Genomic DNA, 55,787 nt, shown 5'->3' with positions numbered 1-55,787 from the left:
GAACTACTTCAGCAACATCGACAACGTCAAGAACCAGTACGACCTCACCTGGGTCGACTGGATCGCGGACTGGCCGAACGCCTCCACCGTGCTGCCCGTCCTCTTCGACGGACGCCAGATCGCGAAGCTGCCGCAGTCCAACCAGGACCAGTCCTACCTGAACGACCCCACCGTCAACGCGCAGATCGACAAGATCGCCAAGATGACGGACGTCAAGCAGGCCGACGCCGCCTACGGCGCCCTGGACCAGCAGATCATGAAGGACGCCGCCGTGGTCCCGCTGATGTACATGAAGTTCAGCGATCTGTCGGGCTCCAAGGTCGGCGGAATCATCTCGGACCCGATCCTCGCCGAGCCCAGCCTGGTTCACGCCTACGTCAAGAGCTGAACGCACCCTCCCAGCCCCGCCGGCGGTCCCGGCCGGCGGGGCACCCCTCTCACGTCAGGGTCCCGCACGACATGCTTCGTTACCTCATCCGGCGCCTGCTGGCAGCGGCCGCGATCCTCCTGGTGATCACCGTGATCACCTTCTTCATCTTCTTCGCGCTGCCGTCCGACCCCGCACTCCTGGCCTGCGGCAAGACGTGCTCGCCGTCCCGGCTGGCCGAGATCAAGCATTCGCTCGGGCTCGACCAGACCTTCCTCAAGCAGTTCTGGGAGTTCTTCAAGGGACTCTTCATCGGCCGGAACTTCGGCGACCAGAGCGTGCGCGTGCACTGCGACGCGCCCTGCCTCGGCATCTCCTTCCAGACCGACACCCCGGTCCTGACCACCCTGCTGGACGACTTCCCGGCCGACCTGTCGCTGGGTCTCGGCGCCGCGGTGTTCTTCCTGATCCTGGGCGTCGGCCTCGGCACGGTCGCGGCCGTCCGCCGGGGGAAGGCCGCGGACAAGGCGGCGGTGGGACTCGCGCTGCTCGGGGTCTCCGTGCAGATCTACTTCGTCGGACTGCTGCTGCTCTACCTGTTCGTCGACAAGTGGCAGATCCTGCCCGCCTCCGGCTACACCCCGATCACGCAGGACCCCGGCGCCTGGTTCCAGGGACTGATCCTGCCCTGGGTCACCCTCGTCATCGTCTACCTCGCGCTGTACACCCGGCTCACCCGCTCCTCCATGCTGGAGGTCCTCGCCGAGGACTACATGCGCACCGCCCGGGCCAAGGGCCTCTCGAGCAGCAGAGTCGTCCTCAAGCACGGCCTGCGGGCCGCGATCACCCCGATCATCACCATCTTCGGCATGGACGTCGGCTCGCTGATCGGCGGCTCCGCCGTCATCACCGAGTCGGTGTTCGGCATCAACGGCATCGGCAAGCTCGCGGTCGACTCGGTACAGAACTCCGACCTGCCGGTCATCCTCGGCACCACGCTCTTCGCGGCCACCTTCGTGGTGCTCGCCAACGTGGTCGTCGACGTGGTCTACGGCCTCGTCGACCCCCGTGTCCGCCTCGCCTGAGCCCTCTCACCGCAGCAAGGAAACCCCGTGTCCCTCCAGACCTCACCGCAACCGGCGGCCGCCGATCCCGCGGCCGCCCCCTTCCTCGACGTACGGGACCTGCGGGTGCACTTCCCCACCGAGGACGGGATCGTCAAGTCCGTCGACGGCGTCTCCTTCACCCTGGAGAAGGGCAGCACTCTCGGCATCGTCGGCGAGTCCGGCTCGGGCAAGTCGGTCACCTCGCTGGCCCTGCTCGGACTGCACAAGGGCACGCGTGCCGAGGTCTCCGGCGAGATCCGGCTGGACGGGCGGGAGCTGGTCTCGCTGCCCGAGCACGAGATGCGCGCCCTGCGCGGCCGTACGGTCTCCATGATCTTCCAGGACCCGCTGTCCGCCCTGCACCCGTACTTCACCGTCGGCGCCCAGATCGCCGAGGCCTACCGGGTCCACCACAAGGTCTCGAAGAAGGAGGCCCGGGAGCGGGCCGTGGAGATGCTGAAACGGGTCGGCATCCCGCAGCCCGAACGCCGGGTGCGGGACTACCCGCACCAGTTCTCCGGCGGCATGCGGCAGCGCGCGATGATCGCCATGTCGCTGGTCTGCGACCCCGAACTGCTCATCGCCGACGAGCCGACCACCGCCCTGGACGTCACCGTCCAGGCGCAGATCCTCGACCTGATCCGCGATCTCCAGGAGGAGTTCGGATCCGCGGTCATCCTCATCACCCACGACCTCGGTGTGGTGGCCGACATCGCCGACGACATCCTGGTGATGTACGGCGGCCGCCGCATCGAGTACGGCACCGTGCACGACGTGCTCAAGGAGCCCCAGCACCCCTACACCTGGGGCCTGTTGGAGTCGATGCCGCAGATCACCGGGGACGTCGAACGACGGCTGAACCCGATCGCCGGCTCCCCGCCGAGCCTCATCAACCCTCCCTCGGGCTGCGCCTTCCACCCCCGCTGCACCTACAAGGGCTGGGTGCCCGAGGGGCGTTGCTCGGTGGAGCGGCCCGAACTGGTGGCCGTTCCCGGCACCGGCCGGCACCTCGCCGCCTGCCACCTCACCCCGCAGACCCGGCAGGAGATCCGCGTCCGTACGGCCACGGGGGCCGCGCAGTGACCGCGGTCGACGAACAGGAGCAGCCCGTGAGCACCACCCAGCCCGCCGCCGGGGAGCACCTGCTCGAAGTCACCGGCCTCACCAAGCACTTCCCGATCCGCCACGGCATCGTCTTCCAGCGGCAGATCGGGGCCGTGCACGCCGTCGACGGCATCGACTTCACCGTCGGTGCCGGTCAGTCGCTCGGCCTGGTCGGCGAGTCCGGCTGCGGCAAGTCCACGACGGGCCGGCTCATCACCCGCCTGTCGGAGCCCACGGCCGGAAAGGTGATGTTCGACGGCGAGGACATCACCCACACCCCGGAGAACCGGATGAGGGAGGCCCGCCGCAACCTCCAGATGATCTTCCAGGACCCGTACTCGTCCCTGAACCCCCGGCACACGGTCGGCACGATCGTCGAGACGCCCATGCGGCTCAACGGCATCAACCCGCCCCAGGGGCACAAGAAGCGCGCCCAGGAACTCCTCGAGACGGTCGGCCTCAGCCCCGAGCACTACAACCGCTACCCGAACGAGTTCTCCGGGGGCCAGCGCCAGCGCATCGGGATCGCCCGCGCCCTCGCCCTGCGGCCCAAGCTCATCGTGGCCGACGAGCCGGTGTCGGCGCTGGACGTCTCCATCCAGGCGCAGATCGTCAACCTGCTCCAGGACCTCCAGCGGGAGCTGGGCATCGCGTTCGTCTTCATCGCCCACGACCTTGCCGTCGTACGGCACTTCTGCGAGCGGGTCGCGGTGATGTACCTCGGCAAGATCGTCGAGGTCGCCGACCGGCAGACCCTGTACACCGGGCCCCGGCACCCCTACACCCACGCCCTGCTCTCCGCCGTTCCCGAGGCCGACCCGGACGGCACCCGGCGGCGCGAGCGCATCCGGCTCGCCGGGGACGTGCCCTCGCCGATCGATCCGCCGTCCGGCTGCCGCTTCCGCACCCGGTGCTGGAAGGCACAGGACAAGTGCGCGACCGAGGAACCGCCGCTGGTGCGCCTGTCGGGCAACGCGGACGGGCATCTGACGGCCTGCCACTTCCCGGAGGAGCCGAGCGTCGAGGCCCGCGATCAGGACATCGTGCTCGACCCGGCGCTGACCACCCTGGAGGACAGTGCGTCGACCTCCTCGTGAGGGTAAGGGGTGAACCTGCTCTCCTGTTCCAGTCGTCGGTTGAAGTCGCCCACGGTGGCGGCCAGTCGGGCATGCCGGGAAATGAGGGCGGCCGCGGCGGCGGGTACCTTCTCGGGTTGCCTGCCGTTCGCGCACGAACGGATGTAGTCCTCGCGCTCGTCCCGGTCCAGGCCGTACTGGTCGACGACCAGCCAGTGCACCAGGTAGGAGAGGGCATAGGCGCGGTCGTAGCGGTGGTGGCGGTCGTGGAAGTCGCGCTCCGCCGGGGCCAGTTCGAAGCGGCTGGACAGGGCGAGCCCGTAGTCGGTCAGGCAGAGCTGTCGTCCGTCGGTGAGGATGTTGCCGAAGTGCGCGTCGAAGTGCACGAGTTGCTGCTTCCTGAGAAAACCGGTGACGGCTTCGAGGCCCTGCTCCACGAGGGCGCAGGCCGAGTCGGCGTCGTCCGAGCGCAGCTGTCGGGCGAACCAGTCGTGAAGGGTGTGCGGCACGTGCTCCAGGAACAGGGTCAGGCTCGCGGACGCGGTACGCAGGGCCTCGATGCGCGCACGGCCGCCGCCCCAGTAGGCCACGGCCCCTTCCACGTCGGCCAGTTCCCCGGGAAGCGGCTGCGGCGCGTCGGCCAGGATCCGCCAGTGGTGCATCAGCGGGAAGCCGGGGAAGCGCCCTGACCGCACCCAGTTCGTCGTCATCTCGTGCACGGCCAGCTCGCGCCAGGCGCCGAAGCCGGGGCTGCCGATGGCACCGATGCCGTAGTGGCAGTGGACCGGCATGTCGAAGAGGTTCGCGGTGGAGCGGACGTTGTCCGGTTCGAGCTCGAGGTCGCTGAGGGGCAGCCGCTTCACGAAGACCCGCACCCCGTCGACCTCCACCAGCGTTGCCCGCCCGCCGATCCCGACACTCAGCGGGGTGCCGGACGCCACGAGATCCGCGAGGTCCCGGTCGCTCAGGAGGGCGAGAGCGGTGGCGGTGTCGGCGTGGGCGCGGAGGCGGGTCAGGGATTCCATGCGCCTATGAAAAGGCATGAAAGGCCCCCGCCCGAGGGCGAGGGCCTTCCGTCGAGGGCGTAGCGGTCGGGTCAGCTCGCCGCGTAGTTGCGCAGGAAGAGGGCCTCCGCCACCGACAGACGCTCCAGCTCCTCGGGGGAGACGCTCTCGTTCACGGCGTGGATCTGCGCCTCTGGCTCGCTCAGGCCGATGAGGAGGATCTCGGCGTGCGGGTAGAGGCCCGCGAGGGTGTTGCAGAGGGGGATCGAGCCGCCCTGGCCGGCGTACTGCATCTCCTGGCCCGGGTAGGCCACCGCCATCGCCTCGGCCATCGCCGCGTACGCCGGGCTGGTGGTGTCGGCGCTGAACGGCTGGCCCTGGCCGATCCGCTCGGTGCTCAGCCGCGCCCCCCACGGGGTGTGCGCCTCCAGGTGCGCCTGGAGCAGCCTGGTCGCCTCGTCGGTGTCGATGCCCGGCGGCACCCGCAGGCTGATCAGCGCGCGGGCACTCGCCTGCACGGACGGGGTGGCGCCGACGACCGGCGGGCAGTCGATGCCGAGGACCGTCACGGCCGGGCGGGCCCAGATGCGGTCGGCGACCGTGCCGTCGCCGATCAGCTCCACGCCGTCCAGGACCTTGGCGTCCGCCCGGAACTGCTCCTCGTCGTACTGGAGGCCGTCCCAGGACGCGTCCGGCGTCAGGCCGTCGATCGTCGTCGAGCCGTCCTTCGCGCGCAGCGAGTCCAGCACACGGATCAGCGCGGCGAGCGCGTCGGGGGCGGCGCCGCCGAACTGGCCCGAGTGGAGGTTGCCCGCCAGGGTGTCGATCCGGACGCGCATCATGGTCATGCCGCGCAGGGTGGCGGTGACCGTCGGCAGACCGGCGCGGAAGTTGCCGGCGTCGCCGATGACGACGGTGTCCGCCTCCAGGAGCCCGGGGTGCTGCTCGGCGTACCGCTCAAGACCGCCGGTGCCCTGCTCCTCCGAACCCTCGGCGATGAACTTGACGTGGACCGGGACCCCGCCGTCGGCCTTGAGGGCGCGCAGCGCGAGCAGGTGCATGATCACACCGCCCTTGCAGTCGGCGGCCCCGCGCCCGTACCAGCGGCCGTCGCGCTCGGTCAGCTCGAAGGGCGGGCTCGTCCAGCCGGCCTCGTCCAGGGGCGGCTGCACGTCGTAGTGGGCGTAGAGCAGGACGGTCTTCGCGCCCTCGGGGCCGGGCAGGTAGCCGTACACCGACTGGGTGCCGTCCGGGGTGTCGAGCAGCGCCACGTCCTGGAATCCCTCGGCGGTGAGCGCGTCCGCGACCCAGCCGGCGGCGGCCTCGCTCTCGCTCCTCGGGAACTGGTCGAAGTCCGCCACCGACCTGAACGCCACCAGTTCGGTGAGCTCCGCCCGCGCCCTCGGCATCAGCGAGGCGACGGTCTCGGCGACCGGATTCGACGACATGGGCACGCTCCTTGTGGGTGCGACGTTGTAGCTGTGAGTGCCGTAGATCCTCCCACAGTGGTCTGTGGGCGGGCCCGCCGTAGGATGCGGGAGACAGGTGCGGCAACGGCTTGATCGGGAGCAGCAGACCATCGTGAGCAGCGAGAACTCTTCGGCGGACGACGCTTCGGCGGACGGCGTGCAGGACGACGGGCAGCGGGTGTGGGACGTCGTCGTGGTGGGCGCGGGACCCGCGGGGGCCTCGGCCGCCTACGCGGCGGCGGTCGCGGGACGGCGTGTGCTGTTGCTGGAGAAGGCCGAGCTGCCCCGTTACAAGACGTGCGGCGGCGGGATCATCGGTCCCTCGCGGGACGCGTTGCCGCCCGGCTTCGAGCTGCCCTTCCGGGACCGGGTGCACGCGGTCACCTTCTCCAACAACGGGCGCTTCACCCGGACCCGGCGCTCCAAGCAGATGCTGTTCGGGCTGATCAACCGGCCCGAGTTCGACCAGCAGCTCGTCGAGCACGCGCAGAAGGCGGGCGCCGAGCTGCGCACCGGTGTCGCCGTCCAGCGCGTCGAGCAGCACGGCTCGGCGGTGCCGGACCGGCGCACGGTCGCCGTGGTCCTCCAGGGCGGCGAGACCGTGCTCGCGCGGGCGGTTGTCGGGGCCGACGGCAGCGCCAGCCGGATAGGAGCCCATGTCGGGGTCAAGCTCGACCAGGTCGACCTCGGCCTGGAGGCGGAGATCCCGGTGCCGGAGACCGTCGCCGAGGACTGGAAGGGGCGGGTGCTCATCGACTGGGGCCCGATGCCCGGCAGTTACGGCTGGGTCTTCCCGAAGGGGGACACCCTGACCGTCGGGGTGATCTCGGCGCGGGGCGAAGGCGCGGCCACCAAGCGGTACTTGGAGGACTTCATCGGGCGGCTCGGCCTCTCCGGGTTCGAACCGAGCATTTCCTCCGGCCATCTGACCCGCTGCCGCGCGGACGACTCGCCGCTCTCGCGCGGGCGGGTGCTGGTGTGCGGCGACGCGGCGGGGCTGCTGGAGCCGTGGACCCGCGAGGGCATCTCCTTCGCGCTGCGCTCCGGGCGGCTCGCGGGGGAGTGGGCGGTGCGGATCGCCGAGGCCCATGACGCGGTGGACACCCGGCGTCAGGCGCTCAACTACGCGTTCGCCATCAAGGCGGGCCTCGGCGTCGAGATGAGCGTCGGCAAGCGGATGCTGACCGCGTTCGAGCGCCGCCCGGGCCTGTTCCACGCCGCGCTGACGGGATTCCGGCCCGCGTGGAACGCGTTCAAGGAGATCACCCAGGGTGCGACCTCGCTGGGCGAGCTGGTCCGGGGCCGCCCGATGGCCCAGCGGGCGCTGGCCGCGCTGGACCCGCGACCGGCCGAGCGCGGTGCGGCCGCCGGCGGCGAGGCCACGTCCTGACGGTTCGCCTCCTGACGATTCGCCTCCCCGCGGTTCACTTCGTGACCGTGATCCGGAACACCGGGTGGTCGGGGGCGGCCGCGATGATCTCCTCGTCGGAGGACTTGGCGGTCACGCCCTGGAAGTACTGGTTGACCTCCCAGCCCCACTTCTCCAGGTAGGTCCGCAGGATCGGGAGCTTCTCCGCGTCGGGCAGCTCCACCGCGGAGAACTCGCGGACCCTGCGGCCGACCCGCAGCTCCCCGCCGCCGGCGGCACGCATGTTGCGCACCCACTGGGAGTGACCGCGCGCCGAGACCAGGTACTGCCCGCCCTCGTACGTGTGCGGGTTGACCGGGATCCGCTGCATCCGGCCGCTCTTGCGGCCACGCACCGACATCTCCGCGGTACCGGCCAGGCTGAAGCCGTGGCGGGCGAGCCAGCCGATGGCGCTGTTGAGGCGGACGGTGAGCGGGCTGCCCTTGAGGTAGTACGGCGTCGACATGGTGATCCCCATCAGTTGGGAGAGCGGTGCTCTCGTTTCCGTGGCATCAGTCTGCACGCATCGGTGACCCAATGCAAGAGCAGTGCTCTCGTTTGTGTGCACTGCTCTGCTTCTGTGGAAGACTGGCCGCATGAGCACCGCACAAGGAGCCCGGGCCCGCGCCCGGATCGAAGTCACCGCCGCCATCAAGGACGAGGCGCGCCGGCAGCTCGCGGCGGAGGGCGCGGCGAAGCTGTCGCTGCGGGCCGTCGCGCGTGAGCTGGGGATGGTCTCCTCGGCGCTGTACCGCTACTTCCCGAGCCGCGACGACCTGCTCACGGCCCTGATCATCGACGCGTACGACTCCCTGGGGCAGAGCGCGGAACAGGCGCACGAGGCCGTCGCGCAGGCGGCCCCGCTGGAGCGCTGGGTCGCGTCGTGCGAGGCGGTCCGCCGCTGGTCGCTCGGTCATCCGCACGAGTACGCCCTGATCTACGGCTCTCCCGTCCCCGGCTACACCGCGCCGCAGACCACCGTCCCGCCCGCCGCCCGCGTCGGCCTCCTCCTGATCGGCATCGTCCGCGACGCCCACCAGGGCCCGGGCGGCCTGGAGGAACCGCCCCCGGTGCCCGACGACCTCCGCACCGAGGCCGACCGCATCGCCGCCGACCTCGCCCCCGACCTCCCGCCCGCGGTGACCGCGGCCCTGGTGGTGGCCTGGGCCCAGCTCTTCGGCCTGGTCGGCTTCGAACTCTTCGGTCAGTTCAACCGGGTCGTGGAGGACCGGGAGCCGTTCTTCCGGCATGCCGTGCGGCAGCTGGGGCGGGGCGTGGGCCTGCGCTAGGGGCCCCGCCGACTGTGCGTGGGCTGGTGCCGGGCCGGGCAGTCTCTCGCCGGTGGCGCCGTCCTGGCCGGTCGCGTACTTCGCCGGGAGTACGGGTGATCGCCACGTCCGGGGGACGCCCGGGCCGGACCGATGCGTCTAGCGTGGCGGACATGGACGGTGAGCAGGGCGGTCGTGGGGGAGGTCCGTCGCGGTGGCGGCGGCACGGGGCGTCATGGTGGCGGGGCCCCGACGGCGACGGGCAGCGGTCCCGGTGGCCGTGGCCGTCCACGCTGGTGCTCACGTTCTTCGTGCTCGGCGGGTCGAACTACGCGGCCCAGCAGCAGGTCGGTGAGCGGGCCCCGCTCGACACGTTCGCGCGGGTGCTGCTCGTGGTCGGCTCGGGGCTGTTGCTGTGGCGGCACCGGCAGCCGGTGCTCGTCGTGTTCGGGACCGCGGCCGCCGCCATGCTGTACCTGGGCGCCGGGTATCCGTACGGGCCCGTCTTCCTGACCGTCGCCCTCGCCTGCTTCAGCGCCGTCGTGGCCGGGCACCGCAGGGCCGCCTGGGCCGCGCTGGGGATGCTCTGGGCCGGGCACGTCCTGGTCGCGCACTGGCTGTACCAGTGGCTGCCGCCGACGGGGGACCCGGCCGCCCCCTGGGGCCAGGAGGGCGTGATCGCCGCCTGGGTGGTCGCGATCGTCGCCGTGTCGGAGCTGGCCCGCACCCGCCGCGAACAGTGGGCTCGCGAGCGTGCCGAGCGCGCCCGGGCCGCACAGCGCCGCGCCGACGAGGAGCGGCTGCGGATCGCCCGCGAACTGCACGACGTCCTCGCGCACAGCATCTCCGTCATCAACGTCCAGGCCGGCGTCGGACTCGCCCTCCTCGACACCGACCCCGAACAGGCCCGCACCGCCCTCACCACCATCAAGGCCGCCAGCAAGGAGGCGCTCGGCGAGGTGCGCCAGGTGCTCGACACCCTGCGCACCCCCGGTGACGCGCCGCGCGCCCCCGCCCCGGGCCTCGACCGGCTGCCCGAGCTGGTCCACCAGGCGGCCGGCGCCGGCCTCGCCGTCGAGGTGGAGGGATCGGCGCCGGGGCTGCCGCCCGGGGCGGATCTCGCCGCCTTCCGCATCGTCCAGGAGGCGCTCACCAATGTCGTACGGCACTCGGGATCGCGTCGCGCGCGCGTGCGGCTCGATCACGACGAGGACGCGCTACGGCTCCGTATCGACGACGACGGACCCGCGACCGGCGCCGACGCGGGCGGCAGCGGCAACGGTCTGGCCGGAATGCGGGAGCGGGCCGCCGCCCTCGGTGGCACGATCGAGGCGGGACCGCGTCCCGACGGAGGCTTCGGGGTGCTCGCAGTACTGCCGCTCACAGTGAAGGCCAGGGAGGAAAACCGGTGATCCGCGTACTGCTCGCCGACGACCAGTCGCTCGTGCGGGCCGGCTTCCGGGCGCTGCTCGACGCGCAGCCGGACATCGAGGTGGCGGGGGAGGCCTCGGACGGCGAGGAGGCGCTGCGCAAGGTGGGCGAACTGCGGCCGGACATAGTCCTGATGGACATCCGGATGCCGCGGCTCGACGGACTCGCCGCGACCCGGCGCATCACCGAGGACGCCACCCTGAAAGAGGTGAAGGTGGTCATGCTCACCACCTTCGAGCTCGACGAGTACGTCTTCGAGGCGATCCGTTCGGGCGCCTCCGGCTTTCTCGTCAAGGACACCGAACCGGAGGAACTCCTGCGGGCCGTCAGGGCGGTGGTCGAGGGCGACGCGCTGCTCTCGCCGGGAGTGACCCGACGTCTCATCGCCGAGTTCGCGGCCCGCTCCAAGGAGCCCGCGGCCGAGGGCGCCCTCGCCGAACTCACCGAGCGGGAGAGGGAGGTGATGGCCCTGGTCGGCATCGGTCTGTCCAACGAGGAGATCGCCCGCCGCCTGGTCGTCAGCCCCCTCACCGCCAAGACCCACGTCAGCCGCACCATGGTCAAGCTCGGTGCCCGCGACCGGGCCCAACTGGTGGTGCTGGCCTACGAGTCGGGGTTGGTGCGGCCCGGCTGGCTGGGTTGAGGGCCCTGTCGCCTGAAGCGCACCAGCACACTGATCACCCGGGCGACGAAGAGGACGGGTGCGATCGTGAGCCCGACGCGCACCAGCAACTTCTCCACGGTGCCCGGAAGTTCGAACAGCAGCGCCGGTCCCGCCACCGCCCCGAACAGCACGGCCGCCGCGAACAGCGCGCTGAACAGGGCGTATCCGATCTCGACGGTGATGGCATCCCGCTCCGCCTGGTTCCGGCGGCCCCCGTAGGTCTCCATCCTTCGAGTCTCACAGCCGTGTGCCCGGCGGAGCAAGCGGGCCGCGCCGGGCACACGGGGTGGGAGGCGTTCCCCCTAGTCGCGTACGGGTACGCGCTCCGCCTCCTGGGAGAGGGACTTGGCGACCACCACGGTCGGCTGCCGACGCCGAACCCGCAGTCCTGTGAGCGAGATCAGAAGACCCACGACCGCGATTCCGGTGACCACCGTCAGTGCGGGCAGGTAGCTGTCGAGGACGGCCTGCGGGGAGGCGCCCTCCGCGGGGGCGTTCGCCGTCAGCACCGCCGTCACCACGGCGAGGAACAGCGCGCCGCCCACCTGGACCGAGGTGTTGAGCAGACCCGAGACCATGCCCTGCTCGTGCTCGTCCACGCCGTTGGTGGCCTGGACGTTGAGGGAGGGGAAGGTCAGCGCGAAGGCGGCGCCGACCAGCAGCATGGTCGGCAGGATCACCGCCGCGTAGACCGGGGCGAGGTCGATGCGCAGGAACAGCAGATAGCCGACGACCATGAGCGCGAAGCCCACCACGATCAGACGCGGGGTGCCGAACCGGTCGATGACCGTGCCCACCTTGGTCGCGGACAGCGCCACCAGCGCACCCGCCGGCAGGAAGGCCAACGCGGTGTGCAGTGCCGACCAGCCGAGCAGTTGCTGCATGTAGAACGTCACCAGGAACTGGAAGCCCATGTAGCTGCCGAGGAAGGTCAACGCCCCCAGCTGGGCTCGCACCTGGGGTCCCGAGCGCAGCACGCCGAGCCGGATCAGCGGGCTCGCGCTGCGCCGCTCGACGGTCACGAACGCGGTGAGCAGGGCGGCGACGGCCGCGAAGGACAGGAGGGTGCGGAGCGAGCCCCAGCCGGCCTCGGGTGCCTGGACGACGGTGAACACCAGCAGCAGCATCGAGGCGGTGCCGAGGACCGCGCCGGGGATGTCGTAGCCGCCGGTGTTCTGCTCGCGCTCGCTGCGCGGCAGCAGCTTCAGGCCGACGACGAGGGCGAGCAGGGCGACGGGTGCGGGCAGCAGCATGGTGTAGCGCCAGCTGGCCTCCGTGAGCAGGCCGGAGAAGACCAGGCCCATGGAGTAGCCGGTGGCGCCGCAGGTGGTGTAGATGGACAAGGCGCGGTTGCGCAGGGGGCCTTCGGCGAAGGTCGTCGTGATGATGGACAGGCCGGCCGGTGCGGTGAAGGCCGCGCTCAGGCCCTTGACGAAGCGGCTGGCGATCAGCAGCGGGCCCGAGTCGACGAGCCCGCCGAGCAGGGAGGCGACCGCGAAGACGCCGAGGGCCACCAGGAAGACCTGGCGCCGGCCCAGCAGGTCGGCGGCCCGGCCGCCCAGGAGCAGCAGCCCGCCGTAGCCGAGGATGTAGCCGCTGACGATCCATTGCAGCGTCGAGGTGGAAAGGCCCAGGTCCGCGCCGATGGACGGGAGCGCGACGCCGACCATCGACACGTCGAGGGCGTCCAGGAACATCGCGGCGCACAGCACCAGCAGGGTGCCCCAGAGCCGGGGAGTCCAGCGGACCGCTGAGGACGGGTCCGCGGGGGTGGTGAGCGGAGAGGTCATGGCGAAGACACTACATGCGCATGCATCGAATGCAAACGCATTTAATTCCAATGCAATAATCCTGGCTCTCTGCTACGGTGCCGCGCATGGTGGCGAAGAAGCCCGAGCAGGCACTCGCGGAGCACTGGCGGGACATCCTGGCGCTGCACGCGCGCACGCAGTGCGAACTGGACCGTGCTCTCCATCAACACGGCCTGTGCGGCAGCGACTTCGAGGTGCTGGACGTCCTGGCCGACGGCGGCTGCGCCTACCGGGTGCAGGAGATCTCCGAGCGGGTTCATCTGAGCCAGAGCGCGCTGTCCCGGCTGATCGCACGGCTGGAGAAGGACGGGCTCGTCGAGCGCGGGATGTGCGCGGAGGACCGGCGGGGCGTACGGGTCTCGCTCACGGCGAAGGGGCACGCCCTGCACCGGGCGGCCCTGCCGGTGCAGCGCGCGGTCCTCACCCGGATGCTGGAACCCTCCTAGCCCACGGCGGACCTCTCCCGCCACAGCCCCGCGACCGATACGTCACCGGTGACCTGCGGGAACGGCAGCCGGTTCCACAGCGCCAGGTACAGCCGGGCGGCCGGCCCGGACACCTCGCAGTCGGCGTCCCCTTCCTCGCCGCGTTCGGTCGCGGGCGGCTCCTCGGTCAGGCGTACGGTCCACACGGCGCCGTCCGTGTCGCTCGCCCGCACCCGCAGCACCCGGGGCTCGGCGCTGCGGACCCTGCTCTTCGCGCGGGCGTGGAAGCCGCGCAGCAACTCGTCGATGCCGTCGGCCGCGAAGTCCCGCGCGATCTCGCCGGGGGTGCCACCGCGTGCCGCCTCCGCGTCGAAACGGTGCACGGCCGTCTCGTGCGCCTGCCGCCGGGCCCAGAAGGCGAGCGGGGAGGGGGCGGCGAAGAAGTGCCAGCACTGCACGTCGGGTGCGGCGGAGTCCAGGGTGTCGACCAGGCGGCGGTGGCCGGCGCGGAACCAGGCCGCCAACTCCTCTTCGGCGGGGGCGGGTTCGTCCTCGAGCGGCTGGAAGGCGGTCCGTTCCTCGGCCACGAACGCCGTCGCCCAGCGATGCACCGTGCCCGTGTGCCGCAGCAGGTCCCGCACCTGCCACTGCGGGCAGGTCGGCACCTTGGCGTCGTGCCCCGCCTGTTCGGCGGCCGACGCGAGCAACCGGCCTTCCCGGTCCAGGATGCGGATGAACTCGGCTGTCTCCATGACAGGAGTGTGCCCGACGGGGATGTCCCGGCGGGGGCTGTTCCTCGGCGGGCTGCCAGTCACTGCCTGGCTGCCAGTCACGGCCGGGCTACCAGTCACGCGCGGCGTGCAGGAGGTGGTCGCGGACCAGCGCCACGTGCGGATTGCCGGAGGTGCCGGGGCGCTGCACCAGGAACGCCGTGTTGATGGGTGGGTCGTCGGGGTCGTGGAGCAGGACCAGCGCCCCGGACGCCAGCTCCCCGGCGCACAGATAGCGGGGGAGCACGGTGAACCCGCTGCCCCCGACGACCGCCGCCTTGACCGCGTTCAGGTCGGGCATGGTCACGGCGGGCTGCCGCACCAGGCGCCTGCCGAAGACATGCCGCCAGTAACGGCGCACGATGGGCAGGTCCTCGGCGTAGGCGACGAGCGGGACGCCGTGCAGCGCTGCCGCGAGGTGGCCGGGCGCGCCCAGCCCTCGCGCCCGGTCGGGGGCGGCGACCAGCACGAACTCCTCGTCGTTCAGGGGCAGGGCCGTGAGGGTGCGGCCGCGCGGCCGGAAGGTGGCGATCACCAGGTCGTGACGGCCGGCGCGCAGGTCGTCCAGGAGCGGTTCGGTCAGGCCCGGCGTGATGCGCAGCAGTACCCCCTTGTCCACCAGGGGCGCGAGACCGGGCAGGACGCACCGGGACAGCAACTCGGCCGGACCGGCGAGATGTACGGGCTCGGCGGGGGTGTCCTCCCCGTTCCCCGAGGGCCCCGCCACCGAGGCGAGCGAGTCCAGCGGCTCCACGATCCGGGCGGCGAGCTCGTCCGCGTACGCCGCCGGGGTCACGCCGCGCGCCCGGCGCTCGAACAGCTCGCGGCCCAACTGCCGTTCCAGGGCGCGGATCTGGGTGGTGACCGTCGGCTGGGACAGGCCGAGAAGGCGGGCGGCCGCGGTGAAGGAACCGGTGCGGTACACGGTCAGGAAGGTCCGCAGCAGGTTCAGGTCCAGCGGGGCTCCGGCGACGCGGCCCGCATCCTCGGAGCCATTGGTGTTCCTATCCCTCATATGCGTGAGCCTATTGGATTTCAATGACAGGGCAGGACTACGGTTTCACCATGTCGAAGATCCTCTTTGTGATGACCGGTGCCGACCACTGGACCCTGGCCGACGGCACCCGGCACCCCACCGGCTACTGGGCCGAGGAGGCCGTCGCCCCCTACGAGGCGTTCAAGGCCGCGGGACACGAGATCGTCGTGGCCACCCCGGGCGGTGTCGTGCCGACCGTGGACAAGGGCAGCCTGGCCGCCGAGGTCAACGGCGGCCAGGAGAACGCCGACCGCATCGCCGGGGTGCTCGCCTCGGCGGCCGAGCTCCAGAGCCCGCTGAAGCTGGAGGAGGTGAACCTCGACGACTACGCGGCCGTCTTCTACCCCGGCGGCCACGGGCCGATGGAGGACCTCGCGGTCGACGCCGACTCGGGCCGGCTGCTCACCCGTGCCCTGGAGAGCGGCAGGCCCCTCGGCGTCGTCTGCCACGCCCCGGCCGCGCTGCTCGCCGCCACGAAGGCGGACGGCTCCAACGCCTTCGCCGGGCGCCGCGTCGCCGCCTTCACCAACGCCGAGGAGACCCAGGCGGGCTTCGCCGACAAGGCCAAGTGGCTGCTCCAGGACCGGCTCACCGAGGCCGGCGTCCAGGTCGACGTGGCCGAGCCGTGGGCGCCGCATGTGATCGTCGACGGCAATCTGGTGACCGGGCAGAACCCGTCGTCCTCCGCGCCGCTCGCCGTCGAACTGCTGAAGAAGCTGGGCTGATCGGGGTCGGGCGCGTGCGGCCGGTCCTGTCTGCCGCGGTACGGCGACCTCAGACGCCGAGGGCGGGCAGGACCACCGCGTCGACGTAGTTCCGCACGAATTCCGGGCCGGTCGGCCCGTCCTCGAGCAGCTGGTGGGCGACCATGAGGCCGAGCAGGGCGTGGGGGACGTAGGGCACGGCCGGGGTGTCGGCGGGGAGCTCGCCGCGCTCGACGGCCCGCTGCAACAGTGTGGCGAGACCGGTCAGTTCGGGGACGACGAGCAGCTCGCGCAGCGCCCGGAAAAGGTCGGGATCGGTGTGGGCGGCCTGGGCGAGGCCCCGGAACAGGGCGGCGTCCCGCTCCAACCGCAGCGGGTTCAGCCGGGTGGCCGCCGCGTCGAGGTCGCCGGGCAGGGAGCCGGTGTCGATACCGGCGAGGGTGACGGGCTTCTGATGGCGCAGTGCCTTGGCGACCAGCTGCGGCTTTCCCGTCCACTGGCGGTAGAGGGTGGCCTTGCTGCACCGGGTGCGGGTGGCCACGGCGTCCATGGTGAGGCTGCCGTAGCCGACCTCCCGCAGCAGGTCGAGGACGGCCGTGTACAGCTCTGCCTCCCGCTCCGGCGTCAACCGGCGGGGCCGCCCGCCGGGTTTCACCGCAGCCCCCGAGGTGCCTTGTGTCCGCCGCCGTCGCCGTTCATGCAAACCTCATCCGAACGAAACCGTTTCGTACACATCCAGTGTATCCCCGTGCTCGTCACCCGTGAAGGCCTGTGCATCCGCCGGGCGTCGTCCACGAACCGGCCCCGGGATCCCGCCGGGCCGGGCGCGGCAGTCTCGCGGCAGGGACGAGCCTCTGAGGCTCCTCAAGTCGCTTGGCGGGCGCGGAGCGCGACCGTCACGATGTTCCGCATGTCGGGAATCGCGGGACTGAACAAGAAGAACAACTTCGTGCTGCTCGTCCGGGACGCGGACGTCGTGGGAGCGGCCCTGCGCCGGGCGCTGGCCGAGGCTCCGCCCGAGGAACGTCCCGGGCTGGAACGCGCCGTGGCGCTCGTCGAGTCCACTGCCGCCGCCACCGAGGCCGGGCTGCGCGCCCGCTGGGTCCGCTCGCGGCTGGCCGACGTCGGCTTCAAGGGTGACATCACCTCGGTCGCGGCCGTGCGGGCTCTGCGCAAGGCGGAACCGCAGTTGAGCCTGCTGGCCGCCGTGCAGTTGCAGAAGGAGGCGGTGGCCCATCCGGAGTGACCCGGACGGGCCCGACGTACGGGAAGGCCGGGCCCGAGGTCACCGCTCGGGCCCGACCGGCCCGCAGTCACGGCGAGCGCTGCGGGCTCGGCGGCTCGGGCCTCGGACCTGATGAGCGCCACGCCGTCCTCCCAGCATCCCGGAGTGGGCGGGCCGTGAGGAGCCCCTCCAGCTCGCGGTGACTGCGGGACGGATGGGTCGGCACCGGGCGCGGGCTCGGAATGAGGCGCTCGGCGACCCGGCGGGTGCGCGGACCGGATGCGGCGAGGCCGGTGATCTCCCGTTCCCGGTCGGTGACGTCCGCCGGGGGTGATCGATGCCGTCTGCCGGAGGCGGTGACCAGGGCCGGCACCAGCGGCCCGGGACCACGGGACGTGCCGGCCGGACGTGCCCCGCCGCCGCGTCCTGATCGCACCGGTGCAGGTCCGTCCGGCACCGGCGCACACCCCGCCGCGCCTTCCGCCGGCCGGTCACCACGCGTGTCGAACCGCTCCGAGCCGCCCGCCCGCCGTGGCTCCCGCGGTGACGGTGTCCGCGAAGATCGCAGCCGGGTCTCCGGCGTCGGTAATGTGCGCGCATGACGAGAAGCGAGCGGCTCGCGGAGCAGCTGGACTGGCACTGGCACAACAACCTGCGGCCGCGGCTGGACGGTCTCACCGATGAGGAGTACTTCTGGGAGCCGGTGCCCGGCTGCTGGAGCATCCGCCCACGTGGTGCGTCGGCCGCACCGATATCGGAAGGTTCGGGGGAGTGGACGATGGACTCCGCGTCCTCCGCCCCGGTCCCGGCACCGGTGACCACGATTGCCTGGCGGCTGGCGCACATCATCGTCTCGTGCCTGGGCTATCGGGTCGGCTGGTACTTCGGCGGCCAGGACGTCGACTCCCGGACATTCGCCTACGCGGGAACCGCTGACGAGGCGCTGAAACAGCTCGATGAGATGTACGGGAGATGGAACGCCGGGGTCCGCGAGCTCTCGGACGCCGACCTGGACAATCCGCCCCCGGCGGGTCCCGAGCGGTGGCCCATGGAGAACAGGGTCCTGCACGTCAACCGGGAGCTGATCCATCACGGCGCCGAGATCTCGCTGCTGCGCGACCTCCACCGCGGGCAGGACGGCGCCTGATTGTCAGTGGCTGCTCGTAACGTTCCGCTCATCGTCACGCCGAGCGGTCGGATCCCCCGGGCGAGCCGTGTCGATCTCGAGTGTCCTCGACGAACGAGAAGGAGGCCGCGCCCGTGCACGGAGTGCCGCTGACGGAGCAGGTCATCGAGGTGGTCCGGCGCGATCCGGCGGCGAGCGCGCTGCCGTATCTGCTGCCCTACGTGGACGTGCCATGGGTGGAAGGGGGCGTCCCCGCGCCGATGGCCGAGGACGTGCTCGCCAAGGCCGTGTTCCCGTCCGGGCGCCCGCTCTCGCCGAGCCTGCGCACGTGGCTGTCGTACGACATGAGTCTGCTGGAGCGCCACCAGTGGTTCACGGCGGACGGCGCCTTCGCACCCCGGCCGCTGGACCGGCTGATCGCGGACGAGATGGGCGCCTTCTGGGGAACGGAGTTCGCGTGGCTGGCCGGGCGGCTGTCCGAGTGCTTCCTGCTGCCGGGTGGTTCGGACTCCCGACGGATACTGGCCGTGACCGAGCCGGACGAGGAGGGGGAGTACCCCGTGTTCGCCCTCGACCTGGACGACCTGCCCTACCTGGGACTCATGTACCCGGGGTTCGACGTCTACCTGGCCGACACCGCGGGCCTGCTGGACCTGGGCGAACGGCAGGGCTACTCGGAGCTGATCCACCACGGGACCTATGGGGGACGGATGCGCCGGCACGCCAGGCAGTGCCTCGGGGGCGCGGCGGAGATCCAGTACCCCTTCGACTTCGAGCCGGTGTACGCGGAGTTGGTGCGGGAGGGCGCCGGAGGCACGGGGTGATCCGCTGACCCGGCGGCCCCCGAGGGACCCGTCGGCTGTGGTCAGGCCGCTGCCGCGCGTCGGGTCAGCGCGGCGATGGCCGCGGCGGTGGCGGCGAGTACCGCGACGCTGGTGAGGGCCGCGGGGAGGGAGAACCAGTCGGCCATGAAGCCGATGGCGGGCGGCCCGAGCAGCATGCCGCCGTAGCCGAGGGTGGAGGCGATGGCGACCCCGTCGGGCCCGGCCAGCCTGCCCGCGCGTTCGACGGCGACGGGGAAGAGGTTGGCGAGGCCGAGCCCGGTGATCATGAAGCCGAGGAGGGCCGCCCAGACCGAGGGGGCGAGGGCGCCGAGGAGCATGCCGAGCGCGGCGGTGGTGCCGCCGCCCACGAGCGTGCGGGTCTGACCGAGCCGTTCGAGCAGCCTGGTGCCGGTGAGCCTGCCGATGGTCATGGCGAGCGCGAAACACGAGTAACCGACCGCCGCGACGCCGGGTGTGGCGTCCAGGTCGTGCTCCAGGTGCAGGGCGCTCCAGTCGGCCAGGGCGCCCTCGCCGTAGGCCGTGCACAGGGCTATCAGGCCGAAGGTGATGACGAGTCCGCGGGTCCGGGAGCCCGGGGGACGAGCGGCGGAGTGCTGCTCCGAGGTGTCCCGCACGGGCGAGGTGTCCCGCACGGGCGCAGGGGGCTGGATGCGCAGCAGGGTCCGGCCCGCGACGGCGGTGACGAGCAGGCCGATCACGGTGAGGCCGAAGAGGTGCCGCGTGGGCGACAGCGCTCCGGCGACCAGCCCGCCGAGCCCGGCCCCGAGCATTCCGCCGAGGCTGAACGCGGCGTGGAAGCTGGGCATGATGGGCCGCCGCAGCGCGCCCACGAGATCGACCGCGGCGCTGTTGAACGCGACGTTGATGCTGCCGTACGCGGCGCCGAAGACCAGCAGCACGGCGCCGAGTGCCGGAGCTGAGTGGGTGAGCGGCGGCAGCGCGACGCTGACCGAGAGCAGGACGGCGCAGACGACGGTGACCCGGTGGGTGCCGTAGCGGCGGCACAGTCGCCCCGTGAGCATCATGGTGATCACCGCGCCGGCCGAGACGCCCAGGAGGGCGAGGCCGAGGGCGCTGGCGGAGGCGCCGGTCTGCTCCTTGATCGCGGGGATGCGGACGACCCACCCGGCGAAGACGAAGCCGTCGAGGGCGAAGAAGACGGTGAGGACGATACGGAGTCGGGTGAGTGTGTTGTCCGGCACGGCGATGCGCGTACGCATTTTGTTTATCGGCGGCACAAAGTCAGCGTAGGTGCCTGCTCGATTGTCGGCAAGGGTGTTCGGGTGAGCGGTCCGTCCGTGGCCCTGCGGTCGCCACGCGCATTCCTGGATCGAACCGCCGGCCCCGGCCCCGCCCGCCGTCACGAGGGCCGTGTGACGGAGCCGGGCGGGGGCCGGCGCCGGCCTCCTCAGTCCCTGGCCGGGGGAGTGTAGAAGTCGCCTACGGACGTCCAGACGCCGTTCTTCACGACCACGCGCTGCACGCTGCGGGTGCCGAGATGCTCGCTCGCGCTGAACTTCATCACCGGTGAGACCCCGGGGTCCACGGAGGACGCCTTCTGGTACGCGGTGCTGAGCGCCTGCGAGGTGACGGGCCCCTTGACGGTCTTCGCGATCTCGGCGAACACCTTCGCGTTGCTCCAGCCCCACAGGGCGAGGAATCCCGCGTCCTGACCGGGTTCGTACCTGGCCATGGCGGTCCGGAACTCCTTCACCGCCGGGTCCGGGTCCGATGGCGCCTTCACCAGCTGTACGGCCTTCAGGCCCTCGGCGGCGTCCTTGGCCAGCGACACCGTCGACTCGGCGGCCACGGGCGCGTAGGCGTAGGTGGGCAGGGAGAGCCCCTGGAGCTTGGCCTCCTTGAGGTAGGCGGCCGCCTCGGGCGAGGTGAGGACGACGATCACCGCCTGCGGCTTCGCGGCCTTCACCTTGCTGATCACCGGGGTGTAGTCGGTGGTCTGGTACTTGACCGCCAGCCGGTTCACCTCGACCGAGGGATCCACCTTCTTCGCGACGGGCTCCACCTGCTTGGCCACGTTCACGAAGGCGGCCGGATCGCTGTGCACGACGAGGATCCTCTTCGCGCCGTCCTGCACCGCCCAGGCGGCGATCGCCGCGGCCTGGTCCTCGTAGAGGGTCTGCGTGCCGAACAGGCCGGCCCGCGGCGGCTCGTACCAGGACTCGGTGCCGCCCACCTCGTTGAGGACGGGCACCTTGGACTGGTTGAGGACGAACGGGAAGGCCGCCTCCGCCTGGGAGGTGCCGTTCGCGTTCACGATGGCCACGACCTTGTCCTGGCCGACGAGTTCACGCGCGATCTGCACGGTCTGCTGCGGGTCGGCCGCGTTGTCCTTGACGGTCCAGCGGACCTTGCGCCCGTTGATGCCCCCCTGGGCGTTGAGCATCTTGAAGTACGCGTCGGCGCCCGCCTTCTCCGGCACGCCGTACGAGGCGGTGGCGCCGGTGAGGGGAAGCCACGCCCCGATGTGGATCTCGGAGGAGCTGCCGGCGGCCCCCGCGGAGTCCTCACCGGCGCACGCGTTGGCGGTGAGCGCCACTGCGGCCAGCACGGCCGTCGTTCCCGCGGCGCGGCGGAATCTTCTCATTGTCCGGAACACGGTCCACCTCGTTCATTGCGGAAGCTCATGAAGGGAGTTCAGATCACACGGGAGGCCCGGACGGCGGCCGTCGCGGGCGGTGCGGCTTCGAGGCCGCCGCTGAAGTACGCCGCTTCCGCCAGGGCCGCGAACGCCGGGTCACCGGGCCGCCCGTGGGCCGCGACGACGCCCTCGTGCAGCACGGCCACCTCGTGGCAGACGGACAGGGCGCGGCTGAGGAGCTGTTCGAGCAGGACGACCGTCAGGCCGTCGTGGGCGAGCCGGGCCAGTCGGTCGTAGACCTCGTCGACCAGGGCGGGGGCGAGACCCAGCGCGGGTTCGTCGACGATCAGGACGTCCGGTCCGACGATCAGGGCCCGGGCGATGGCGAGCATCTGCTGCTCGCCGCCGGACAGTCCGCCGGCGGAGGCGGACATCCGGTCGCGCAGCCGGGCCGGCAGCCACTGGACGGTCTCCTCGAGCCGTTCGCGCAGCGGAGCACCGGTGATGCCCGCCGCGTACGCGGCGACCTCGAGGTTCTCGCGCAGGGACAGGGTCTTGAACAGGGCCCGCCCCTCGGGCGCCAGGCTGGTGCGGACGGTGCCGGCCGACTGCCGTTCGCCGCCGGTCGGTTCGAGCGATCCGTGCAGGATGCCGGCCAGGGTGCTCTTGCCCGCTCCGTTGGCTCCGGCGATGCCGAGCACGACCCCCTGGCGGACGTCGAGGTCGACGTCGCGCAGGGCGACGACGCCGCCGTACGTGTGGCCGACCCGGTGCAGACGGATCATGCTGCGGTCGCCGACCTGCTCGGGCGGCCGGGTCCTGCCGTCGACCGATCCGAGGTACGACGACCGCACCTTCGGGTCCTGAAGGACGGTGTCCGGGGTGCCCTCGCCGATCGTGCGACCGAAATCGAAGGCGAGCACCCGGTGGGCCACGGAGAACAGGTCGTCTAGGACGTGGTCGATGACCACCACGGCGGTGCCCTCGGCGTGCAGCCGCTTGATGTGCCCTGCCAGCAGGGCCCGTTCACCCGCGTCCAGGCCGCCGAACGGCTCGTCCAGGATCAGCAGTTTCGGTTCCCCGGCCATCGCGCGGGCCAGGTCGAGGCGCTTCTGCAGGCCGAACGGCAGCTCGTCGGGGCGGCGTTCGGCCACTCCCGCGAGGCCCACCGAGTCCAGCAGCCGCGCGACGTCCGCCCGGTCCCGGCCGGTGATCCGGCGACGGGTGCACAACACGTTCTCGGCGACGGTGAGTTCGGAGAAGACCTCCGCGTGCTGGAACGTGCGGCCGATGCCCAGCCGCCGTCGAGCGGTCGCCCTGGCTTTCAGCAGCGGCCGTCCGTCGAGGTCGGCACTGCCGCTGACCCGGCCGTTGCCCGTCAGCCCCGACAGGGCGTTCAACAGGGTCGTCTTTCCGGCACCGTTGGGCCCGATGACGGCAAGGATCTCGTTCTGCCGAAGGGACAGCGACGCGTCCTCCAGCGCCTTGAGGCCGCCGTACGACACCGACACGTGCTCCAGGCGCAGCAGGACCTCGCCGCCGTCCCCCGGAGCCCCGGCCGGGGGCCGCGACGGTGCGGGGATCTCCGACTCCGCGGCGGGCAGGGGGACTTGGAGGTCCCGTCGTCGCAGCAGGCGCCGTGCCGACCTGGCGAGGAACGGTACGGCTCCGCCGGGCAGGAAGAGGAGCACGCCGATCAGCACGAGGCCCTGCACGACCGGCTGGGGCAGGCCGACGGCGGACGAGAGCGAGGGGTTCCAGGTCAGATAGACGCCGCCGGCCACGGCCCCGAGGACGGTGCCGACCCCGCCGAGCACACACGCCGCGATCAGCGAGATGCCGAAGGTCAGGGAGAACGGATCCGGACTGACGAACCCGGTGATCAGGCCGAGCAGCACCCCCGCGAAGCAGGTGCAGGCCGCGCTCACCGCGAACGACAGCGCCGACTGCGCCTCCGGCGCGATGCCGATCGTACGGGCGGCCAGGGGGTGCGACTTGGCGGCCACCAGGCGCATCCGCAGCCCCGAGGCGGCAGCGGGCACCGCCAGTGCCAGCACCACGGCGGCCGCCCCGACGGCGAGGTACTGGGCGTTGGTCCCGCCGCCCAGGACGGTGCCCAGGCCGAGGGCGCTGCGCAGCTCGGTCACCGGCACGCCCTGGTCGCCGCCGGTCACGCTGCTCCAGCGGTTGACCAGTTCCAGGGTGACCGTGGTGAAGGCGAGGGTCAGCAGGGCGATGTAGAGGACGGAGAACCTGGCGCCCGCGTATCCCAGGAAGGCGCCGAGCACCGCCCCGACGGCGACGGCACCGAGGACCACCGCCTCCAGGGACCAGCCGTGCCCGCTGCCGTACGCGGCGAAGTACGCGCCGATGGCGAAGAAGGCCGGGTGGCCCACCGACCAGATGCCGGACCAGCCGGCGAGCAGGCCCACCGACAGCACGACGATCGTGTACACGGCCGCGAGCCCGACCGAGTACATCTGGTACGCGGGGATCGCGCCGGAGGCCATGAACGCCATGAGCACCGCGCCGGCCGCGGGTCCCAGGGCGGCCCGCGCCAGGAGGGAACGGTTGAAGACCATGGATACGACCCCTCAGACCCGTTGGAAGGTGCGGGTGCCGAACATGCCCTGGGGACGGATCAGCAGTACCAGCACGGTGAACGAGAACACGAACGTGTCCCGGAAGCTGGCGGAGACGTAGTTCGCCGCCAGGTTGTCCAGGACGCCGATGGTCAGGCCGCCCAGGACGGCGCCGTACATGCTGGTCAGGCCGCCCAGGAAGATTCCGGCGAAGGCCCGGAACAGGGGCGCGACCAGCGCGGTGGGCACCAGACCCGACCGTGGCGCGTACAGACAGGCGGCGAGCGCGGCCAGGCCCAGCCCGAGCGCCCAGGAGATCCGGGCCAGGCGCTGTGCGCCGAGTCCGACCACGCGGGCGGTGTCGGCCGATTCGGCCACGGCGCGCATGGCCGAGCCGAGGGTGGTGCGGGCGAACAGATAGCCCACCAGTGCCATCGCCGCCGCCGCGACGGCGATCGTCACGAGACTCTGGACCGGCACCGCGGCTCCCGACCAGCGCACCGTCCCGTCGACCAGGCTGGGGAAGGCCTTGGGCTGGTCGCCCCAGATCGAACCGGCCGTGCTCTCCGCGATCAGGGACACGCCCATCGTCACGACGAGCGCGGAGAACAACTGTCCCTGCCCCAGCGGCCGGATCACCGTCTCCCGCACCAGCAGACCGGCCGCCACGGTGACGGAGACGGCGGCCAGGATGCCGAGCACCGTGGCTACCCCGCGGTCGTGGAGCGAGACCGCCACGTACAGGCCCAGGGTCGCGAGCGACGCCATCGCGAAGTTCACGACGTCCGTGGCCCGGTAGATGATGACCAGACCGAGTCCCATGAGCCCGTACACGGCTCCACTGGCCACACCGCTGACCAGGACAAGCAGGAACTGACTCACAGTCCCTCCCTCGAAGAAGAGCGCGTTCGCGCCACACCTGCGACAGACATGATCACTTCCCGAACCACAGAGTTAAAGTGAACTCACTTCAGTAAGCTAGGCACTGCGGCGCCGGGTGGGCAAGCCTCGTGCACGGGATTTGTGCCGACCGGAGCCCGCTCTCGGTGGACGGCGGACGGCGGACGTCGGCCGTCGGCGACTCGGTCGGCGCGGTCCGGGCCGCCGTCGGGCCGAACACCAGGGCCGGGGCGAGACCGCCCGCGTAGGCGCACCGGCGGAGGCCGCTCGCGTCCGCGCCGGCGGCCGACAGACCCGGCACCCGGCCCGGCTGTGGGTTTCGGCCGAGTCGGTGCGGCGGATCCCGGCCCGGCTGTGCGTTTCGGCCGAGTCGGTGCGGCGGATCCGATCAGTCGGTGCGGCGGACCCGATCAGTCGGGGACCAGGACCGCGCGCCCTCGCACCCCTCCGGCGCGGAGTCTCGCCACGGCCTCGCCCACGCCCGACAGCGCGAACCGCTCGGCCTCGACCCTGAGCGCCCCCTCGCGGGCCAGTGCGACCACGGCCTCCAGCTCCGGCAAGGTCCCCCAGAAGGGCAGCGAGATCCGGGCGCCCGGTGGAAGGGTGCCCGGCTTGCGGACCGTCAGTTCCCCACCGCCGCTGCCCACCACGGCCAGCTCGCCGCCCGCCCGCAGCACGCCGGCCGCCAACTCGAGACTGGAGTGATTGCCGACGAAGTCGAGCACGGCAGCCGCTCCGGCTCCCCCCGTCCGACTCCGCAGGACGGAAGCGGTGTCGGACCGCAGCAGCGTGCCGAAGTGCGCCCCGCACTCCTCGGCCAACGTGAGCGCCTCCTCCCGCACATCCACGGCAAGGACCTGCACGAGTGTCGTGGCCCGCAGGATCTGCACGGCCAGATGCCCCAGGCCGCCGACGCCGAGGACGACCGCGCTGCCGGTCGGGTCGTCGGCCAGGGTGCGCCGGACCGCGGCCACGGCGTGGTACGCGGTCAGGGCGGCGTCCGTCAGAGGCGCCGCCTGGACGGCGGCCAGGTCGCCCACCGGGACCAGCAGCCGTCCGGACGGCACCAGCACCAGGTCGGCCATGCCGCCGTCGCGCCCGAGACCCACTCCCGTGCCGGCCCGCGCGGCGTCCAGCGCTGTGCGCCGCTCGCAGTAGTTCTCCGCTCCGACCGCGCAGCGCGCGCACCTCCCGCACCCCCACGGGCCGTAGACGACCACGCGCTCCCCGACCGCCGGTGCCGTGGCCAGCGGGCCGTGCCGCACGACCCGGCCGGCGACCTCGTGGCCGAGGGTGAACGGGAGCCGGTAGGGCAGATCGCCCGGACGGGCGTCGATGACGTGGAGGTCCGAACGGCAGAGGCCGGCCGCCTCCACCTGGACGAGTACCTCCTCACCGGTGGGGACGGGCCGGGCCACGTCGGTGAGGACCGCCGGGCCGCCCCAGCGGGTCAGTCGGACCGCTCTTGTCCTGCCTGTTGACATACCTGGGACAGTAACAAAAATGAAGTCAGTTCAGTAAGTCGACCGTGGGATGGTGACCGCGCATGAGTGGTGAACACGGCGGGCGCTTCGCCGGGCGGATCGCGCTCGTCACCGGCGCCGGATCCGGCATCGGCGCGGCGGTCGCCCGAAGACTCGCAAGTCAGGGGGCCGAGGTGTTCGCCACGGACCTCGACGGCCCCGCCGCCGAGGCCACCTCGAAGGAACTGCCCCGAGCGCACTCGCTGACCGTCGACGTGGCCGAACCCGCCCAGGTCGACCGGGCCTTCGACGAGGTCGTACGACGGCACGGCCGGCTCGACGTCGTGGTGCACGCGGCCGGCGTGGACGATCCCACGGCCAAGGAGTGGATCGCCGAGGCCCTGCTCGCGGACCGGCCGGCGCGGGTGACGGAGCGGCTCGGCGACGAGGCCTGGCGGCGCGTCATGTGCGTCAACCTGGACGGCACCTTCCATGTTCTGCGCGCCGCCCTGCGCGCCATGGCACCCCGGCGATCCGGAGCCGTCGTCACCGTCGGCTCCTCCTCCGCCTTCGACGCCCAGGCCGGCTATCCGCACTACGCGGCCTCCAAGGCCGGCGCCCACGCGCTGAGCCGGTCCGTCGCCAAGGAGGCGATCGCGTTCGGCGTGCGCGTCAACACCGTGGCACCGGGCCCTACCGAGACCGGCATGGCGGCGCGGACGCCCGCGGCGCTGCGCCAGGGGTTCGCGGATCCCCGGGTACGGCCCTACGCGACGCCGGAGGAGATCGCCGACATCGCCGTGTTCCTGGCGAGTGAGGAGGCGGCGAACCTGGTCGGGGCGGTGCTGCTGGCCAATGGAGGGCGGTTCACGGTGTGAGCGGGTGCGGCGGGTGCCTCCTCGGGTGCCGACGGCCTCGTCGCCGCTGGTCTCGCCCGGTCGCGCAACCGCACACGGATACAGCCCCGCCCTGGACGGGCGCGGTCGAGGGAGGTCTTTGATGTTCCGGTTCGACGTGGATCCCACGATGCTGCTGGAGACCGAGGAACAACGCCAACTGCGCGCGGTTCTGCGGGACATGCTGGCCAGCACATGCGGTCCCGAGGAGGTCCGCCGGCAGATCGGGAGCCCGCGCGGACACGACCGGGCCCTGTGGGAGCGGCTCGCCGGTGAGATCGGTGTCCACGGGCTCGCCGTGCCCGAGGAGTACGGCGGTGTCGGCTGCACCTTCGCCGAACTCGCCGTGGGGCTGGAGGAGACGGGCCGGGTGCTGTGCCCCGCGCCCCTGCTGAGCACGGTCGTCCTCGCCGCGGGCGCCCTGCTGGACAGCGCTGACCGGCGGGCCTGCGCACGCTGGCTGCCGGGCATCGCCTCCGGCGCGCTCACGGCGACGGCCGCCGGGTTCCTGCATCCCGCCGGGGTGACGGCCGAGCGAGGGCCCGACGGCTGGGTGCTGCGCGGCGAGGCGGACTTCGTGCCCGACGGAGAGGGGGCCGATGTGCTGCTGGTGATGGCCCGCGCGCCCGACGGGGAGCGCCTGTTCGCCTGCGAGCCCGAGGAGTCGACCTGCGACCGTTCGGCCCGCCGGGTCCTCGACCCCACTCGCCGCCAGGCGCTGGTCCGGTTCCGGGGAGCGCCCGCCGAAGCGATCGGGGAGCCGGGGCAGGCGCCGGGGATCGTCGACGCGGTCCTCGACGCCGCCCGGGTGGCACTGGCCGCCGAGCAGGTCGGCGGCAGTGCGCACATCCTGGACGCTCTCCTCGTCCACCTGTCCCAGCGAACCCAGTTCGGGCGCCCCATCGGCTCGTTCCAGGCCCTCAAGCACCGGATGGCCGACCTGCTCGTCGAGGTCGAGGGCGCCCGGTCGGCGTCCGGTTACGCGACCGCCTGCCTCGCCGCCCGGGCGGCCGAGCTGCCGGTGGCGGCGAGCGCGGCCGCGGTGGCGTGCACCGGCGCCCAAGGGCTGGCCACCACCGAATACGTCCAGCTCCATGGCGGGATCGGCTTCACCTGGGAGCATCAGGCCCACCTCCGTCTGCGCCGGGCGCGGGCCGACGAGGCACTGTTCGGCACCGGCGACGACCACCGCCTGCGCCTGGCCGGCCTCCTCGGTCTGTCCGGCCGGACCGCCTGACCGCCACTCGACCGCCCCGGACCGCCCACCGGCCCCAGTCCATTGACACGGGCAACCACTGCCCACAGAATCGAACTCAATTCAGTTCAGTTTGGAGGAGCTCATGTCAGTCGAAGACGAGATCCAGTTCGAGCGCGACGGTCATGTCGCACGGGTCTGGCTGAACCGCCCGCACAAGAAGAACTGCGTGACCGTGCCGATCCTGAACCGGCTCGACGAGATCATCACCGAGGTCGACGCGGACCCCGAACTGCGCGTGCTGGTGCTGCGCGGACGCGGCAACACCTTCTGCTCCGGGTTCGACCTGGACAGCCTCCAGGCCGACTTCGTCGGCAGCTCCACCGCCATCGAGGTCGCCGTGCTGTCCGCGAAGGTCTGCGACCGGCTCTACTCGATGAAGACGCCGTCGATCGCCGTTCTGGAGGGGCATGTCACCGCGGGCGGCTTCGAGTTGATGATCTCCTGCGACTTCGCGATCGCCGCGGACGACGCCCTGATCGGCGACTTCCACATCCGGCGCGCCCTGTTCGGCGGCGCAGGCCCCATCTACCGGGTGCCGCGCATGATCGGCGTCCGCAAGACCAAGGAGCTGATGCTGACCGGCAAGCTGCTGACCGGGGTCGAGGCCGCGGAGTTCGGCCTCATCAACTCCTCGGCGCCCGCGGACAAACTCGACGCCACGGTCGAGGAGTTCGCCGACCAGCTGATCGACAAGAGCCCGTTCACCATGTGGATCACCAAGATGACCATCGACCGCAGCCTCGACGCGGACATCCAGTCGCTGATGGTCATGGAGCACCTCGCGGTCGGCGTGATGCTCAACTCCGAGGACGCGGCGGAAGGCGTGGCGGCCTTCCTGGAGAAGCGGGAGCCGCAGTGGAAGGGCCGCTGAGCGCGGCGGAGGGGACCGGGAGCCGACTGCGCGGCTCCCGGTGTGCCGACTGCGCGGTGGCCGTCTACCCCGCCGAACCGGCGTGTCCGCGCTGCGGAGGACCGGCCGAGCCGGTCACGCTCTCCGGCACGGGCACGCTGTGGACCTGGACCGTCCAGCGGTACGCGCCCAAGTCGCCGCCGTACGTCCCCCCGCCCGCCGGATTCACGCCGTTCGGCGTCGGATACGTCGAACTGCCGGAAGGCGTGCGGGTGTTGGCCCGCCTCGACCTCGACCCCGAGGACCTGGAGATCGGGATGCCGGTCGTGATCGGCGCCGGGGACGGGGTGCCGAGGGCCGCGGGGGTGGCCGTATGAGCGGGGACGACGTGCCGAGGGCCGCGGGGGTGGCCGTATGAGCGAGGACGACGTGCTCGTCTGCGGCGCCGGGATCACCTCCTTCGCGCGTACCGGGGCGAGCGGCCGGCAGCTGGCCGTGCAGGCCGTACGGGCGGCCCTGGCCGACGCGGGACTGCCGTGGTCCCGGGTGCGGGCCGCTTACGGCGGCAGCGACGCCGCCGGCAACGCCGACACGCTGGTCGCCGAACTCGGCCTGACGGGAGTGCCGTTCGTCAACGTGCGCAACGGCTGCGCGACCGGCGGCAGCGCGCTCGTGTCGGCGGTGCACGCCATTCGTTCCGGGGCGGCCGATGTGGCCCTCGCCGTCGGCTTCGACAAGCACCCGCGCGGCGCCTTCGACCCACGGCCCGCGGACTGGGGGCTCGACGAGGCCTACGGACGCGACGGGCTCATGGTGACCACCCAGTTCTTCGCCATGAAGATCCAGCGGTACATGCACGACCACGGCATCACCGCCCGCACCCTCGCCCTGGTCGCCGAGAAGGCGTACGCCAACGGAGTGCTCACCCCGCACGCCTGGCGCCGCAAGCCGCTCGACGCCGACGAGATCCTGGCATCCGGAACGGTCGACGACCCGCTGACCCGGTACATGTTCTGCTCACCCGGCCAGGGTGCGGTCGCCCTCATCCTCTGCAGCCGAGCCGTGGCCCGCGAGCTCGGCGGCACTCCGGTCGCGCTGCGGGCAGCCGTCGTACGCACCCGCCGGTTCGGCTCCTTCGAGGTCTTCAGCCCCTGGGCACCGCCCGGCACGCCGACGAGCGTGAGTGCCGACGCCGCACAACAGGCCTTCGAGGAAGCCGGGTTGGGGCCGCGCGACATCGACGTGTGCCAGTTGCAGGACACCGAGAGCGGCGCCGAGGTGATGCATCTGGCCGAATGCGGGTTCTGCGAGCACGGCGAGCAGGAGTCGCTCATCCCCTTCGGGGCGACCCGGATCGACGGCCTGCTGCCGGTCAACACCGACGGCGGGTGCATCGCCAACGGCGAGCCCATCGGCGCCTCCGGACTGCGCCAGGTCCACGAGGTCGTGCAGCAGTTGCGCGGCCGGGCCGGCGAGCGGCAGGTGCCGGGGCAGCCCTCCGCCGGTTTCACCCATGTGTACGGGGCGCCGGGCGTCAGCGCCTGCACCGTGCTGACCCGTTGAGGGCCCGCCGAGAGTCCATCGACGGCCCGCCGAGAGGAGGATCATGGACGGCATACCCGCCCCGGACGACTTCCGCGCCGAAGCCCGGAGCTGGCTGAAGAGCGTGGCGACGGCACGTGCCGCGGATCGTGAGTGGGGCAGCGGCGACGACTCGGTGGCCGTCTTCGAGAACTGGACCGAGGCCGAGGAACGCGCCCGCACGGACCTGGCACGTGACTGGGAACGCACCCGCCACGATCAGGGCTGGGGCGCGCTCGCCTGGCCGCAGGAGTACGGCGGCCGCGAACTGCCCGCGCACTACGAGCAGTTGTACCGCGCCGAGGAGGCGGCCTTCGACGTGCCGCGACGCACCGAGATCTTCCCGGTGACCCAACAACTCGTCGCCCCCGCCATCCGTGTCTGGGGGACGCCGGAGCAGCGGCGCCGCTGGCTCCGCCCCATGCTCCGCACCGACGAACTCGCCTGCCAGCTGTTCTCCGAGACGGAGGCCGGATCCGATCTCGCCGCCGTCCGCACCCGCGCCGTGCGGGACGGCGACGGCGACGGCTGGATCCTGCGCGGCCACAAGGTCTGGACGTCCGGTGCCAGGGTCGCCACCTGGGGCGTGGCGGTCTGCCGCACCGACCCCGACGTGCCCCGCCACGCGGGCATCACCGTCTTCCTCGTCCGGATGGACGCGCCGGGCGTGACCGTACGGCCCATCCGCCAGATGACCGGCGGCGCCAGCTTCAACGAGGTGTACCTGGACGACGTCCACGTGCCCGACACCGACCGGCTCGGCCCCGTCGGCGAAGGCTGGCGGGTCACCCTCACCGTGCTCGCCGCGGAACGCCTCGACTCCGGCGGACTCGGCCTGGACAACGCCGACCGAGCCCTCGACCTCGCCCGACACCTGCCCCGCCCGCTCACCGGCGGCGAACGTCAGCAGGCGGCCGACCTGTTCGTCCACGCCCTCGTCCAGCGCCTCACCGGGCTGCGCGTGAACTCCGCGCTCGCGGCCGGCCGGGAACCGGGCGCCGAGGCCTCGGTCGGCAAACTCCACGCCACCGCGACCATGCGCGCCACCACCGACCTCGTCCAGCAACTCCTCGGGCCCCGGCTGGGCGCCGACACGGGGGAGTGGGGCACCTTCGCCTGGACCGAGCACCTGCTCGGAGCACCCGGCTACCGCATCGCCGGCGGCAGCGACGAGATCCAGCGCAACATCCTCGCCGAACGGGTGCTGGGCCTGCCCAAGGAACCGAAGGGACAAGGCCGTTGAGCGCCATCACCGAAGTGACAGCACTCCAGGAGCGCGTCCGTGGCCGCCTCGCCGAACGTCATCCCCACGAGAGGTGCGGTGATCTGCGCACCCTGCCCGGCGGCCACTCCGGGCTCACCTACTCGATCACGGCGGGGCCGGTCCCGTACGTCGTGAAGGCGGTACCACCGGGCCGACGCCCCGTCGGTCGCAACGACGTGCTGCGCCAGGCCCGCATCCTGTCCGTGCTCGCCGGATCACCGGTGCCCGTGCCGCGCGTCGTCGCCGTCGACCAGGACGAACCGGCCTGGTTCGCCATGGAGTTCGTGGGCGGCGAGGCGATCGAACCGGTCCTCGACGAGCACCGCCTCGATCCCGCGCTGTGCCGCCGCCGCATGCTCGCCCTGCCCGACGTCCTGCGCGCACTGCACGCCACCACGACCGGTGCCGAGGCCGCCCGGCCACTGGACCCGGCCGCGGAGTTGGACCGATGGAGCCGCACCATGCGCGCGGTCCCGCCCGAACTCCGTCCCGGCGCCGAGGACTTGCTGACCTCGCTGGCCGCACGGGTTCCCGACGGCACTCCCCCCGTCCTCACCCACGGTGACTTCCGTCTCGGCAACGTCCTGTGCCAGGGCGAACGACCGGCCGCCGTGGTCGACTGGGAGATCTGGTCCTACGGCGACCTGCGCATCGACCTCGCCTGGTTCCTCCTCTTCTGCGACCACCACAACTTCCCCGAGCTCGGCAGGCCCGTACCCGGCCTGCCCACCGAGGAAGAACTGCTCGCCGCCTACCTCGACGGCCGTCCCGCACCCCCGGCCCTCGACTGGTTCCGGGCCCTGGCCCGCACCAAGATGGCCGCGATCATGGGCCACAACCTGCGCCGGCACCGCGAGGGCACCCATCACGACCCCGACCAGGAACGACTGCCGCCGACCGTCGCGGCGATGATCCGCACGGCCCGCGACCTCCTCACCCGAAGGCCCTGAAGGAGCGCCACCATGGATTTCGCACTCTCCCCGAGGGCCGAAGAACTCCGCTCACGCATGGCCGCGTTCATGCAGGAGTACGTCCTGCCCGCCGAGCCCGTCCACGACCGCCAACTCGCCGAGGCCGACGACCCCCACCGACTGCCGCCGATCATGCGGGAGTTGAAGGAGAAGGCGCGCGCGGAGGGCCTGTGGAACCTCTTCCTCGCGCACGGCGACCGGGGCGCCGGCCTCACCAACCTCGAATACGCGCCGCTCGCCGAGCTCGCCGGACGGTCGGTGATCGGACCGGAGGTCTTCAACTGCTCCGCGCCCGACACCGGCAACATGGAACTGCTCTCCCTCTTCGGCACCGCCGAGCAGCAGGACCGCTGGCTGCGGCCCCTGCTGAGCGCCGAGATCCGTTCGTGCTTCGCCATGACCGAGCCCGAAGTGGCCAGCTCCGACGCGCGCAACATCCGCACCCGGATCACCCGGGACGGCGACGAGTACGTCGTCGACGGGCACAAGTGGTACACCTCCGGGATCCTCGATCCCGACTGCCGGCTCATCATCCTGATGGGAGTCACCGACCCGGACGCGCAGACGTACCGGCAGCAGAGCATGCTGCTCATCCCGCGCGAGACCCCCGGCATCACGGTGCTGCGCGACCTGCCGATGTTCGGCTACACCGACCGCTGCGGCCACGGCGACGTGCTCTTCGAGGGCGTACGGGTACCGGTCTCCGCGCTCCTGGGCGGCGAGGGCGACGGGTTCGCCCTGGCCCAGGGGCGGTTGGGGCCCGGTCGTATGCACTACGCCATGCGGGCGGTCGGATTCGCCGAGCGGGCCCTGGAGCTGATGTGCCGCCGCACCCTGACCCGCACCGCGTTCGGCGGTCCGCTCGCCGAACGCGGAGTCGTCCGGGAGTGGATCGCCCGCAGCCGGATCGAGATCGAGCAACTGCGACTGCTGGTGCTCAAGTCGGCCTGGCTGATGGACACCTCGGGCAACGCGGCCGCCCGTACCGAAGTCGCCGCGATCAAGGTGGCCGCGCTGGAGGTCGCCCACCGGGTCGTCGACCGCGCGGTCCAGGCGCACGGCGCCGCGGGCGTCAGCGACGACACCGTACTGGCACGGCTGTTCGCCATCACCCGGGCCCTGCGGATCGCCGACGGGCCGGACGAGGTGCATCTGCGGACGGTCGCACGGCGTGAACTGGCCAAGTACCCCGAGGAGTTGTCGAAGGCGTGAACGGACAGGAACAGGACGCCCGGACACACGATGCGCAGAATCCGGACGCACGGACGCGGGACCGGCAGATGCCGGACGCGTGGACACAGGGCGCGCAGCAGCCGGATGCCGGCACACAGGGCGCGCGGAATCCGGACGCGCGGACGCGGGACCGGCAGATGCCGGACGCGTGGACACAGGGCGCGCAGCAGCCGGACGCCGGCACACGGGACGCGCGGAATCCGGACGCGCGGACACACGATGCGCAGAAACCGGACGTCCGGATACCAGCCGCGCAGACCCGGCACGCGCAGGTCCTCAGCGGCCGGGTCGCCGTGATCACCGGCGGTTCCCGGGGGATCGGCCTCGGCATCGCCAAGGCGTACCGGCAGGCGGGCGCCCATGTCGTCATCGCCTCCCGGAAGCCCGACGGGCTGGCGGCGGCCCGCGAGGAACTGCTGCGCATCGACGGGGACGGCGAGGTCCACGAGGTCACCGCGAACGTCGGGGCGCCCGAGGACGCCGAGCGCTGCGCCCAGGAGACCGTGTCACGCCTCGGCCGCCTCGACGTCCTGGTCAACAACGCGGCCACCAACCCGTACATGGGCGATCTCCTCGACCTCGACCTGCCGCGCGCGGAGAAGACCGTACGGGTCAACCAGTACGGCATGGTCGCCTGGACCCGGAGCGCCTGGCAGGCGTGGATGGCCGAACACGGGGGAGCGGTGGTCAACATCGCCTCCGTCGGCGGACTCGTCGTCGACCCGCACATCGGCTGGTACAACGCCACCAAGGCCGCCATGCTGCATATGACCCGGCAACTCGCCTACGAACTGGGGCCGGTGGCCCGGGTGAACGCGATCGCGCCCGGCCTGATCAAGACCGAGCTGGCCCGTGCCGTCTGGGAGCCGAGGGAGCCGATCCTGACCGCGAGGCTGCCGCTGCGCCGGCTCGGGACGGTCGAGGACGTGGCACAGGCGGCCCTCTTCCTGGCGTCCGAGGCCTCGTCCTGGATGACGGGACAGACCCTCGTCCTCGACGGCGGGGCGACCGTGCTGCCGATCGGAGTGGAGGCATGACACCCGAGGCGCTGTTCTCGCTGCGGGGGCGGACCGCCGTCGTCACCGGGGCCTCCTCCGGCCTCGGGGCCCGGTTCGCGACGGTGCTCGCGTCGGCGGGCGCCACCGTCCTCGCCGCCGCCCGGAGGCTGGACAAGCTCAAGGCACTCGCCGACGAAGAGCCCGGCATCCACCCCGTGGTCTGCGACGTCTCGTGCGAGGAGGACCGGGTGCGGCTCATGGGGACGGCGCTCGACGAGACCGGCCGGATCGACGTCCTCGTCAACAACGCCGGCGCGCCCGGTGCCGTACGCGCCGAGGACGAGAGCGCCCACGACTTCGCCGACGTGCTGGCCGTTAACCTGGTGGCCCCCTTCCACCTCGCGCGCCTGCTGGCCGAGGCGCCGGAGCCGGACCGCGGTCGTACGCGATCCGTGGTGAACGTCTCGTCCGTGCTGGGCCTGGTCTCCGGTGCCCCGCTGGGCGGCGCCGCCTACGCCGCGTCCAAGGCCGGGCTCGTCGGGCTCACCCGGGAACTGGCGGGCCAGTGGGGACGGTCGGGAGTGCGGGTCAACGCCCTTGCGCCCGGCTGGTTCCGCTCGGAGATGACCGACGCGCTGTTCTCCGACGAACGCTCACGGCGGTGGGTCGACCGCGGCACGATGCTGGGGCGCGGCGGTGAGCCGGGAGAACTGGACGGGGCCCTGCTCTATCTGGCCTCGGACGCGTCCTCGTACTGCACCGGGCACGTGCTCACCGTGGACGGCGGGTGGACGGCGCGATGAGGGTCACGGTCGAGACCGACGGCGACGGACTGGCGCGGATCCGGATGTGCCGCGGGTCGGGCAACGCCATCGACCTCGCGATGGCCCGGGCCCTGCTGGACGCGGCCCGGGAGTGCGAGCGGACGCGGGCACGGGCGGTGCTGCTCACCGGGCACGGGCGCTCGTTCTGCGTCGGAGGCGACCTCAAGGAGTTCGCCACGCTGTCCGGGGAACGGGGGGAACGGCTGGCGGCGCATCTGGCCGACGTCACCGACGCGCTGCACGGGGCGCTGCGGATCCTCGCCGGGCTGGACGCACCGCTGGTGGTGGCCGCACAGGGTGCCGTGGCGGGCGCCGGGCTCGGTCTCGTGGCGGCGGCGGACGTGAGTCTCGCGGCGGCGGACGCCGGCTTCACGGCCGCGTACACGGCCATCGGATACACCCCGGACGCGGGGGTCAGCTGGTCGCTGCCCCGGCTCGTGGGGCCGCGGCGCGCCGTGGACCTGCTGCTGACCAACCGGCGCGTCACGGCCGCCGAGGCGCTGGGCATGGGCCTGGTGAGCCGGGTCGTCGAGCCGGAACGGCTGCACGAGGAGGCCGTACGGACGGCGGGCGCGCTGGCCCGCGGGGCCACCGAGGCGTACGGGACGACCCGGCGGCTGGTCGGCCGGGCGCTGACCGCGGGCCTGGACGAACACCTCGACGCGGAGGCCCGGCTCCTGGCCGAGGCCGCCGTGTCCGCGGAGGGCCGGGAAGGCGTGGCGGCGTTTCTCGGCGGGCGGCGGCCCGACTTCGCGGGACCCGGGCGCGCACGGCCGGACTCCGGATGAACGATCCGCCCGAATCTCGATTCGTAACCGACTTGAACTGGGGTCTACTCTCGGACGACCGGACGGTGATCGGAACCGGCCGTGGCGGAGAGGGAGAGACGATGGCAAGGGCGCGGATCGTGGATCCGGAGGAAGGGCCCAGGTCGAAGCGCGGCGCGATCCTCGTGGCGGCCGTGGAGCGGTTCGGGGAGGACGGCTACGAGAACACCAAGTGGTCGGACGTGGCCGACCGGGTCGGTATCGGACAGACCGCCCTGTACCACTACTTCGAGTCCAAGGCCCACTGCCTGCTCACCATCATGCGGCTCGAACTCCAGCGCTCCCACGACCAGTTCGTCGAGGCCACGGCCGACCTGACGGAACCGGTGGAGGAGGTGCGCGCGGCGGTGCGCTCCGCCTTCGCGGTCAGCGAGCGGGAGATCCGCCAGATGCGCATCCTGCAGGCCAACATGTCCCTGCTCGCCACCCCGCGCAAGTCCAAGCGCGAGGAGACCGAGCGCGTGGCGGCCCGCCAGCTGGTCCAGATGGTCGAGCGGGACTGGACGAACCTGCTGATGCGCGGCATGGCCAGGGGCGCCTTCCCGGTGCGTGACGCGCACACCCTCGGTCTCGCCGTGCTCGGGATGATCGTCAGCGTGTGGCGGTGGTACCGGCCGACCGGGGCGATTCCCCTGTCGGAGATCAGTGAGCTGATCGAGGGGTGCGTGGTGCGGATGGTCGCGGAGTAGTTCCTCGGCGACCTCCCGCCTCTTGTCGGTGGCGGGGTCGCTGCCTTACAGTCAAATTGAACTGAACTCAGGTTGTTTCCTGGTGTTGAGGGAGAGCGATCGGCAATGGTGCTTCGCGAATACATGGCCAGAATGGACGGCCAGGACCCGGAAAAGGCCCTCGAACTCCTGGAACCCGGCTTCCGGTTCCTCATCGCCCTTCCGGGCGGCCAACGGACCGGCACATCGCGCGAGGACTTCGCCGACTACATCGCCGGACGTGACGCCGTGGACCGCAGGCACGAGATCGTGCGGTACTGCGTCGACGGCGATGTCGAGACGGCGTACGGCTTCGTGGTCGACCAGGGCGTGACCACGGGAGCCTTCCTGTCCGCCGTACGCGTCTCGCCCGCCGGGCTCATGGCCGGCTACCAGTCCTTCTTCACCCCGGACTTCGACCTCGTGGACCGGCCGTGAACGCGCCGACCGGAACGCCGGCGGGGACGCCCGGGGAGTCGGAGGCGGGGACGGCGTCCATCTCCTCCGCCCCCTTCCTGACGACCTGGTTCGGCATCCTCGACAGCGACGACGCGGACCGGATCCTCGACCTGATCAGCGACGACTTCTCCTTCTCCATCCTGTTCTCCACCGGCGGCGACGCCGGCACCGACTTCCACGGCGGCCGGGCCGAGATGGAGGGCTACCTCGCCCAACGCGAGGTGGGCGTGCGCACCCACCACCCGCTCACCGCGTCCGCGGTCGGCCGGGACGAGCTGTACCTCGGAGAGGTCCGCAGGGCGGGCGTACCGGAGGCGACCTTCGTGGCCTCGGCGCGGCTGGACGACCAGGGCCGGGTACGGCGCCTGCTGATCGGGCGGTCGCCCGCGGTCCTTTTCACCTGAGGCACCTGAGGCACCTGAGGCACGAGAGACATGGCCGTGGCACCTGCGGCAACCGAGGAACCCGGGGAGGCGTGATGTACAACCTCGTCCTGCTGGCCGCGCGGCCGCCCGACTGGACGCACGAACGGTTCATCGCCTGGTGGCGCGGCGAGCACGCCGAACTCACCCGGCAGCTGCCCGGTCTCAGGTCCTGGCGGCACACCGACATCGACGCGGCCCTCGAACCGCGTTCGCAGGGCTGGGACGGTGTCTCCGTCCTGGGCTTCGACACCGCCGAGGACCTGCGCAAGGCACTGGAGAGTCCGCAGTGGGCGGCGGCCGTCGCCCAGGTCGGCGACATGCGCGGCCGCCGGATCGCCGTCATGGGCGGCGAGATGGAGATGTACGGCGGCTGAGCGGCCCGGCCCTACGAGGCGAGGAAACGGATGCGACAGACAGTGCGGGACTTCAACGACCGCGCCCGGCAGGCGGACTTCACCGCCGTCGTCGACGACCACGGACGTCACGGCGCGCGCGACCTGCTGCGGCGCGCGAGCGAACTGGCCGGGGTCATGAGCCCGGACGGCACCACGGGCGGCACCGTCCTCCTCCAGGCCGACAACTCGTGGCGCACCCTCGCGGCGACCCTCGCCACCGGCCTGACCGGCGGCGTCCTGGCCCTGGTCAACCGGCACACGACCCGAACCGAGTTCACCGCCGCCATCGAGGACATCCGGCCGGACGTCCTGATCGCCGAACCCTCCGCGATCGAGGAGTGGGACGGCGGCTCGGCCCTGCCGGACGCGCCGCCGTCCGAGGCCCTCGACGGCTGGACGGTCCACGCGGGCCGTGGACCGCGCGATGTCTCGCGCTGGTCCGGCGGTTCCGTCATCGGCCTCACCTCCGGTTCCACAGGGCGCCCCAAGGGTGTCGTCCAGTCCGAGAGCGCCCTGCGCTACGCGTGCGCGTGCACCATCGACGTCAACGGCCTGCGCACCGGGGACGCGGTGGCCGCCGTCGTCCCGCTCTCCTCCACGGCCGCCTACTGCTTCGGGGTCTGTCTCTCCCTCATGCTGGGCGGGCCGCTCGTCCTGTCCGGCCGCTGGGACCGCGAGGAAGCACTCGCGCGCATGGCCGCCCACGACGTGCGCTGGACCATGTGCGTGCCGACCATGGCCCTCCAGATGGGTTCGGCCGCCGCCGGCTCCGGGGTCCTCGAAGGCGTCCGCTCGATCACCGTCGGCGGCGGGCCCATGGACCGCGGAGCCCTAGCCCGCGCCGAACGCTCCCTGGGCACCACGATTCTGCGTGTCTTCGGCATGTCCGAGTGCCTCGGGCACACCTCGCCCCGGCCCGACGACCCCGAGGAGATCCGCCTCGGCCGTGACGGACGGCCCTTCCCCGGCACCGACCTCAGGGCCGTCGCCGCCGACGGCACCGTCCTCGGACCCGGCGCCACCGGCCACGCCCAGGTCCGCGGCCCGTCCCTGTTCCTCGGCTACGCCCGCGACGGCAAGGTCGAGCCGCCGGCCCTCACCCCGGACGGCTACTTCCCCACCGGCGACCTGCTGGTCACCGGCGCGGACGGCACGGTCACCGTCATGGGCCGCGAGAAGGACGTCATCATCCGCGGCGGCCGCAACCTCGACATCACCGAGATCGAACGGGCCGTCGCAGCCCACCCCTCGGTCGCCCGCGTCTGCGTGACCCCCGTGCCGGACCCGATGCTGGGCGAACGTGCCGCCGTGCTCCTCGTCGTCGAGGACGGCAGCGGCGAGCTCGGCCTGGACGAGATCACAGCCCACCTCGCCCGCACCGGCCTGTCCCGGGCCAAGTGGCCCGAATTCGCTTTCACCGTGGATGAGTTGCCGCAGACGACAGTCGGCAAGCTCGACCGGTCCGGAGCCCGCAGACTCGCCCACGACCTGCACGCGCGGCTCGCCGCACCCCCCGAACAGCACCGGCAAGGAGATGCATGACCACCCCCACGACCCGCACCCCCCGTCTCGACCGCGGCCGTTGGGCGCAGCCCGGACCCGAGACCGTGGAGCCCGGTGTCCACCGCATCCCGCTGCCGCTGCCGGACGACGGGCTGCGGGCCGTCAACGTCTATGTGCTGGAGGGGCTCACGGAGGGCCTGGTCCTGGTCGACGGGGGATGGTCGATCCCCGAGTCCCGCACGGCCCTCGAGGACGCCCTGACCCGACTCGGTCACGACCTGGGCGAGATCAGCCATGTGCTGGTGACCCACATCCACCGCGACCACTACACCCAGGCCGTCGAACTGCGCAGGCTGCTGGGATCCCAGGTGTACCTCGGCGCGGGCGAGCGGTGCGGCCTGGAACTCCTCGGCGAGCTGCGGACGGACGAGCCGGTCGGCTCGCTGGGGACGCTGCGCCGGGCCGGGGCCCACGAACTGGCCGAGCGGGTCGCCGCGATGTACCACGGAGACTTCGACCCCACCGTCTGGGAAGCGCCCGACCGCTGGCTGCGGGAGGAGGAACTGCACTTCGGAGAGACCCGGTTGGCGGTCGTGCCGACGCCCGGTCACACCCAGGGGCATGTCGTCTACCTCGACCGGGCACGCGGACTGCTGTTCTCCGGGGACCACGTCCTGCCGCACATCACCCCGTCCATAGGGTTCGAACTCGGCGGCCCGGAACTGCCGTTGGGCGACTACCTGAACTCACTGCACCTGATGACCACGCTCGCCGACGCCCGGCTGCTGCCAGCGCACGGCCCGGTCGGTGCCAGTGTGCACGAACGGGTCGCAGAACTGCTGGCCCATCACGACGACCGCCTCTCCGAGACGCTGACCGCCCTCGGCGACCGGACCCGCACCGCGTACGACGTGGCGGGGGAACTGGGCTGGACCCGGCGCAGGGTGTCCTTCACGGACCTCGGCCCCTTCGACCGGATGCTCGCCGTCAACGAGACGGCGGCCCACCTGGACGTGCTGGTGGCCCGCGGAGGGGCCACCTGCACGCAGACCGACGGCGTCAATCGGTACACGGCGCGCTGACGGACACCCGGACCGAATTCGGTACGACCGCAGTCTCGGCGCGCGCACCTGGACCGAATTCGGTCCGACCGCCGTTTCAGGAGGGCAAGGCACCGAACCGAATTCGATACGGCCGTCCCGTCAGCCCGCGCACCTCGACCGAACTCGGCCCGGCCGCCTCAGCGTGCCGTCCAGCCTCCGTCGACGTAGAGCTCGGACCCCGTCATGAAGCTCGAGTCGTCGGAGGCGAGAAAGGCCACGGCGGCCGCCACCTCCTCGGGAGTGCCCAGCCGGCCGAGCGGTGTCCCCTCGACCATCGCGGTCAACCGGGGCGTGTCGCGCCACAGTTCGCGTGAGCGCGGGGTCTCGATGAAGCCGGGGTGCAGGGAGTTGACCCGTACGCCGCGCCGCGCCCAGTGCAGCGCCGCGTTCTTGGTCATCAGTCGTACGGCGCCCTTGGCCGCGTGGTACGAGAACTGGGCGCCGAAGCCGCCGACCGTACCGAAGATCGACGCGATGTTGACGACGGAGCCGCCGCCGCGGCGCTCGATGGACGGGCCGCCGTACTTCATGCCGAGCCATACACCGGTCTGGGTCACGCCCAGCACCTGCTCCCAGGACTGCATGGTCTCGCTCTCGACCGTGTGCATCGTGGCGATGCCGGCGTTGTTGACCAGCACGGACAACTCGCCCAGTGCCGCGGTCGCGGTGGCGAGGACCGACTGCCACGCCGACTCGTCGGAGACGTCGAGAGCAAGGCCCAGAGCACCGCCCCCGACCTCCTCGGCGAGCTTCTCGCAGCGTTCGGCGTCGAGGTCGGTCACCACGACCGCCGCGCCCTCGGCCGCGAGCCGCCGTACGACGGCGTCACCGATGCCTCCCGTGGCACCGGTCACCAGCGCGGTCCTCCCGGCCAGCCTGGATCCCATCGGGTTCTCCTCACTTGTCGATGGTCGTCAGTCCCGTACGCCGAGCCAGGCGAGGGCACCGCCGTCGATCACATACGACGATCCGGTGATGAACGCGGCCTCGTCGGAGGCCAGGAAGCACGCCAGCCCGGCGACTTCCTCCGGACGCCCGAGCCGCTCCACCAACTGGGGCGCGATCAGTTCGTGCTCCATGGCGTCCCGGTCCCCGGAGGCGGCGAAGAACCCCTGGGCGAGCGGCGTGTCGATGACACCGGGACAGAAGCAGTTGCAGCGCACCGGGGCCAGATCCACGGCGGTGACCTTGGTCAGATGGATGACACCGGCCTTGGTGACGCCGTAGGCGGGTGCGTTGGGGAAGCCGGTGAGACCGGAGACCGAGGCGGTGTTGACGATGGCGGGCCCGCGGCGGGAGCGGCGCAGATGGGGTGCGGCGAACTTGGTCGTCAGCCACACGGCCTTGAGGTTGACCTCGTAGACCGCGTCCCAGACCTCCTCGGCGAGTGTGTCGACACCGCGGTCCGGGTCCGCCGTGAACGAGGTCTCGACCGCTCCGGCGTTGTTGACCAGCACGTCGAGCCCGCCGAAGCGCTCCACCGCGCCGGTGACCATGTCGGCGATGCTGTCGCGTACGCGCAGGTCGCAGACGATCGCCTCGGCCCGGGCTCCGGCGTCGCGCACGTGGTCCGCGGTGTCGGCTGCGGTCTCCTCGTCGCGGTCCGCGACGGCGACCGCTGCCGCGCCCCGGCGGGCCATCTCCACGGCGATCGCCCGCCCGATGCCCCGTCCCGCGCCGGTGACGAGGACGGACTTGCCGTCCAGGGAACCCGTCATGAGATCACTCCCGGGTGTGCGCCATGTGCTCGCCTGAACTGAACTTGCTTCACTTTGCGGGAGTCTAGATTCACGAGGTCGAGGCGACAAGGCTCGGGGCGGAGTCCATGTCGTCCGCTCCGACCGGTGGACCTTGGGGCCACCGTCATCAGATCTGCACCCGTCTGCATGCCAACTTCACCTGGTTACTCGTGAGTCGGGCGGGGTGGCGTTGGATGCTGGAAGTCACGGAGCTGCCAGGCGGGTCGGCTCGGCACGGTTCCTCGGGCAGGGGAGGGGGTGCTCTTGGTGGTTCTCGGCACACGTGGTGGCGTGACGAGGGAAGGCGCGGTCGAGATCGCGCGCATGGGTGGGCTGTGGCGGGTGACACGGCCCTGGCATCCGGGACTGCGACCGTACTTACGCAGTTACGTCGGCTACTGGGAAGCGGTGACCACACCGTACGAGGCGCGACTGGTGCCGACCGGGCACGCGACCCTGTTGATCAGTCTCGCGGAACCGTTCTCGCAAGTGCGGCGGCTGGGCCTGCGGGACGGGGACACCGGGAGCATCGGCTCGCTGGTGGTGGGGCTGGAGGACCGGCCCGCGATCTGTACGCACCCCGGCGGCCAGGAGGCGGTCCGGGTGGAGTTCGCACCCTTGGGCGCGTACCGGCTGTTCGGCCTGCCGATGAGCGAGTTGACCAACCTGGCCGTGGGAACACGGGACGTTCTGGGGCCCGGGGCCGACGTGCTGGTGGAGCGGATGGCGGCCGCACCGGACTGGGCCACCAGATTCGACCTGCTCGACAAGGCCCTGCTCGCCCGGCTCGAGGACGGCCCGCGGCCCACGCCCGAGGTGGCACACGCCTGGCAACTGCTCTCCGGCAGCGCGGGGGTCATCCCGATCGCCCGTATCGCCGCCGAAGTCGGCTGGAGCCAGGGGTACTTGATCCGCCGGTTCACCCAGCAGATCGGACTCACACCCAAGGCGTCCGCCCGGGTACTGCGCTTCCGTCACGCGGTGGCGTTGCTCGGTCGCGGCACCGCGAGCCTGACCGAGATCTCCACGGCCTGCGGCTTCTACGACCAGGCCCACCTCAACCGCGAGTTCCGCGCCATCGCCGGAACCACGCCCGGACAGATGGTGGCCGCGCGCCGGGTGGAGGGGGCGATGGCGCTCTCGCGGAGTGCAAATTCGTCCAAGACCGCGACGGCGACCGGCGGATAACGTCCCGCTGGTACCAGCGAGGGCCGAGCGCGTCCCCGCCGGTACGCACGGGCCGGTCGGATGGCGCGGGGGACCGTCCGGCCGGCCTGGACCTCCACGGAGCTCGTCCGCCGCTCGCCGATCATGGAGACGATCTGCCGGACCTGGTCGGAGACGGTCACGTTGTTCGACCGGCGCGGCTTCCCGCAGGCGTCCTGCGGCAATCTCGACGAGGACGAGTGCATCCTGCACCCCGGCCCCGCGACCCTGCCCTCCCCGGCCGGCGGTTGAGGGCGTCCGCAGCCAACGCGCACACGGCCGGAGCCACTTCGCACACGGCCCGCACCCCTGGGCTCCCGGCCCGCGCCACCTCTGTCGGCTGAATGACGCCCGAAGCGTCCAGTCACCCCGTTCCTCGTGCATACCCATTGACGTTCCGTGATCCGTACACCTAGCCTCCGTCTTCATATGTAGACGATGTCTTTGTATGAGGACTGTGTTCAGCCGGGTGATTCGTTGAGCTGCTCCGGTGAACCCTCCTCACCGCACCGCCAGTTCAAAGGAGAGCTGACACATGCCGCTCGTCGTGGTCGGGATCAGCGTTCTCGTCCTGCTCTTTCTGATGACGAAGCTGAGACTGAACGGCTTCGCCGCCCTACTCCTGGTCGCCGTGGGTGTCGCGCTGGTACGGGGCATCGGCCTGGAGGAGATCCCGGACGTCCTCTCCGAGGGCATCGGGGACCAGATCGGCGACACCATGCTCACGATCGGTCTCGGCGCCATGGTGGGCCGGGTGATGGGGGACTCCGGCGCCGCCCAACGCATCGCCGGCAGGCTCCTCGACGTGTGCGGTCCGCGCTGGGTGCAGGTCGCCATGGTGCTGTCCGCCATGCTCATCGGCGTGACCATGTTCTACGAGGTCGCCTTCGTCATCATCGTGCCGGTCGCCTTCACCCTCGTCCGGGTCACCCGGGCCAACCTTCTGTGGGTGGGGCTGCCCATGTCGATCGCCCTGTCCACCATGCACAGCTTCCTGCCGCCCCATCCGGGCCCCACCGCCGTGGCCGCCACCTTCCACGCCTCCGTCGGACTGACCCTGTTCTACGGCCTGTTCATCGCCGTCCCGGTCGGCGCCTTCATCGCGCTGCTGTGGCCGCGACTGCCGTTCGTCCGGCGGATGAACCCCGAGATCCCCAAGGGTCTGGTCAGCGAACGGGTCTTCGAGGAGGAGGAGATGCCCGGCATGGGCTGGTCGCTGGCGGTGGCCCTGCTGCCCGTCGTGCTGATCGCCGGTGCCGCGGTGACCGACCTGGCCACCTCGGGAGACGGTGCCGGACTGCACTTCGTCGCGTTCATCGGTTCCGCGCCCATCGCCCTGCTGCTCACCCTGCTCGTCGCCGTCTGGGTGTTCGGACCGCGCATGGGGCGCAGCCTCGCGGAGGTCAGCGCCTCGTGCCGGGAGGCGGCCCAGGCCATGGCGATGATCCTGCTGGTCATCGGAGCCGGCGGCGCCTTCAAGAACGTCCTCGTGGAGGGCGGGATATCCGACTACATCAAGGACGTGACCGACGGCTGGTCGATCTCCCCGGTCGTCCTCGCCTGGCTGATCGCGGCCATTCTCCGTATCGCCCTCGGCTCCGCGACCGTCGCCGTCGTCACCGCCTCCGGCGTGGCACTGCCGCTCCTCGCGGGCGGCGGGGTCCACGCCGAGGCCATGGTGCTGGCGGTCTCCTGCGGGTCGATCGCCTTCTCGCACGTCAACGACCCCGGATTCTGGATGTTCAAGGAGTACTTCAACCTGTCCGTCATCGACGCGATCAAGGCACGCACCACCTATACGACGGTCCTCGCGATCCTGGGCCTCGGGGGTGTACTGGTCCTGGAACAGGTGCTGGACGCCCTCAAGGTCTGACCTCCCCCATGACTCACCGGAAGGACACCGCCCCGCAATGAGCCAACCCGTCGTCACGAAGTTCTCCGTCCATCCGGTGGCCGGCCGGGACTCCATGCTCCTCAACCTCTCCGGCGCCCACGCCCCGTACTTCACCCGGAATGTCGTCGTCCTGGAGGACTCCGAGGGGCGCACCGGCCTCGGCGAGGTGCCCGGCGGCGACGCCATCACGCGGACCCTGCGCGATGCCGAGCGGCTCGTCGTCGGCGCTCGCGTCGGCGACTACAAGCGCGTCCTGCGCACCGTCCACGACACCTTCGCCGACCGCGACTCGGGCGGCCGCGGCGCCCAGACCTTCGATCTCCGTACGACCGTGCACGCGGTCACCGCCGTCGAGTCGGCGCTTCTCGACCTGCTCGGACAGCACCTCGAGGTCTCGGTCGCCGCGTTGCTCGGCGACGGCCAACAGCGCGCCGCCGTAAGGGTCCTGGGCTACCTCTTCTACGTCGGCGACCCGGACCGCACCGACCTCCACTACGTCCGTGAGCCCGGCGCCGACGTCGAGTGGTACCGCATCCGGCGCGAGGAGGCACTGACCCCCGAGGCGATCGTCCGCCAGGCCGAGGCCACCTACGACCACTACGGCTTCCGCGACTTCAAGCTCAAGGGCGGGGTCCTGCCGGGCAGTGAGGAGGTGAAGGCGGTGCGCGCGCTCAAGGAGCGGTTCCCCGAGGCCCGGATCACCCTCGACCCGAACGGCGCCTGGTCCCTGCGCGAGGCGATCGAGCTGTGCCGCCCGCTCGTCGGCACGCTCGCCTACGCCGAGGATCCGTGCGGTGCGGAGGACGGCTGCTCCGGGCGGGAGATCCTCGCGGAGTTCCGCCGGGCCACCGGGCTGCCCACCGCGACCAACATGATCGCCACGGACTGGCGGCAGCTGACCCACGCCCTCGCCCTGCAGTCGGTGTCCATCCCGCTCGCCGACCCGCACTTCTGGACCATGCAGGGCTCGGTCCGGGTCGCCCAGCTGTGCCACGCCATGGGCCTGACCTGGGGTTGCCACTCCAACAACCACTTCGACATCTCCCTCGCGATGATGACCCACTGCGGTGCCGCCGCCCCGGGCGAGTACAACGCCCTCGACACCCACTGGATCTGGCAGGAGGGTCTCGAACGGCTCACCCTCGAACCCCCGCGGATCACCGGCGGCGAGGTCGCGGTCCCGCAGGCGCCGGGCCTCGGGATCCGGCTGGACCCCGACCGGCTCCGGGCCGCAGAGGAGCTGCACGAGGAGGTGGCCTCGGCGGGCCGTGACGATGCCGCGGGGATGCAGTACTTGGTCAAGGACTGGACCTTCGACGCCAAGCGTCCCTGTCTCGTGCGCTGAACCGGGACGGGCACCGCGCGGGTTTCACCGGGCTCCGGAGTCGCGCGGGTTTCACCGGGCGCCGGAGTCGTTGACATGACCAAGACACCTCATTAGCATCCGGGAAACCTCGGAAAGCGCTTTCCAGTTCATGCCTCGACCTCCCCCCACGGGATCCACCCCCACTTGGATCCACCCCCCACAAGAGGACCCCCACATGAACCCACGAAAGGCCGCGGTCGGCACCGCGCTGGCCGCCGTACTCCTGGCGGCCGGCCCCGGCATCGCCCAGGCCGCCCCGCCCCCGGCTGCCGCCCCACGGGAACAGGTCGCGGCGGCCACCATCACCTGGACCCTCGAACGGGCCGGCAACCCCACCGCGGACCAGCAGGCGGCGTACACGCTGATCACCTCGGCGATGAACGCCGCCGTGGCCCGCTACAACAACCTCAGCGATCTGGGGAAGTCCATCACCGTCCGCTACGACACGAGCGTGCCCACCGCGGACGGCAACCTCAACGGCACCATCCGCTTCGGCGCCAACCGTAGCTACATGACCGAGCGGACCGCTCTGCACGAGATCGCCCACACCATCGGCGTGGGCACGAGCTCGGGCTGGACCTCCCTCGGCGGCAGCGGCACCTGGACCGGTGCACAAGCAACCGCGCTCGTCCGGCAGTTCGACGGTTCCTCGGCGAAGTTGTCCACCGGCGGAGGGCACTTCTGGCCCTACGGCCTCAACTACGAGAACGAGTTCTCCGGCACGGCGGCCGACCGCCATGTGCGGATCGTCGCCGCGATGGTGCGTGACGGTCTGTGAGCTGAGGGGTCGGTGTCAGGGGGCGAAAACCGTCCCCTGACACGGTGTTCGGTGCGCAGGGCCCTTCCCCGCGGGGAACGGCCCTGTCGTCCGGCACGTCAACCGCGCGCTCCGGAGGCTCCCTTGGGCGCCCACGCCACGCCCGACCTTTCCCGGCCCGGTCCGCTCTCCCGCCGCGGATTCCTCCAGGCCGCCGGTGTCACCGCCACGGCCGTCGCGACCGCCCGGTTCGCCCGCCCCCTCTTCCGCGGTCACCCTCACCCTGACCGCCGCCCCGGCGGTTCGGCGACGCTCTTCCCGGCCGGCGACCGGCTCGTCGCCGAGGTGCAACACGTGCGCTGGTCGATTCCGCGCACCGGCCGTCTCACCCGGCGGCCGCCTCGCACATCTGCCGACCACGGCCGCGCCCAGCGCCTCGCGCACCCTCATGTCCTCCCTCGCGGAACGGCTCGAGGCGAGCAGGCGGCTGCGGAGTGAGGGGTGCTGCGACCCGGGGACCGCGCTGTGAGAGAGGCGGAGCGAGACGGGGCTGACGCCTGGCCGCCCACGGGGCACTGGACCTGACTTGTCCGATTCCTGTGCTGCGCGCACTCTGGGTCTGTGAGGCACCTCACCGCGCGAATTGAGCAAGAATGGCCAACTTTGATCAAGGGAATGGTCACAGCGGGTGGTCAGCCGAGGTCGCGACGGTCACCCTCAGCCTGGACGGCGTGATCACCGGGTGGAGCGAGGGCGCTCGACGACTGCTGGGTCACCGCGCCCCGGAGGTCGTGGGACGCGCCGCGACCGATCTGCTCCTCGGTGACGGAGCTCCCGAGGCGACCGGACTCTCCCTCACCGGCTCCCAGGAATGGAGGGGCACGGCGGCACTGCGGCACCGGGACGGCCACCGCGTCGAAGCGACCCTGCACGCCCAGCCGTCGCTGGGCGGCGACGGCACGGCCCGGTCCTTCGTCGTGGCCCTCTCCCCGGGACCCGACCCGACCATGGTGCAGTGGGCCTTCGACCAGTCCTCCCTCGCGCTCTCGACCCACGCCACGGCGTCCGGTGCGTGGCGGCGGAACGCGGTCGCGCGGGGCGGAGGGGAGCACGCCCCCGGGCCCGGCGGCGAGCGGCGGGCCCCGGCTTTCGCCGAGGAAGGGTTCCTCCGGTGTGTGCGCCGGGTCGCCGACGAGGGGTCCCCGCTGCGCTACGAGTGTCCGGCCCCGGAGCCGACGTGCGCCCCCGGCGACACGGCCGCCCCCCTCACCTCCGCCCACCACCGTGCCTGGGTCATCGAGCTGTGGCCCGTCCGCGATCCCGGCACCGGTGAGGTCGTCGGGGTGGGCACCGCCGCGTTCGACAACAGCGATCAGCACACGGCCCGGCAGCGGCTCGCCCTGCTGCAGGAGGCCGGCGCCCGCGTCGGGACCACCCTGAACGTCACCCGCACCGCCCAGGAGCTCGCCGACCTCGCCGTGCCACGCCTCGCCGACTTCGTCAGCGTGGACCTCCTCGACTCCGTGCTGCGCGGGGACGAACCCGTGCCGGGTCCGGTCGACGCGGCCGTGGTGCTGCGCAGGGTCGCCCACCAGTCCGCCGGCGAGGGGGAGGACGTGCCCGAGGCCGCCATCGACCTCGGCGGCGTGGACACCTACCCGCCGTTCTCCCCGCCCGCCCGCTGCCTGGCCGACGGCAAGCCGGTGCTCAGCGGCGCGGACGACCCCGACTTCGCCGCCTGGATCGCCGGGCACGAGACCCGCACTGCGCGCGTGGTGGAGTTCGGGATCCACTCCGTCATGGCCACCCCCCTGCGGGCCCGGGGCATCACCCTCGGCGTCGCGGTCTTCAGCCGTGTCACCGGCTCCCCTCCCTTCCAACCGGACGACCTGATCCTCGCCGAGGAACTCGCGGGCCGGGCCGCCGTCGGCGTCGACAACGCCCGGCGCTACACCCGTGAGCGCACCAACGCCCTCACCCTCCAGCGCAGCCTCCTGCCCCGGGACCTGCCCAGACAGGCGGCCGTCGAGGTGGCGTACCGCTATCTGCCCGCCGGGACCGGCGCCGGTGTGGGCGGCGACTGGTTCGACGTCGTGCCCCTGTCCGGCACCCGCGTGGGCCTGGTCGTCGGCGACGTGGTCGGCCACGGCATCCACGCCTCCGCCACCATGGGCCGGCTCCGCACGGCAGTGCGCACCCTCGCCGACGTGGACCTGCCTCCGGACGAACTCCTCACCCACCTCGACGACCTGGTCATGCACCTGGCCACGGACAAGGAGGACACCGACCCGGACGAGCCGTACGTGGTCAGCGGCGAGATCGGCGCGACCTGCCTCTACGCCGTCTACGACCCGGTGTCCCGCGTGTGCAGCTTCGCCAGCGCCGGCCACGTCCCGCCCGTCGTGCTGCTCCCCGACGGCACGGCCCGCGTGGTCGAACTGACTCCGGGCCCCCTGCTCGGCGTGGGCGGGCTGCCCTTCGAGTGCACCGAGCTGGAACTGCCAGAGGGCAGCCTGCTGGCCTTCTGCACCGACGGCCTGGTCGAGGCGCGCGACCGAGACGTCGGCGCGGGCCTCGAACGGCTCTGCGGGGCCCTGGCCGGGTCCGTCAGCTCGCTGGAAGCCACCTGTGACGCCGTTCTGAAGGCCCTGCTGCCCACGAGCCCCTCCGACGACGTGGCCCTGCTCCTGGCCCGCACCCGCGCCCTGCACGCCGACCAGGTCGCCGCCTGGTCCCTGCCCTCCGACCCGGCGGTCGTGGCCGACGCCCGGGCCCAGGCCACCCGCCAGCTCACCGCGTGGGGACTGGAGGAGGCGGCCTTCGTCACCGAGCTGGTGGTGAGCGAGTTGGTCACCAACGCCATCCGCTACGGCGCCGTACCGATCGGCCTGCGGCTCATCCGCGACCGGACCCTCATCTGCGAGGTCTCCGACGCCAGCAACACCGCCCCGCATCTGCGCCGGGCCCGCACCTACGACGAAGGCGGGCGCGGGCTGCACATGGTCGCCCAGCTCACCCAGGGCTGGGGCACCCGCCAGGGCCCGCAGGGCAAGACCATCTGGGCCGAGCAATCCCTTCCGGCCGGCTGACCATGACAGCGCGCACCGGCAGCGACGACTCCGGCGGCGGTACCCGCACGCTGGGGCTCCTCTACCCGCCCGCGGGCCGCCGGGGCGACTACACCACCATGCAGCTCGCCTTCGTCGGAGGGGTGGCCGAGGCCGCCGCCGAGCACGGCTACGACCTGCTGCTCGCGCCCGCGGGCGGTCACGAGGACCCCTCGTTCGCGAGGATGATCGACCACCGGCGGGTGGACGGCGTGATCGTCATGGAGATCCGGCGGGAGGACGACCGGGTGGAGCAACTGGCCGAGGCGGGATTCCCCTTCGTGGCCATCGGCCGCAACCACCGGGCCGAGGTGGCCGGCTGGGTCGACCTGGACTTCGCCGGTCTGGCCGGCGGCTGCGTCCAGCATCTCGCCGACCTCGGCCACCGCAGGATCGCCTTCGTCAACCGGTCCGAACGGCTCTTCGACAGCGGTTACGGCTTCGCCCGGCTCGGCGACGAGGGCTACACCGAGGCCATGAAGAAGCTGCTGCTCACCCCGCACGCCTACCTCTGCGGCGACGACCTCGCCTCGGGGGAGGGGGTCGTGGAGCGCATCCTCGACGACGATCCGGCCACGACCTCGCTGGTCACCCAGAACGAGGCGGCCCTGGAAGGCGTCTACCGCGGACTCACCCGGCACGGCCGCAGCGTGCCCCGCGACTTCTCCGTCGTCGGCGTCGCGGCGAGCCCGTGGGCCGAACAGGTGAACCCGCCCCTGACCGCCGCCGAGATACCCGCCAAGGAGATGAGCCGGGTCGCCGTCGACCTGATGATGAGGCGGCTGCGCTCACCCGACTCACCGCCCCGGCACGTCCTGCTGAAACCCCTGATCACCCTGCGCGGGAGCACCGGACCCTGCCGGCCGGTGCCGGGCTCGGAACCCGAGTCGGATCTTCCCGACTTCCCCGACATAGACCTAGATTTCTGATACGTCGGTCTCTGTGCCCGATCATCGAACCTCTGGGAGCAGACCATGTCGTACTCCGTCGACCGCCGTGGCTTCCTGCGAGTCTCCGGCGCAGCGGCGGCCACCGCCGCCCTCGGCCTGGCCTCCTGCAGCTCGGACACGTCCGGCCCGGTGACCCTGAGCTGGTGGGACTACTTCACCCTGGACAACTTCCAGCCCGGAATGAACCGTCTGATCAAGGACATCGAGGCCGGTGTCCCGGACGTGCGGATCGAGCGGCGCACCTTCCCGTTCGCCGAGCTGGAACGGCAGATCACCCTGGGTGCGATCTCCGGGGACCTGCCCGACCTCGCCATCGTCGACAACGTCTCCATGAACACCCTCGGCGGCAGCCGGCTGCTCGCCGACCTCACCGCCAGAGTCGACGCATGGGGCCAGGCCGACGCGTACTACAAGGGACCGTGGTCCGGCTGCCAGGTCGGCGGAAAGACCCTCGGCATCCCCAACAACAGCAACTGCCTCGCCCTCTACTGCAACACCCGCATGCTCGAGGCCGCCGGTGTCGAACCCCCCACCACCTGGGACGAACTGGCCGCGACCGCGCAGAAGCTGACCAGCGGCGACCGCTACGGCCTGGCCCTGAGCGCGATCAGGACCGAGGAGGGCGTCTTCCAGTTCCTGCCGTTCCTCTGGCAGGCGGGCGGCGACCTGGACTCCTTCAGCACCTACGGCGCCACCGCGCTCGCCTTCCTCGACGAACTGATCGCCAAGGGCTCCCTGTCCGAGCAGTGCGTGGGCTGGACCCAGCAGGACGTCAACACCCGCTTCCTCAACCAGCGCGCCGCGATGCAGATCAACGGCCCCTGGCAGATCCCCACCCTGAAGAAGGCCGACTTCGACTGGAACGTCGTCCCGCTGCCCCGCGACAAGGAGGCCGCCACCTGCCTGGGCGGCGAGAACTGGGTCGTCATGGCGGGCAGCAAGCATGTGGACAAGGCGTGGGAGGTCCTGGAGTACACCCAGCGCCCCTCGGTCCTGGTGCCGTACCTGGTGTCCTTCGGCGAGCTGCCCGCCCGCAAGGACCTCGCCGACCGAGGCAGCTGGGCCTCCGACCCGGCCCTGCGGCTCTTCCTCAGCCAACTGCCCCTCGCCCGGCCGCGCCAGTACGGCGCCCACTACGCCGAAGCCTCGCAGGCCGTCGCGGAGGCGCAGCAGGCCGTGCTCACCGGATCGGCGTCCCCCTCCGCAGCGGCCAGGACCGCGGCCAAGAAGATCGACAAAGCCCTGGGCGAGCAATGAGACAGCCCTCCGCGCGCCGCCGCCGCGCCGGCTGCCTCTTCTGCCTGCCGGGCATGGCCTTCCTCGCCCTCTTCCTGGCCTACCCCCTCCTCTACAACGTGTGGACGTCCGTCCACGACGTCGACCTGGGCCAACTCCTCGGCGGGGCCGAACGGTTCACCGGACTCGACAACTACCGGACCGTGGCCGACGATCCCGCCTTCTGGCACTCCGTGCGCCTCTCCCTGGTCTTCACCCTGAGCTCACTGCTGCTCCAGTTCACCATCGGCTTCGCCCTGGCCCTGCTCTTCGCCCGCCCCTTCCCCTTCAACGGACTGCTGCGCTCCCTGCTGCTGACCGCCTGGCTGCTGCCCCCGGTGGTCAGCGGCACCCTCTTCCGCTGGATGCTGGACGCGGAGTCCGGCGCCTACAACGCCCTGCTGGAGCCGGTCGGCCTGTCCCACGACTGGCTCACCGACCCGTCCACCTCCCTGGCGGGGGTGGTCTTCGCCAACGTCTGGATCGGCGTGCCCTTCAACATGCTGCTGCTCCTGGTAGGACTGCACACCATCGACCCACAGCTGCACGAGGCGGCCGCCATCGACGGAGCGAGCGCCTGGCAGCGCTTCCGCCACATCACCCTCCCCCTGATGCGTCCCGTCTCCGTGACCGTCCTCCTCCTCGGACTCCTCTACACCTTCAAGGTCTTCGACCTCGTCTTCGTGATGACCGGCGGCGGCCCCGTCGACGCCACCCGCGTGCTCTCCCTCTACGTCTACGAGGTCTTCTTCACGTCCTTCCGGTTCGGCGAGGGCGCGGCGGCGGCCCTGCTGCTGCTCGTCGTACCCCTGCTGGCGGGGGTCCTGTACGTACGACGGCTGCGCCGCGAGGACGAGGCGCCCACCGGAGGTGCCGTATGAGACCACCGCGTCACCCCTGGCTGCTGACCGTGATCGCCACGGCGATCACCGCTGTCTTCCTGCTGCCGGTGTACTGGATGGTGAAGACCGGCCTCACCCGCCCCGACCGCGTCCAGACGCCGGACCCGCAGTGGGTGCCCAGCCCCGTGACCGGCGAGAACTACTCGACGGCACTCGGCTACGAGGGTCTGACCCGAGCCCTGCTCAACAGTCTCGTCATCTCCTGCGGGGTGGTCGCACTCACCCTGCTGCTCGGCGTCCCGCTCGCCTACGCGCTCGCCCGGATCCGGATGCGCGGCTCGGGCGCGATGGTGCTCGCGCTCCTCGTCGCACAGCTTCCGCCCGCCATCGTGCTCGCGGCCCCGCTGTTCATCCTCGAACGCCGGGCCGGTCTCACCGACACCTACCTGGGCTTGATCGCCGCCGACACCACGCTCACCCTGCCCTTCACGGTGATCGTGCTGCGTCCCGTGCTGCGCGCGGTCTCCCCGGAACTGGAGGAGGCGGCCCTCGTCGACGGCTGTGGACTGCCCGGGGTGCTGCTGCGGGTCGTGCTGCCGCTCATGGTGCCCGGGGTGGTCGCGGCGGCCGGACTGTCCTTCCTGATCGGCTGGGGGGAGTTCCTGTTCGGGCTCACGCTCGCCGACGGGCCCGACGTGCAGCCCGTCACCGTCCTGCTGAACGCCTTCATCGGGCAGCACGGGGCGTCCTGGGGCGCCCTGATGGCCACCGCCACCCTCATCAGCATCCCGGTGGTCTGCGTCTTCGCCGTCTTCCAGCGCTTCATCGTCGGCGGGCTCACCGCGGGCAGCGTGCGGGGGTGAACGGCATGCACCCCCGTGACCGCACACCCTGGGTGGCACCGCCCCCGCGCCTGGTCCCCGTCGGACTGGATCCCCTGGCCGACGCCGTCGTCGCCTGCGCCGACAAGAACG

57 protein-coding genes (2 of these 57 cut by a window edge) are annotated in these 55,787 nt (G+C 71.8%); 42 read left to right on the top strand and 15 right to left on the bottom strand.

The annotated features are described in order from the left end of the window. The 4 genes from IOD14_RS27325 to IOD14_RS27310 all read left to right on the top strand — a co-directional run. On the top strand, positions 1–388 hold the final stretch of the coding sequence (locus IOD14_RS27325) for an ABC transporter substrate-binding protein (RefSeq protein ID WP_123987464.1). It extends 1,280 nt beyond the left edge of the window; the window shows 388 of its 1,668 coding nt (coding positions 1,281–1,668); the start codon falls outside the window, past its left edge; its stop codon occupies positions 386–388. Positions 389–459: 71 nt separating this feature from the next. Beyond that, positions 460–1,452 (top strand): ABC transporter permease, encoded by a 993-nt coding sequence (locus tag IOD14_RS27320; RefSeq protein ID WP_123987463.1) that lies wholly within the window; start codon positions 460–462, stop codon positions 1,450–1,452. Between the two features lie 27 nt (positions 1,453–1,479). After that, entirely contained in the window at positions 1,480–2,556 is a 1,077-nt protein-coding gene (locus tag IOD14_RS27315; protein WP_123987462.1) for an ABC transporter ATP-binding protein, read from the top strand. Then, the gene (locus IOD14_RS27310; RefSeq protein WP_123987461.1) at positions 2,553–3,674 is read left to right on the top strand and encodes a dipeptide ABC transporter ATP-binding protein; all 1,122 of its coding nucleotides are present in this window, start codon (positions 2,553–2,555) and stop codon (positions 3,672–3,674) included. Before IOD14_RS27315 ends, IOD14_RS27310 begins: the two co-directional genes overlap by 4 nt. Here IOD14_RS27310 and IOD14_RS27305 read toward each other — a convergent pair. Both IOD14_RS27305 and IOD14_RS27300 read right to left on the bottom strand, forming a co-directional pair. Further along, the gene (locus IOD14_RS27305; protein WP_212671802.1) at positions 3,611–4,678 is read right to left on the bottom strand and encodes a protein kinase family protein; all 1,068 of its coding nucleotides are present in this window, start codon (positions 4,676–4,678) and stop codon (positions 3,611–3,613) included. The two genes, IOD14_RS27310 and IOD14_RS27305, sit on opposite strands and share 64 nt — an antisense overlap. A 71-nt stretch (positions 4,679–4,749) precedes the next feature. Continuing rightward, the gene (locus IOD14_RS27300) at positions 4,750–6,105 is read right to left on the bottom strand and encodes a dipeptidase (protein WP_212671801.1); all 1,356 of its coding nucleotides are present in this window, start codon (positions 6,103–6,105) and stop codon (positions 4,750–4,752) included. A gap of 133 nt (positions 6,106–6,238) precedes the next feature. On the opposite strand from IOD14_RS27300, the gene IOD14_RS27295 reads away from it, so the two are divergent. Continuing rightward, a complete protein-coding gene (locus IOD14_RS27295; RefSeq protein WP_212671800.1) occupies positions 6,239–7,516 on the top strand; it encodes a geranylgeranyl reductase family protein in 1,278 nt (425 codons plus the stop codon). A gap of 34 nt (positions 7,517–7,550) precedes the next feature. On the opposite strand, the gene IOD14_RS27290 is transcribed toward IOD14_RS27295, so the two are convergent. Next, positions 7,551–8,000 (bottom strand): nitroreductase family deazaflavin-dependent oxidoreductase, encoded by a 450-nt coding sequence (locus tag IOD14_RS27290; RefSeq protein ID WP_123987458.1) that lies wholly within the window; start codon positions 7,998–8,000, stop codon positions 7,551–7,553. A 130-nt stretch (positions 8,001–8,130) separates the two neighbouring features. Between IOD14_RS27290 and IOD14_RS27285 the strand changes: the two genes are divergently transcribed. The 3 genes from IOD14_RS27285 to IOD14_RS27275 all read left to right on the top strand — a co-directional run bounded on the left by IOD14_RS27285 (position 8,131) and on the right by IOD14_RS27275 (position 10,876). Next, positions 8,131–8,823 carry a TetR/AcrR family transcriptional regulator gene (locus IOD14_RS27285; RefSeq protein WP_123987457.1) on the top strand — a complete coding sequence of 231 codons (693 nt, stop codon included), beginning with the start codon at positions 8,131–8,133 and terminating at the stop codon, positions 8,821–8,823. A 152-nt stretch (positions 8,824–8,975) separates the two neighbouring features. Further along, the gene (locus tag IOD14_RS27280; RefSeq protein WP_123987456.1) at positions 8,976–10,214 is read left to right on the top strand and encodes a sensor histidine kinase; all 1,239 of its coding nucleotides are present in this window, start codon (positions 8,976–8,978) and stop codon (positions 10,212–10,214) included. After that, positions 10,211–10,876 carry a response regulator transcription factor gene (locus IOD14_RS27275; RefSeq protein ID WP_212671799.1) on the top strand — a complete coding sequence of 222 codons (666 nt, stop codon included), beginning with the start codon at positions 10,211–10,213 and terminating at the stop codon, positions 10,874–10,876. The genes IOD14_RS27280 and IOD14_RS27275 overlap by 4 nt, the downstream gene beginning before the upstream one ends. Here IOD14_RS27275 and IOD14_RS27270 read toward each other — a convergent pair. Together IOD14_RS27270 and IOD14_RS27265 are read right to left on the bottom strand one after the other, a co-directional pair. After that, entirely contained in the window at positions 10,837–11,124 is a 288-nt protein-coding gene (locus IOD14_RS27270; RefSeq protein ID WP_123987454.1) for a DUF6332 family protein, read from the bottom strand. The genes IOD14_RS27275 and IOD14_RS27270 overlap by 40 nt on opposite strands. 75 nt (positions 11,125–11,199) lie before the next feature. Beyond that, positions 11,200–12,687 (bottom strand): MFS transporter, encoded by a 1,488-nt coding sequence (locus tag IOD14_RS27265; RefSeq protein ID WP_123987453.1) that lies wholly within the window; start codon positions 12,685–12,687, stop codon positions 11,200–11,202. Positions 12,688–12,773: 86 nt separating this feature from the next. Between IOD14_RS27265 and IOD14_RS27260 the strand changes: the two genes are divergently transcribed. Continuing rightward, positions 12,774–13,154 (top strand): MarR family transcriptional regulator, encoded by a 381-nt coding sequence (locus tag IOD14_RS27260; protein WP_123987452.1) that lies wholly within the window; start codon positions 12,774–12,776, stop codon positions 13,152–13,154. On the opposite strand, the gene IOD14_RS27255 is transcribed toward IOD14_RS27260, so the two are convergent. Together IOD14_RS27255 and IOD14_RS27250 are read right to left on the bottom strand one after the other, a co-directional pair. Then, the gene (locus IOD14_RS27255) at positions 13,151–13,885 is read right to left on the bottom strand and encodes a maleylpyruvate isomerase family mycothiol-dependent enzyme (protein WP_123987451.1); all 735 of its coding nucleotides are present in this window, start codon (positions 13,883–13,885) and stop codon (positions 13,151–13,153) included. The genes IOD14_RS27260 and IOD14_RS27255 overlap by 4 nt on opposite strands. An 88-nt stretch (positions 13,886–13,973) precedes the next feature. Next, entirely contained in the window at positions 13,974–14,918 is a 945-nt protein-coding gene (locus IOD14_RS27250) for a LysR family transcriptional regulator (RefSeq protein ID WP_123987450.1), read from the bottom strand. Positions 14,919–14,968: 50 nt separating this feature from the next. Here IOD14_RS27250 and IOD14_RS27245 point away from each other — a divergent pair, with 50 nt between their 5' ends. Then, a complete protein-coding gene (locus tag IOD14_RS27245) occupies positions 14,969–15,664 on the top strand; it encodes a type 1 glutamine amidotransferase domain-containing protein (protein ID WP_123987449.1) in 696 nt (231 codons plus the stop codon). A gap of 49 nt (positions 15,665–15,713) precedes the next feature. Here IOD14_RS27245 and IOD14_RS27240 read toward each other — a convergent pair whose 3' ends face one another. Further along, positions 15,714–16,298 (bottom strand): TetR/AcrR family transcriptional regulator, encoded by a 585-nt coding sequence (locus tag IOD14_RS27240; protein ID WP_249126083.1) that lies wholly within the window; start codon positions 16,296–16,298, stop codon positions 15,714–15,716. A 255-nt stretch (positions 16,299–16,553) separates the two neighbouring features. Between IOD14_RS27240 and IOD14_RS27235 the strand changes: the two genes are divergently transcribed. From IOD14_RS27235 to IOD14_RS27225, 3 genes are all read left to right on the top strand, one after another. Further along, positions 16,554–16,889: a hypothetical protein gene (locus tag IOD14_RS27235; RefSeq protein WP_123987448.1), complete on the top strand. Its 336-nt coding sequence runs from the start codon at positions 16,554–16,556 to the stop codon at positions 16,887–16,889. Between the two features lie 577 nt (positions 16,890–17,466). Then, complete coding sequence (locus IOD14_RS27230; RefSeq protein WP_123987447.1) at positions 17,467–18,015, top strand: DinB family protein; 549 nt, start codon at positions 17,467–17,469, stop codon at positions 18,013–18,015. A gap of 80 nt (positions 18,016–18,095) precedes the next feature. Then, positions 18,096–18,818, top strand: a complete 723-nt coding sequence (locus IOD14_RS27225) for a hypothetical protein (RefSeq protein ID WP_249126082.1) — start codon at positions 18,096–18,098, stop codon at positions 18,816–18,818. A 41-nt stretch (positions 18,819–18,859) separates the two neighbouring features. On the opposite strand, the gene IOD14_RS27220 is transcribed toward IOD14_RS27225, so the two are convergent. The 5 genes from IOD14_RS27220 to IOD14_RS27200 form a co-directional block, all read right to left on the bottom strand. Further along, on the bottom strand, positions 18,860–20,059 hold the full coding sequence (locus tag IOD14_RS27220) for an MFS transporter (protein WP_212671798.1): 1,200 nt from the start codon (positions 20,057–20,059) through the stop codon (positions 18,860–18,862). Positions 20,060–20,247: 188 nt separating this feature from the next. Next, a complete protein-coding gene (locus IOD14_RS27215) occupies positions 20,248–21,444 on the bottom strand; it encodes an ABC transporter substrate-binding protein (protein ID WP_123987445.1) in 1,197 nt (398 codons plus the stop codon). 50 nt (positions 21,445–21,494) lie between these two features. Further along, entirely contained in the window at positions 21,495–24,020 is a 2,526-nt protein-coding gene (locus IOD14_RS27210; protein WP_212671796.1) for an ATP-binding cassette domain-containing protein, read from the bottom strand. Between the two features lie 12 nt (positions 24,021–24,032). After that, complete coding sequence (locus IOD14_RS27205; protein ID WP_123987443.1) at positions 24,033–24,902, bottom strand: branched-chain amino acid ABC transporter permease; 870 nt, start codon at positions 24,900–24,902, stop codon at positions 24,033–24,035. A gap of 428 nt (positions 24,903–25,330) precedes the next feature. Beyond that, a complete protein-coding gene (locus tag IOD14_RS27200) occupies positions 25,331–26,404 on the bottom strand; it encodes an NAD(P)-dependent alcohol dehydrogenase (protein ID WP_212671795.1) in 1,074 nt (357 codons plus the stop codon). 62 nt (positions 26,405–26,466) lie between these two features. Between IOD14_RS27200 and IOD14_RS27195 the strand changes: the two genes are divergently transcribed. From IOD14_RS27195 to IOD14_RS27115, 17 genes are all read left to right on the top strand, one after another. After that, a complete protein-coding gene (locus IOD14_RS27195; protein WP_212671794.1) occupies positions 26,467–27,261 on the top strand; it encodes an SDR family NAD(P)-dependent oxidoreductase in 795 nt (264 codons plus the stop codon). A 121-nt stretch (positions 27,262–27,382) separates the two neighbouring features. Further along, complete coding sequence (locus tag IOD14_RS27190; RefSeq protein WP_212671793.1) at positions 27,383–28,516, top strand: acyl-CoA dehydrogenase family protein; 1,134 nt, start codon at positions 27,383–27,385, stop codon at positions 28,514–28,516. A 103-nt stretch (positions 28,517–28,619) separates the two neighbouring features. Continuing rightward, positions 28,620–29,408, top strand: coding sequence for an enoyl-CoA hydratase/isomerase family protein (locus IOD14_RS27185; RefSeq protein WP_123987439.1), 789 nt, complete (start codon positions 28,620–28,622; stop codon positions 29,406–29,408). Then, positions 29,393–29,764, top strand: a complete 372-nt coding sequence (locus IOD14_RS27180; RefSeq protein ID WP_212671792.1) for an OB-fold domain-containing protein — start codon at positions 29,393–29,395, stop codon at positions 29,762–29,764. Before IOD14_RS27185 ends, IOD14_RS27180 begins: the two co-directional genes overlap by 16 nt. A gap of 37 nt (positions 29,765–29,801) precedes the next feature. Then, complete coding sequence (locus tag IOD14_RS27175; protein WP_123987437.1) at positions 29,802–30,950, top strand: thiolase family protein; 1,149 nt, start codon at positions 29,802–29,804, stop codon at positions 30,948–30,950. Positions 30,951–30,993: 43 nt separating this feature from the next. Beyond that, positions 30,994–32,211, top strand: coding sequence for an acyl-CoA dehydrogenase family protein (locus IOD14_RS27170; protein ID WP_212671791.1), 1,218 nt, complete (start codon positions 30,994–30,996; stop codon positions 32,209–32,211). Beyond that, positions 32,208–33,182, top strand: coding sequence for a phosphotransferase family protein (locus IOD14_RS27165; RefSeq protein ID WP_212671790.1), 975 nt, complete (start codon positions 32,208–32,210; stop codon positions 33,180–33,182). Before IOD14_RS27170 ends, IOD14_RS27165 begins: the two co-directional genes overlap by 4 nt. 12 nt (positions 33,183–33,194) lie before the next feature. After that, a complete protein-coding gene (locus tag IOD14_RS27160; RefSeq protein WP_212671789.1) occupies positions 33,195–34,415 on the top strand; it encodes an acyl-CoA dehydrogenase family protein in 1,221 nt (406 codons plus the stop codon). A 263-nt stretch (positions 34,416–34,678) separates the two neighbouring features. After that, entirely contained in the window at positions 34,679–35,473 is a 795-nt protein-coding gene (locus IOD14_RS27155) for an SDR family oxidoreductase (RefSeq protein WP_212673407.1), read from the top strand. Further along, a complete protein-coding gene (locus IOD14_RS27150) occupies positions 35,470–36,237 on the top strand; it encodes an SDR family oxidoreductase (RefSeq protein WP_123987433.1) in 768 nt (255 codons plus the stop codon). The genes IOD14_RS27155 and IOD14_RS27150 overlap by 4 nt, the downstream gene beginning before the upstream one ends. Further along, entirely contained in the window at positions 36,234–37,046 is an 813-nt protein-coding gene (locus tag IOD14_RS27145) for an enoyl-CoA hydratase-related protein (RefSeq protein ID WP_212671788.1), read from the top strand. The genes IOD14_RS27150 and IOD14_RS27145 overlap by 4 nt, the downstream gene beginning before the upstream one ends. Positions 37,047–37,147: 101 nt before the next feature. Then, on the top strand, positions 37,148–37,774 hold the full coding sequence (locus tag IOD14_RS27140) for a TetR/AcrR family transcriptional regulator (RefSeq protein WP_123987431.1): 627 nt from the start codon (positions 37,148–37,150) through the stop codon (positions 37,772–37,774). 105 nt (positions 37,775–37,879) lie between these two features. After that, entirely contained in the window at positions 37,880–38,230 is a 351-nt protein-coding gene (locus IOD14_RS27135) for a nuclear transport factor 2 family protein (RefSeq protein WP_123987430.1), read from the top strand. Further along, the gene (locus IOD14_RS27130; protein WP_249126080.1) at positions 38,227–38,655 is read left to right on the top strand and encodes a hypothetical protein; all 429 of its coding nucleotides are present in this window, start codon (positions 38,227–38,229) and stop codon (positions 38,653–38,655) included. The genes IOD14_RS27135 and IOD14_RS27130 overlap by 4 nt, the downstream gene beginning before the upstream one ends. Positions 38,656–38,729: 74 nt before the next feature. Beyond that, positions 38,730–39,050, top strand: a complete 321-nt coding sequence (locus IOD14_RS27125) for an EthD family reductase (RefSeq protein WP_212671787.1) — start codon at positions 38,730–38,732, stop codon at positions 39,048–39,050. 30 nt (positions 39,051–39,080) lie between these two features. Next, positions 39,081–40,613 (top strand): class I adenylate-forming enzyme family protein, encoded by a 1,533-nt coding sequence (locus tag IOD14_RS27120; RefSeq protein ID WP_123987428.1) that lies wholly within the window; start codon positions 39,081–39,083, stop codon positions 40,611–40,613. Further along, positions 40,610–41,656 carry an MBL fold metallo-hydrolase gene (locus IOD14_RS27115; RefSeq protein WP_212671786.1) on the top strand — a complete coding sequence of 349 codons (1,047 nt, stop codon included), beginning with the start codon at positions 40,610–40,612 and terminating at the stop codon, positions 41,654–41,656. Before IOD14_RS27120 ends, IOD14_RS27115 begins: the two co-directional genes overlap by 4 nt. A 158-nt stretch (positions 41,657–41,814) precedes the next feature. Here IOD14_RS27115 and IOD14_RS27110 read toward each other — a convergent pair whose 3' ends face one another. Beyond that, positions 41,815–42,564 carry a glucose 1-dehydrogenase gene (locus IOD14_RS27110; RefSeq protein WP_123987426.1) on the bottom strand — a complete coding sequence of 250 codons (750 nt, stop codon included), beginning with the start codon at positions 42,562–42,564 and terminating at the stop codon, positions 41,815–41,817. 27 nt (positions 42,565–42,591) lie between these two features. Further along, positions 42,592–43,395, bottom strand: a complete 804-nt coding sequence (locus IOD14_RS27105) for an SDR family NAD(P)-dependent oxidoreductase (RefSeq protein ID WP_212671785.1) — start codon at positions 43,393–43,395, stop codon at positions 42,592–42,594. A gap of 345 nt (positions 43,396–43,740) precedes the next feature. Here IOD14_RS27105 and IOD14_RS27100 point away from each other — a divergent pair, with 345 nt between their 5' ends. From IOD14_RS27100 to IOD14_RS27045, 12 genes are all read left to right on the top strand, one after another. After that, positions 43,741–44,604: an AraC family transcriptional regulator gene (locus IOD14_RS27100; RefSeq protein WP_123992506.1), complete on the top strand. Its 864-nt coding sequence runs from the start codon at positions 43,741–43,743 to the stop codon at positions 44,602–44,604. A gap of 60 nt (positions 44,605–44,664) precedes the next feature. Beyond that, the gene (locus tag IOD14_RS27095; protein WP_123987424.1) at positions 44,665–44,874 is read left to right on the top strand and encodes a hypothetical protein; all 210 of its coding nucleotides are present in this window, start codon (positions 44,665–44,667) and stop codon (positions 44,872–44,874) included. Between the two features lie 283 nt (positions 44,875–45,157). Further along, a complete protein-coding gene (locus tag IOD14_RS27090) occupies positions 45,158–46,495 on the top strand; it encodes a gluconate:H+ symporter (RefSeq protein WP_212671784.1) in 1,338 nt (445 codons plus the stop codon). A 37-nt stretch (positions 46,496–46,532) separates the two neighbouring features. Next, positions 46,533–47,861, top strand: coding sequence for an enolase C-terminal domain-like protein (locus tag IOD14_RS27085; RefSeq protein ID WP_212671783.1), 1,329 nt, complete (start codon positions 46,533–46,535; stop codon positions 47,859–47,861). Between the two features lie 196 nt (positions 47,862–48,057). Further along, a complete protein-coding gene (locus IOD14_RS27080) occupies positions 48,058–48,660 on the top strand; it encodes a hypothetical protein (RefSeq protein ID WP_212671782.1) in 603 nt (200 codons plus the stop codon). Between the two features lie 12 nt (positions 48,661–48,672). Then, a complete protein-coding gene (locus IOD14_RS27075) occupies positions 48,673–49,137 on the top strand; it encodes a twin-arginine translocation signal domain-containing protein (protein WP_349252440.1) in 465 nt (154 codons plus the stop codon). A 155-nt stretch (positions 49,138–49,292) separates the two neighbouring features. Continuing rightward, positions 49,293–51,728, top strand: coding sequence for a SpoIIE family protein phosphatase (locus IOD14_RS27070; protein WP_123987419.1), 2,436 nt, complete (start codon positions 49,293–49,295; stop codon positions 51,726–51,728). A gap of 2 nt (positions 51,729–51,730) precedes the next feature. Continuing rightward, on the top strand, positions 51,731–52,675 hold the full coding sequence (locus IOD14_RS27065) for a substrate-binding domain-containing protein (RefSeq protein WP_212671780.1): 945 nt from the start codon (positions 51,731–51,733) through the stop codon (positions 52,673–52,675). A gap of 45 nt (positions 52,676–52,720) precedes the next feature. Next, entirely contained in the window at positions 52,721–53,953 is a 1,233-nt protein-coding gene (locus IOD14_RS27060; protein WP_212671779.1) for a sugar ABC transporter substrate-binding protein, read from the top strand. After that, positions 53,950–54,852 (top strand): sugar ABC transporter permease, encoded by a 903-nt coding sequence (locus IOD14_RS27055; protein ID WP_123987416.1) that lies wholly within the window; start codon positions 53,950–53,952, stop codon positions 54,850–54,852. Before IOD14_RS27060 ends, IOD14_RS27055 begins: the two co-directional genes overlap by 4 nt. Then, entirely contained in the window at positions 54,849–55,676 is an 828-nt protein-coding gene (locus tag IOD14_RS27050) for a carbohydrate ABC transporter permease (RefSeq protein WP_123987415.1), read from the top strand. The genes IOD14_RS27055 and IOD14_RS27050 overlap by 4 nt, the downstream gene beginning before the upstream one ends. Positions 55,677–55,681: 5 nt before the next feature. Further along, positions 55,682–55,787, top strand: the beginning of a protein-coding gene (locus tag IOD14_RS27045; RefSeq protein ID WP_212671778.1) for a TIM-barrel domain-containing protein. Its footprint extends 1,910 nt past the window's final position; only the first 106 of its 2,016 coding nucleotides appear in the window; the start codon lies at positions 55,682–55,684; the stop codon falls past the right edge of the window.

Source organism: Streptomyces sp. A2-16 (assembly GCF_018128905.1).
Taxonomy (GTDB): Bacteria; Actinomycetota; Actinomycetes; order Streptomycetales; family Streptomycetaceae; genus Streptomyces.
Note: the sequence above shows the minus strand (reverse complement) of the source record. Positions and strands in the feature narration are given on the sequence as shown.

Excerpts from the sequence above, each read along its gene's own strand:
- IOD14_RS27320 (WP_123987463.1), top strand. The coding sequence starts at position 460 with ATGCTTCGTTACCTCATCCGGCGCCTGCTGGCAGCGGCCGCGATCCTC.
- IOD14_RS27305 (WP_212671802.1), bottom strand. The coding sequence starts at position 4,678 with ATGGAATCCCTGACCCGCCTCCGCGCCCACGCCGACACCGCCACCGCT.
- IOD14_RS27300 (WP_212671801.1), bottom strand. The coding sequence starts at position 6,105 with ATGTCGTCGAATCCGGTCGCCGAGACCGTCGCCTCGCTGATGCCGAGG.
- IOD14_RS27290 (WP_123987458.1), bottom strand. The coding sequence starts at position 8,000 with ATGTCGACGCCGTACTACCTCAAGGGCAGCCCGCTCACCGTCCGCCTC.
- IOD14_RS27285 (WP_123987457.1), top strand. The coding sequence starts at position 8,131 with ATGAGCACCGCACAAGGAGCCCGGGCCCGCGCCCGGATCGAAGTCACC.
- IOD14_RS27280 (WP_123987456.1), top strand. The coding sequence starts at position 8,976 with ATGGACGGTGAGCAGGGCGGTCGTGGGGGAGGTCCGTCGCGGTGGCGG.
- IOD14_RS27270 (WP_123987454.1), bottom strand. The coding sequence starts at position 11,124 with ATGGAGACCTACGGGGGCCGCCGGAACCAGGCGGAGCGGGATGCCATC.
- IOD14_RS27265 (WP_123987453.1), bottom strand. The coding sequence starts at position 12,687 with ATGACCTCTCCGCTCACCACCCCCGCGGACCCGTCCTCAGCGGTCCGC.
- IOD14_RS27260 (WP_123987452.1), top strand. The coding sequence starts at position 12,774 with ATGGTGGCGAAGAAGCCCGAGCAGGCACTCGCGGAGCACTGGCGGGAC.
- IOD14_RS27255 (WP_123987451.1), bottom strand. The coding sequence starts at position 13,885 with ATGGAGACAGCCGAGTTCATCCGCATCCTGGACCGGGAAGGCCGGTTG.
- IOD14_RS27250 (WP_123987450.1), bottom strand. The coding sequence starts at position 14,918 with ATGAGGGATAGGAACACCAATGGCTCCGAGGATGCGGGCCGCGTCGCC.
- IOD14_RS27245 (WP_123987449.1), top strand. The coding sequence starts at position 14,969 with ATGTCGAAGATCCTCTTTGTGATGACCGGTGCCGACCACTGGACCCTG.
- IOD14_RS27235 (WP_123987448.1), top strand. The coding sequence starts at position 16,554 with ATGTCGGGAATCGCGGGACTGAACAAGAAGAACAACTTCGTGCTGCTC.
- IOD14_RS27230 (WP_123987447.1), top strand. The coding sequence starts at position 17,467 with ATGACGAGAAGCGAGCGGCTCGCGGAGCAGCTGGACTGGCACTGGCAC.
- IOD14_RS27220 (WP_212671798.1), bottom strand. The coding sequence starts at position 20,059 with ATGCGTACGCGCATCGCCGTGCCGGACAACACACTCACCCGACTCCGT.
- IOD14_RS27215 (WP_123987445.1), bottom strand. The coding sequence starts at position 21,444 with ATGAGAAGATTCCGCCGCGCCGCGGGAACGACGGCCGTGCTGGCCGCA.
- IOD14_RS27210 (WP_212671796.1), bottom strand. The coding sequence starts at position 24,020 with ATGGTCTTCAACCGTTCCCTCCTGGCGCGGGCCGCCCTGGGACCCGCG.
- IOD14_RS27200 (WP_212671795.1), bottom strand. The coding sequence starts at position 26,404 with ATGTCAACAGGCAGGACAAGAGCGGTCCGACTGACCCGCTGGGGCGGC.
- IOD14_RS27195 (WP_212671794.1), top strand. The coding sequence starts at position 26,467 with ATGAGTGGTGAACACGGCGGGCGCTTCGCCGGGCGGATCGCGCTCGTC.
- IOD14_RS27190 (WP_212671793.1), top strand. The coding sequence starts at position 27,383 with ATGTTCCGGTTCGACGTGGATCCCACGATGCTGCTGGAGACCGAGGAA.
- IOD14_RS27185 (WP_123987439.1), top strand. The coding sequence starts at position 28,620 with ATGTCAGTCGAAGACGAGATCCAGTTCGAGCGCGACGGTCATGTCGCA.
- IOD14_RS27175 (WP_123987437.1), top strand. The coding sequence starts at position 29,802 with ATGAGCGAGGACGACGTGCTCGTCTGCGGCGCCGGGATCACCTCCTTC.
- IOD14_RS27170 (WP_212671791.1), top strand. The coding sequence starts at position 30,994 with ATGGACGGCATACCCGCCCCGGACGACTTCCGCGCCGAAGCCCGGAGC.
- IOD14_RS27160 (WP_212671789.1), top strand. The coding sequence starts at position 33,195 with ATGGATTTCGCACTCTCCCCGAGGGCCGAAGAACTCCGCTCACGCATG.
- IOD14_RS27150 (WP_123987433.1), top strand. The coding sequence starts at position 35,470 with ATGACACCCGAGGCGCTGTTCTCGCTGCGGGGGCGGACCGCCGTCGTC.
- IOD14_RS27145 (WP_212671788.1), top strand. The coding sequence starts at position 36,234 with ATGAGGGTCACGGTCGAGACCGACGGCGACGGACTGGCGCGGATCCGG.
- IOD14_RS27140 (WP_123987431.1), top strand. The coding sequence starts at position 37,148 with ATGGCAAGGGCGCGGATCGTGGATCCGGAGGAAGGGCCCAGGTCGAAG.
- IOD14_RS27135 (WP_123987430.1), top strand. The coding sequence starts at position 37,880 with ATGGTGCTTCGCGAATACATGGCCAGAATGGACGGCCAGGACCCGGAA.
- IOD14_RS27125 (WP_212671787.1), top strand. The coding sequence starts at position 38,730 with ATGTACAACCTCGTCCTGCTGGCCGCGCGGCCGCCCGACTGGACGCAC.
- IOD14_RS27120 (WP_123987428.1), top strand. The coding sequence starts at position 39,081 with ATGCGACAGACAGTGCGGGACTTCAACGACCGCGCCCGGCAGGCGGAC.
- IOD14_RS27115 (WP_212671786.1), top strand. The coding sequence starts at position 40,610 with ATGACCACCCCCACGACCCGCACCCCCCGTCTCGACCGCGGCCGTTGG.
- IOD14_RS27110 (WP_123987426.1), bottom strand. The coding sequence starts at position 42,564 with ATGGGATCCAGGCTGGCCGGGAGGACCGCGCTGGTGACCGGTGCCACG.
- IOD14_RS27105 (WP_212671785.1), bottom strand. The coding sequence starts at position 43,395 with ATGACGGGTTCCCTGGACGGCAAGTCCGTCCTCGTCACCGGCGCGGGA.
- IOD14_RS27100 (WP_123992506.1), top strand. The coding sequence starts at position 43,741 with ATGGGTGGGCTGTGGCGGGTGACACGGCCCTGGCATCCGGGACTGCGA.
- IOD14_RS27095 (WP_123987424.1), top strand. The coding sequence starts at position 44,665 with ATGGCGCGGGGGACCGTCCGGCCGGCCTGGACCTCCACGGAGCTCGTC.
- IOD14_RS27090 (WP_212671784.1), top strand. The coding sequence starts at position 45,158 with ATGCCGCTCGTCGTGGTCGGGATCAGCGTTCTCGTCCTGCTCTTTCTG.
- IOD14_RS27085 (WP_212671783.1), top strand. The coding sequence starts at position 46,533 with ATGAGCCAACCCGTCGTCACGAAGTTCTCCGTCCATCCGGTGGCCGGC.
- IOD14_RS27080 (WP_212671782.1), top strand. The coding sequence starts at position 48,058 with ATGAACCCACGAAAGGCCGCGGTCGGCACCGCGCTGGCCGCCGTACTC.
- IOD14_RS27070 (WP_123987419.1), top strand. The coding sequence starts at position 49,293 with ATGGCCAACTTTGATCAAGGGAATGGTCACAGCGGGTGGTCAGCCGAG.
- IOD14_RS27065 (WP_212671780.1), top strand. The coding sequence starts at position 51,731 with ATGACAGCGCGCACCGGCAGCGACGACTCCGGCGGCGGTACCCGCACG.
- IOD14_RS27060 (WP_212671779.1), top strand. The coding sequence starts at position 52,721 with ATGTCGTACTCCGTCGACCGCCGTGGCTTCCTGCGAGTCTCCGGCGCA.
- IOD14_RS27055 (WP_123987416.1), top strand. The coding sequence starts at position 53,950 with ATGAGACAGCCCTCCGCGCGCCGCCGCCGCGCCGGCTGCCTCTTCTGC.
- IOD14_RS27050 (WP_123987415.1), top strand. The coding sequence starts at position 54,849 with ATGAGACCACCGCGTCACCCCTGGCTGCTGACCGTGATCGCCACGGCG.